This window comes from Sulfuricella sp., from assembly GCA_041651995.1.
Taxonomy (GTDB): domain Bacteria; phylum Pseudomonadota; class Gammaproteobacteria; order Burkholderiales; family Sulfuricellaceae; genus Sulfurimicrobium.
Map to the genome: position 1 here is coordinate 1 of JBAZID010000012.1, position 57,671 is coordinate 57,671.

General features: G+C 58.6%; 51 protein-coding genes and 1 pseudogene (1 of these 52 running past the window's edge). 38 read left to right on the forward strand and 14 right to left on the reverse strand.

The window, feature by feature from the left end:
- On the reverse strand, positions 1-223 hold a 223-nt coding region (locus WC392_12710), incomplete at its 3' end, for a transposase (GenBank protein ID MFA5243223.1).
- A 156-nt stretch (positions 224-379) separates the two neighbouring features.
- On the opposite strand from WC392_12710, the gene WC392_12715 reads away from it, so the two are divergent.
- Positions 380-1,018, forward strand: a complete 639-nt coding sequence (locus tag WC392_12715) for a DUF2238 domain-containing protein (GenBank protein MFA5243224.1) — start codon at positions 380-382, stop codon at positions 1,016-1,018.
- An 80-nt stretch (positions 1,019-1,098) separates the two neighbouring features.
- Positions 1,099-2,328, forward strand: coding sequence for a nucleoside recognition domain-containing protein (locus WC392_12720; protein MFA5243225.1), 1,230 nt, complete (start codon positions 1,099-1,101; stop codon positions 2,326-2,328).
- A 331-nt stretch (positions 2,329-2,659) separates the two neighbouring features.
- Here the strand turns inward: WC392_12720 and WC392_12725 are convergent, their stop codons facing one another.
- The 4 genes from WC392_12725 to WC392_12740 form a co-directional block, all read right to left on the reverse strand.
- Positions 2,660-4,282: a methyl-accepting chemotaxis protein gene (locus tag WC392_12725; GenBank protein MFA5243226.1), complete on the reverse strand. Its 1,623-nt coding sequence runs from the start codon at positions 4,280-4,282 to the stop codon at positions 2,660-2,662.
- 385 nt (positions 4,283-4,667) lie between these two features.
- Positions 4,668-7,100, reverse strand: a complete 2,433-nt coding sequence (locus tag WC392_12730) for an EAL domain-containing protein (protein ID MFA5243227.1) — start codon at positions 7,098-7,100, stop codon at positions 4,668-4,670.
- Positions 7,097-8,374 (reverse strand): DUF3391 domain-containing protein, encoded by a 1,278-nt coding sequence (locus WC392_12735; GenBank protein MFA5243228.1) that lies wholly within the window; start codon positions 8,372-8,374, stop codon positions 7,097-7,099. Before WC392_12735 ends, WC392_12730 begins: the two co-directional genes overlap by 4 nt.
- 101 nt (positions 8,375-8,475) lie before the next feature.
- Positions 8,476-11,127, reverse strand: coding sequence for a cation-transporting P-type ATPase (locus WC392_12740; protein ID MFA5243229.1), 2,652 nt, complete (start codon positions 11,125-11,127; stop codon positions 8,476-8,478).
- A 265-nt stretch (positions 11,128-11,392) separates the two neighbouring features.
- Between WC392_12740 and ppc the strand changes: the two genes are divergently transcribed.
- The 14 genes from ppc to zapE all read left to right on the forward strand — a co-directional run bounded on the left by ppc (position 11,393) and on the right by zapE (position 27,284).
- Positions 11,393-14,200 (forward strand): phosphoenolpyruvate carboxylase, encoded by a 2,808-nt coding sequence (gene ppc / locus WC392_12745; GenBank protein ID MFA5243230.1) that lies wholly within the window; start codon positions 11,393-11,395, stop codon positions 14,198-14,200.
- 227 nt (positions 14,201-14,427) lie between these two features.
- The gene (locus WC392_12750; GenBank protein ID MFA5243231.1) at positions 14,428-15,174 is read left to right on the forward strand and encodes a GntR family transcriptional regulator; all 747 of its coding nucleotides are present in this window, start codon (positions 14,428-14,430) and stop codon (positions 15,172-15,174) included.
- Positions 15,175-15,181: 7 nt separating this feature from the next.
- The gene (locus WC392_12755) at positions 15,182-16,387 is read left to right on the forward strand and encodes a malic enzyme-like NAD(P)-binding protein (protein ID MFA5243232.1); all 1,206 of its coding nucleotides are present in this window, start codon (positions 15,182-15,184) and stop codon (positions 16,385-16,387) included.
- 3 nt (positions 16,388-16,390) lie between these two features.
- Positions 16,391-16,765 carry a succinate dehydrogenase, cytochrome b556 subunit gene (sdhC, locus tag WC392_12760; protein ID MFA5243233.1) on the forward strand — a complete coding sequence of 125 codons (375 nt, stop codon included), beginning with the start codon at positions 16,391-16,393 and terminating at the stop codon, positions 16,763-16,765.
- The gene (sdhD, locus tag WC392_12765) at positions 16,759-17,106 is read left to right on the forward strand and encodes a succinate dehydrogenase, hydrophobic membrane anchor protein (GenBank protein MFA5243234.1); all 348 of its coding nucleotides are present in this window, start codon (positions 16,759-16,761) and stop codon (positions 17,104-17,106) included. Before sdhC ends, sdhD begins: the two co-directional genes overlap by 7 nt.
- 139 nt (positions 17,107-17,245) lie before the next feature.
- Positions 17,246-19,009 (forward strand): succinate dehydrogenase flavoprotein subunit, encoded by a 1,764-nt coding sequence (gene sdhA, locus WC392_12770; protein ID MFA5243235.1) that lies wholly within the window; start codon positions 17,246-17,248, stop codon positions 19,007-19,009.
- A gap of 89 nt (positions 19,010-19,098) precedes the next feature.
- The gene (locus tag WC392_12775) at positions 19,099-19,794 is read left to right on the forward strand and encodes a succinate dehydrogenase iron-sulfur subunit (GenBank protein ID MFA5243236.1); all 696 of its coding nucleotides are present in this window, start codon (positions 19,099-19,101) and stop codon (positions 19,792-19,794) included.
- 31 nt (positions 19,795-19,825) lie between these two features.
- On the forward strand, positions 19,826-20,167 hold the full coding sequence (locus WC392_12780; GenBank protein ID MFA5243237.1) for a zinc ribbon domain-containing protein YjdM: 342 nt from the start codon (positions 19,826-19,828) through the stop codon (positions 20,165-20,167).
- Between the two features lie 52 nt (positions 20,168-20,219).
- On the forward strand, positions 20,220-20,369 hold the full coding sequence (locus WC392_12785; protein ID MFA5243238.1) for a hypothetical protein: 150 nt from the start codon (positions 20,220-20,222) through the stop codon (positions 20,367-20,369).
- A 10-nt stretch (positions 20,370-20,379) separates the two neighbouring features.
- The gene (locus WC392_12790; protein MFA5243239.1) at positions 20,380-20,721 is read left to right on the forward strand and encodes a succinate dehydrogenase assembly factor 2; all 342 of its coding nucleotides are present in this window, start codon (positions 20,380-20,382) and stop codon (positions 20,719-20,721) included.
- Positions 20,722-20,748: 27 nt separating this feature from the next.
- Positions 20,749-22,044: a citrate synthase gene (gltA, locus tag WC392_12795; GenBank protein MFA5243240.1), complete on the forward strand. Its 1,296-nt coding sequence runs from the start codon at positions 20,749-20,751 to the stop codon at positions 22,042-22,044.
- Between the two features lie 109 nt (positions 22,045-22,153).
- Positions 22,154-25,009: a 2-oxoglutarate dehydrogenase E1 component gene (locus WC392_12800; GenBank protein MFA5243241.1), complete on the forward strand. Its 2,856-nt coding sequence runs from the start codon at positions 22,154-22,156 to the stop codon at positions 25,007-25,009.
- 2 nt (positions 25,010-25,011) lie between these two features.
- Positions 25,012-26,172, forward strand: coding sequence for a 2-oxoglutarate dehydrogenase complex dihydrolipoyllysine-residue succinyltransferase (gene odhB, locus WC392_12805; GenBank protein ID MFA5243242.1), 1,161 nt, complete (start codon positions 25,012-25,014; stop codon positions 26,170-26,172).
- 8 nt (positions 26,173-26,180) lie between these two features.
- The gene (gene zapE / locus WC392_12810; protein ID MFA5243243.1) at positions 26,181-27,284 is read left to right on the forward strand and encodes a cell division protein ZapE; all 1,104 of its coding nucleotides are present in this window, start codon (positions 26,181-26,183) and stop codon (positions 27,282-27,284) included.
- On the opposite strand, the gene WC392_12815 is transcribed toward zapE, so the two are convergent.
- The 8 genes from WC392_12815 to WC392_12850 all read right to left on the reverse strand — a co-directional run bounded on the left by WC392_12815 (position 27,272) and on the right by WC392_12850 (position 36,281).
- A complete protein-coding gene (locus WC392_12815) occupies positions 27,272-28,144 on the reverse strand; it encodes an alpha/beta hydrolase (GenBank protein ID MFA5243244.1) in 873 nt (290 codons plus the stop codon). The two genes, zapE and WC392_12815, sit on opposite strands and share 13 nt — an antisense overlap.
- Positions 28,145-28,249: 105 nt before the next feature.
- Complete coding sequence (locus tag WC392_12820) at positions 28,250-29,467, reverse strand: EAL domain-containing protein (GenBank protein MFA5243245.1); 1,218 nt, start codon at positions 29,465-29,467, stop codon at positions 28,250-28,252.
- Between the two features lie 14 nt (positions 29,468-29,481).
- Positions 29,482-31,329, reverse strand: coding sequence for a chemotaxis protein CheA (locus tag WC392_12825; GenBank protein MFA5243246.1), 1,848 nt, complete (start codon positions 31,327-31,329; stop codon positions 29,482-29,484).
- A gap of 46 nt (positions 31,330-31,375) precedes the next feature.
- Positions 31,376-32,017: a protein phosphatase CheZ gene (gene cheZ / locus WC392_12830; protein MFA5243247.1), complete on the reverse strand. Its 642-nt coding sequence runs from the start codon at positions 32,015-32,017 to the stop codon at positions 31,376-31,378.
- 248 nt (positions 32,018-32,265) lie between these two features.
- On the reverse strand, positions 32,266-32,658 hold the full coding sequence (gene cheY / locus WC392_12835) for a chemotaxis response regulator CheY (GenBank protein ID MFA5243248.1): 393 nt from the start codon (positions 32,656-32,658) through the stop codon (positions 32,266-32,268).
- 76 nt (positions 32,659-32,734) lie between these two features.
- On the reverse strand, positions 32,735-33,673 hold the full coding sequence (locus tag WC392_12840) for a chemotaxis protein (GenBank protein ID MFA5243249.1): 939 nt from the start codon (positions 33,671-33,673) through the stop codon (positions 32,735-32,737).
- 19 nt (positions 33,674-33,692) lie between these two features.
- Entirely contained in the window at positions 33,693-34,637 is a 945-nt protein-coding gene (locus tag WC392_12845; protein MFA5243250.1) for a chemotaxis protein, read from the reverse strand.
- Positions 34,638-34,700: 63 nt separating this feature from the next.
- The gene (locus WC392_12850) at positions 34,701-36,281 is read right to left on the reverse strand and encodes a methyl-accepting chemotaxis protein (protein MFA5243251.1); all 1,581 of its coding nucleotides are present in this window, start codon (positions 36,279-36,281) and stop codon (positions 34,701-34,703) included.
- A gap of 448 nt (positions 36,282-36,729) precedes the next feature.
- Here WC392_12850 and WC392_12855 point away from each other — a divergent pair, with 448 nt between their 5' ends.
- From WC392_12855 to WC392_12935, 17 genes are all read left to right on the forward strand, one after another.
- Entirely contained in the window at positions 36,730-37,899 is a 1,170-nt protein-coding gene (locus tag WC392_12855) for an ATP-binding protein (GenBank protein MFA5243252.1), read from the forward strand.
- A gap of 14 nt (positions 37,900-37,913) precedes the next feature.
- Entirely contained in the window at positions 37,914-39,254 is a 1,341-nt protein-coding gene (locus WC392_12860; protein MFA5243253.1) for a sigma-54 dependent transcriptional regulator, read from the forward strand.
- Between the two features lie 56 nt (positions 39,255-39,310).
- Positions 39,311-39,628, forward strand: coding sequence for a flagellar hook-basal body complex protein FliE (fliE, locus tag WC392_12865; GenBank protein ID MFA5243254.1), 318 nt, complete (start codon positions 39,311-39,313; stop codon positions 39,626-39,628).
- 81 nt (positions 39,629-39,709) lie between these two features.
- Complete coding sequence (fliF, locus tag WC392_12870; protein ID MFA5243255.1) at positions 39,710-41,365, forward strand: flagellar basal-body MS-ring/collar protein FliF; 1,656 nt, start codon at positions 39,710-39,712, stop codon at positions 41,363-41,365.
- Positions 41,362-42,357 (forward strand): flagellar motor switch protein FliG, encoded by a 996-nt coding sequence (gene fliG / locus WC392_12875; protein MFA5243256.1) that lies wholly within the window; start codon positions 41,362-41,364, stop codon positions 42,355-42,357. The genes fliF and fliG overlap by 4 nt, the downstream gene beginning before the upstream one ends.
- A 21-nt stretch (positions 42,358-42,378) precedes the next feature.
- Positions 42,379-43,035, forward strand: coding sequence for a flagellar assembly protein FliH (locus WC392_12880; GenBank protein ID MFA5243257.1), 657 nt, complete (start codon positions 42,379-42,381; stop codon positions 43,033-43,035).
- Positions 43,032-44,429, forward strand: coding sequence for a flagellar protein export ATPase FliI (gene fliI, locus WC392_12885; GenBank protein ID MFA5243258.1), 1,398 nt, complete (start codon positions 43,032-43,034; stop codon positions 44,427-44,429). Before WC392_12880 ends, fliI begins: the two co-directional genes overlap by 4 nt.
- A gap of 10 nt (positions 44,430-44,439) precedes the next feature.
- Entirely contained in the window at positions 44,440-44,886 is a 447-nt protein-coding gene (gene fliJ / locus WC392_12890; GenBank protein ID MFA5243259.1) for a flagellar export protein FliJ, read from the forward strand.
- Between the two features lie 58 nt (positions 44,887-44,944).
- On the forward strand, positions 44,945-46,027 hold the full coding sequence (locus WC392_12895) for a flagellar hook-length control protein FliK (GenBank protein MFA5243260.1): 1,083 nt from the start codon (positions 44,945-44,947) through the stop codon (positions 46,025-46,027).
- 382 nt (positions 46,028-46,409) lie between these two features.
- Complete coding sequence (gene fliL, locus WC392_12900) at positions 46,410-46,925, forward strand: flagellar basal body-associated protein FliL (protein MFA5243261.1); 516 nt, start codon at positions 46,410-46,412, stop codon at positions 46,923-46,925.
- Positions 46,926-46,958: 33 nt separating this feature from the next.
- Complete coding sequence (fliM, locus tag WC392_12905; protein ID MFA5243262.1) at positions 46,959-47,960, forward strand: flagellar motor switch protein FliM; 1,002 nt, start codon at positions 46,959-46,961, stop codon at positions 47,958-47,960.
- A 40-nt stretch (positions 47,961-48,000) separates the two neighbouring features.
- A complete protein-coding gene (gene fliN, locus WC392_12910) occupies positions 48,001-48,435 on the forward strand; it encodes a flagellar motor switch protein FliN (protein ID MFA5243263.1) in 435 nt (144 codons plus the stop codon).
- Positions 48,432-48,905, forward strand: coding sequence for a flagellar biosynthetic protein FliO (gene fliO / locus WC392_12915; GenBank protein ID MFA5243264.1), 474 nt, complete (start codon positions 48,432-48,434; stop codon positions 48,903-48,905). The genes fliN and fliO overlap by 4 nt, the downstream gene beginning before the upstream one ends.
- 18 nt (positions 48,906-48,923) lie before the next feature.
- Positions 48,924-49,673 carry a flagellar type III secretion system pore protein FliP gene (gene fliP / locus WC392_12920; GenBank protein MFA5243265.1) on the forward strand — a complete coding sequence of 250 codons (750 nt, stop codon included), beginning with the start codon at positions 48,924-48,926 and terminating at the stop codon, positions 49,671-49,673.
- Positions 49,670-49,939, forward strand: coding sequence for a flagellar biosynthesis protein FliQ (gene fliQ / locus WC392_12925; protein MFA5243266.1), 270 nt, complete (start codon positions 49,670-49,672; stop codon positions 49,937-49,939). The genes fliP and fliQ overlap by 4 nt, the downstream gene beginning before the upstream one ends.
- 22 nt (positions 49,940-49,961) lie before the next feature.
- Positions 49,962-50,756: a flagellar biosynthetic protein FliR gene (gene fliR, locus WC392_12930; protein MFA5243267.1), complete on the forward strand. Its 795-nt coding sequence runs from the start codon at positions 49,962-49,964 to the stop codon at positions 50,754-50,756.
- Positions 50,757-50,782: 26 nt separating this feature from the next.
- On the forward strand, positions 50,783-52,609 hold the full coding sequence (locus tag WC392_12935) for an adenosylcobalamin-dependent ribonucleoside-diphosphate reductase (protein ID MFA5243268.1): 1,827 nt from the start codon (positions 50,783-50,785) through the stop codon (positions 52,607-52,609).
- A gap of 60 nt (positions 52,610-52,669) precedes the next feature.
- On the opposite strand, the gene WC392_12940 is transcribed toward WC392_12935, so the two are convergent.
- Positions 52,670-53,143 (reverse strand): CreA family protein, encoded by a 474-nt coding sequence (locus tag WC392_12940; protein MFA5243269.1) that lies wholly within the window; start codon positions 53,141-53,143, stop codon positions 52,670-52,672.
- Between the two features lie 222 nt (positions 53,144-53,365).
- Between WC392_12940 and WC392_12945 the strand changes: the two genes are divergently transcribed.
- From WC392_12945 to WC392_12965, 5 genes and pseudogenes are all read left to right on the forward strand, one after another.
- Positions 53,366-53,842, forward strand: coding sequence for an Hpt domain-containing protein (locus tag WC392_12945; GenBank protein ID MFA5243270.1), 477 nt, complete (start codon positions 53,366-53,368; stop codon positions 53,840-53,842).
- Between the two features lie 243 nt (positions 53,843-54,085).
- Entirely contained in the window at positions 54,086-54,706 is a 621-nt protein-coding gene (locus WC392_12950; GenBank protein ID MFA5243271.1) for a CDP-alcohol phosphatidyltransferase family protein, read from the forward strand.
- Between the two features lie 397 nt (positions 54,707-55,103).
- Positions 55,104-56,000 (forward strand): hypothetical protein, encoded by an 897-nt coding sequence (locus tag WC392_12955; protein ID MFA5243272.1) that lies wholly within the window; start codon positions 55,104-55,106, stop codon positions 55,998-56,000.
- Between the two features lie 70 nt (positions 56,001-56,070).
- Positions 56,071-56,262 (forward strand): annotated as a pseudogene (locus WC392_12960) (YhjD/YihY/BrkB family envelope integrity protein).
- A gap of 235 nt (positions 56,263-56,497) precedes the next feature.
- Positions 56,498-57,671 carry the 5' portion of an AI-2E family transporter gene (locus tag WC392_12965; GenBank protein MFA5243273.1) on the forward strand. The gene runs 14 nt beyond the window's last position, so only the first 1,174 of its 1,188 coding nucleotides appear in the window; it begins with the start codon at positions 56,498-56,500; the stop codon falls past the right edge of the window.

Here is a 57,671-nt window from a genome sequence, read left to right on the forward strand (position 1 = left end):
CAAAATCAGCGTCGCCCACCGGCAATTCGATGACGCAATGCAGGTGGTCGGGCAGGACGACCCAGCCGTGGATGGCGAATGGGTGGCGTTGCCGCACCGTGCGTACCACATCGCGCAATGCACCGATGTGCTGGGTCAGCAGGTCGTTTCCCTGCCGCTGCAGCAGATTTACAGTGAAAAAATAGGTGCCGCCCGGGTGCCAGGCGCGTCGATAATCAGGCATGGGGCGAGTATCGGGGGATTTTTCGTTCGGCGCAATGCCCGTTGGTTATTGCGCCCTACGCGGGCTACGCGGTGATAAGGGGAGGATGGGAGGGGTTAAGCGGTGAACGGCATCTCCGGGATTGTCCGGCCAGAGCATTCGTGCCAAGATGCCGCCATGTTTTCCGGACCGTCCGCTCCCCGTCATTACCGCTACGCCTTGCTGCTTCTGGTGCTGGCTGTTCTGGCCTGGTCCGGCTGGCAGCCGAAAGACCTGTTCACCTGGTTCCTCGAAGTGGCGCCGGTGCTGATCGGCTTGCCGCTGCTGATCCTGACTTTTCGTCATTTTCCGCTCACCATGCTGGCTTACAGTCTGCTGGCGCTACATGCCGTGATCCTGATGGTGGGCGGGCATTACACCTACGCCGAGATGCCGCTGTTCAGCTGGCTGCGCGATACCTTCGATCTTGCCCGCAATCACTATGATCGCGTGGGCCATATCGCCCAGGGCTTCATTCCTGCCATCGTGGTGCGTGAAATCCTGCTGCGCCGTTCGCCGCTGCGAGCCGGCAAGTGGCTGTTTTTTCTGACCACCTGTGTGTGCCTGTCGATCAGCGCCAGCTACGAGTTCATCGAGTGGTGGGTGGCGCTGGCTTCCGGCGACGAGGCGGTGGTCTTCCTCGCCACCCAGGGCGACGTGTGGGATACCCAGTGGGACATGTTCCTGGCGCTGTGCGGGGCAATCGCCTCGCAGCTGCTGTTCGCGCGCCTGCATGACCGGCAACTGGAAAAATGCAGTCATTGCGAGGAGCCGTAGGTGACGAAGCAATCCCATCCTCAAGCTTATTCCAAAACGAGATTGCTTCGCTATGCTCGCAATGACGGCGTTGCACAGCCATGCTGAACGCCATCTGGATCGGGTTTTTTCTTCTTGCTTTCGCCATCGGGCTGGGCAAGTGGCTGCTGTTCGGTCAGGCCGATGTCTTTCCGCTGATGATGAAGGCGACCTTCGATTCGGCAAAAACCGGCTTCGAGATTGCGCTCGGACTGACCGGGGTGATGACCCTGTGGCTGGGGGTGATGAAAATCGGCGAGAAGGCCGGTTTCCTGGAATGGCTGACGCGGCTGCTGGCGCCCCTGTTCTGCCGCCTCATGCCGGACGTGCCGCCCAATCACCCGGCGCTCGGCGCCATCACCATGAACATGGCGGCCAACATGCTGGGGCTGGACAATGCCGCCACGCCGATGGGCCTCAAGGCGATGCGCGAGCTGCAGACCCTCAACCCCACGCCCGACACCGCCAGCAATGCGCAGATCCTGTTCCTGGTGATCAACGCTTCCTCCGTCACCCTGCTGCCGGTGACCATTTTCACCTACCGCGCCCAGCTCGGCGCGGCCGACCCCACCGACGTGTTCATCCCCATCCTGCTGGCGACCTATTGTTCCACCCTGGTGGGGCTGGTGTCGGTTGCGCTGATCCAGAAAATCAATCTTTTCGACCGCGTGGTGCTGGGCTATCTGGGCGTCATCACGGCAGCTGTTGCCGGGCTGGTGGGGTACTTCGCGCAGCTGGACGCGGCCACCATGCAGGCGCAATCGGCGCTGCTCAGCAATTTCCTGCTGTTCTCGCTGCTGGTCTCCTTCCTGGCCGGGGCGGTGGTGAAGAAAGTGAATGCTTACGAGGCTTTCATCGAGGGGGCCAAGGAGGGCTTCCACATTGCCGTCGGCATCATTCCCTACCTTGTTGCGATGCTGGTGGCGATCGGCGTGTTCCGCGCCAGCGGCGGGCTGGAGGCGCTGATGGAAGGCGTGCGTTGGCTGGTTCAGGGGCTGGGCTGGGACACCCGTTTTGTGGACAGCCTGCCCACGGCATTGATGAAACCCCTGTCCGGCAGCGGCTCGCGCGCCATGATGATCGAAACCATGCGCACCCACGGCGCCGACTCCTTCGCCGGGCGCCTGGCTTCGATTATTCAGGGCAGCACCGAGACCACGTTCTACGTGCTGGCGGTGTACTTCGGCGCAGTCGGCATCCAGCGCGTGCGCCATGCGGTAAGCTGCGGTCTGCTGGCAGATCTGGGCGGATTCGTCGCGGCGGTGGCGGCGGCGTATTTCTTTTTCGGCTGAATAAACCTAAAAACCTCAGTTCGATAACCACGGAGAACACGGAGAACACGGAGAACACGGAGAACACGGAGAACACGGAGAACACGGAGAACACGGAGAACACGGAGAACACGGAGAACACGGAGAACACGGAGAAGCGGGGTAGGCAGGGATGGGCGACTTGTCGCCCAACTCGCAAAGGCAGTTTGCGGTCATTTATGGCCTCACCCATCGGGTGAATGCCAAACATCATGCAATCTATGGTTTTTACTCCGTGTTCTCCGTGAACTCCGTGGTTAACTGCTTTTTATAGGATAAACCTGTAAAACACATACACGCCCCGCATGGGGGCTTACAGGCGAAAACGCCCTACCGATTCCAGCAACTTCCCGGCCAGGCCCTGCATCTGGTGAAATTCTGCCGCGGCTTCCGCAATGGCAAAATTATTGCTCGTGGCGGTTTGCGAGATTTTTTCCATGCGCAGGGAGATTTCCTCGCTGGTGGATTTTTCGGCTTCCATGGCTTGTGCAATTTGCTGGATCATGAGCAGCACGGCGTTCACGCTGCGATCGATACGAGCCAGGGATTCACCCGACTGGTTGGCGAGTGCAACACTTTCCACAACCTGTTTTTCCCCTGATTCCATGGCGGCCACGGCTTGGCTGGTGCCATTCTGGATGGCGGAGATAATGGTCGAGATTTCCGTTGTTGCGCCAGCGGTCCGTTCCGCCAGCTTTCTGACCTCATCCGCCACCACGGCGAAGCCACGGCCTTGCTCTCCGGCGCGTGCCGCCTCGATGGCGGCGTTCAGCGCCAGCAGGTTGGTCTGTTCGGCGATGCCGCGAATGACCTGAAGAATCTTGCCGATTTCTCCGGACTGCAAGCCCAGCTCCTCGATGGTCTTGGCCGATTCGACGATGGTTCTGGCTACCAAATTGATGCCGGCCACGGAATTGCCGACGATGCGTTGCCCCTCGTTCGAAACCTGGCTGGCTTCCTCGGCGCTCGAAACGGCTTCTCCCGCCTTGCTTGCAACATCCTTGACGATCTCGTTCAGCTGGCCGATGGATTTCGCTGCGATGGCGGCCTGATCCGTCTGGGTCTGGGAAGAGGCGCTGACGCGGTCGGTCATGCCGGTGACGGCAACGCATGCCTTGTTGACTTGATCGGCGGACAGCCGTGTCTGGCTGATCAGGCTGGACAATTCTTCCGCCATTTTGTTGAACGACCCGGCAACGATTCCCAGTTCATCTTCATTGGCCAGGTGCACCCGGGTTGACAGTTCGCCATCGGCCAGGCGGCTGGTGGCGTGCTGTAGCTGGCTGACATTTTTGCCGATGGAGCGCGCAATGAATATGCCGAACAGGCCGATCAGCAGAACTCCGGCAGCGATAGCGCCGATGGTGGCGATCAATACGGTTTGCGATAGCTGGCTGACGCGCTCGTAAGTCGTTCTGGCTTGTACCACCTGATACTCGATCAGGGTGTCGATTGCAGCAGATGCCTTGGCATAGGCGGGGGTCAGCACTTCCGTGCGCAACTTGTCGGCTTCTTCGTGGCGCTGGGCCTGGAGGATGTCCACCATAGGCAATACCCCGTTCTTGCCGAAATTCAGGCGTGCAGCGATGAAGGCATCGAAGAGCCTCCGTTCTTCAGGCTGAATCTGCTTGCTGGAATATTCATTGATCAGATTGTCGGTTTTAAAAATATGTGTAGTCACCTTGTCGGTATAGGCCATGACCTCGAAAGCATCGCTTTCCAGCCTGGCACCGATCAGTTCCATGCGGATCTGCATCTGTTGATTGCGGATTTCGTTGAGCTGGTTGATCGCCAGCAAGTGATCTTCGTAGACGCGCTGCAAAGCATTCTTGGAATGATAAAGCGCAAATAATTCGCCGCTTCCGACGCTGACCAATACCAGGCAGGTCAAAGCCACAAGCAGATAGAGTTTGGTGCGAATTTTTGTTTTTTTCATGATGATCATACGAATCCCCTTCGTCCTGCATGGTGAGTGGCCCGGCGTCCGGTTATTTTTCTAAATGGCCGTGACCTTTAAACAGGATATTCCAAATGGGGGAGGCAGTGAATATTTTGTCAGCCACTGCATTGAAATTATCTTGAACCCAAATAATCCATTAAATTGTAGGTCGGGCTTCAGCCCGAAATTTCGGGCTGAAGCCCGACCTACAAGCTGTTGATTTCCTTCATCTCAAATCTCAAACGGATAATCTGGGTTGAACCGCAAAGGATCTCAAGGTGCCAAAAGCAGGCGCTTCCAGGCGAAATGTTGGGGTATGAAAAACAAGATTGCTTCACTGCACTGCACTCGCAAAGACCGTGCTCACTTGTTCAGGCTATCCCTAAAACAGCTTGGTTTGCGGCTGTTTCTCGGCCTGCTCCAGGAAAAGCATGAATTCTTCGGCTGACAGCGCCGGTTTGCACAGGAATCCCTGAAATTCGTCACAGCCAGCGGTTGCCAGGAAGTGGCGCTGTGCTTCGGTTTCAACCCCTTCGGCAATGACGCGCAGCTTGAGGGCCTGGGACAGGTTGATGATGGCCATTACGATCGCGGTGTCGCTGTCATTGACGGGCAGCTCCGAGATGAAAGAGCGGTCGATTTTCAGTTTGCAGATCGGGAAGCGTTTCAGGTAGCTGAGGCTGGAATAGCCCGTGCCAAAGTCGTCAATCGATAGCCTTACGCCGAGTTCGGCCAGCGCATCAAGACGCGCCAGCGTTTCATCCACATCGCGCAGCAGGATGGATTCGGTCAATTCCAGCTCCAGCATTGCGGGCGGCAGGTCAAAGACACGCAGCGTTTCGGCCACGCCTTCTACGAAGTTGGCCTGCTGGAACTGCAGGGCAGAGACATTCACTGCCATGGTCAGCGCCCAGCCTTGCGCCTGCCATTCCGCGCACTGCCGGATGGCTTCGGTGAGCACCCAGTTGCCAATGGCCACGATGACGCCGGTTTCCTCGGCCACCGGAATGAAGCTCGCGGGGGGGGTGTTGCCCAGTTCCTCGTCATGCCAGCGGATCAGCGCTTCCGCGCCAAAGATGTCGCCGCTGGCGAGATCCACCTGGGGCTGAAAATGCAGGCGGAACTGCTTGTTTTCCAGGGCCAGACGCATGGCGTGATCAAGCTTTATGCGCGACAGCAGGCCGATATTCATTTGCCGCTGGTAGAAGCGGAAAGCCGAGCGTCCGCGTTCCTTGACGTGGTGCATCGCACTGTTGGCATTCTTGATCAGGTCGTCCATGGTGACGCCGTCTTCCGGGTAAAGCGCGATGCCGATGCTGCCGGTCACGGTGAAGCTCATGCCGTCCAGGGTGAAGGGCCGGGACAGGGCTTCGAGGGTGCGCCGTGCGGTGATTTCAGTGCCATGCGCATCCATCTGGTTGAGAAGGATGACAAATTCGTCTCCACCCAGGCGCGCGGGCGTGTCGATATGGCGCAGGCAGTTTTTGAGCCGTTCCGCCACTTCGATCAGCACCCGGTCGCCGAACAGGTGGCCGAGGGAGTCGTTGATATGCTTGAAATGATCCAGGTCGAGGAATAGAACCGCGCAGGAACAGCCATTGCGGTCGGCAAAGTTCAGCGCCTGCTCCAGGCGTTCGGCCAGCAGCAGCCGGTTGGGCAGGCCGGTGAGCGCATCGTTGTAGGCCAGCTCCTCGATGCGCTTCCTGGCCGCATGGGTTTCGCTCAGGTCCTTGAAAAAACCGATGTAATGAACGGGCGCGCCTTGCTCGTCCAGAACGCGCACCATCGAGGCAAGACACAGATAGGGTTTGCCGTTCTTGCGCCGGTTCCATACTTCGCCCTCCCACAGGCCGTCGCGCACCAGCTGTTCCATGAACTCCTCGATGAAAGCGCCATCGTTGAACTCGGAGAAAAATGCGCGTGAAGGCTGCTCCAGCAGCTCTGTCTGGGTATAGCCGGTCAGGCGTTCGCAACTGGGGTTGACCGCGATGACCCGGTGCTCCGCATCCGTGACGAAAATGGCGTCCATGCTGGATTCAAAGACTTTTGACGCGAGTTGCAGGCGCGCCTCGTCGGCCAGCCTCTGGGTAATGTCGCGGTAGGAAAACACCCGTCCGATCGGTCTGCCGCGAGCGTATTGCGGCAGGGTGGCACGTTCCAGCACGTGGCCCGTGCGCAGTACCAGCACGTCGCTTGCTTCCAGCAGCGGGGCGCGGGAGATGGCGCCGAGGCGATCGGCATAGTGCTCGGTATCCAGCACGCACTGATACATCCAGGCATGTATCGCGGAATCGTTGCGCTGGGTGAGCAATTCATGCGGCAGATTCCACATTTCGGCGAAGCGCTGGTTATAGCCGCGGATGCCGCCTTCCAGATCGGTCACCATGATCCCGTCCGCGGTGGATTCCAGCGTGGCGCGGAGTTCGGCGAGGAGCTTTTCCAGCTCGTTCTCCACCTGCTGCTGTGCGCTCAGGTCACGTGCGGCCACGACATAGACCGAGGCATCCTGGCTGGTTTTGATCAGTGAAACACGCCGCTCAACCTGAACTGTCGCGCCATCCACGCGGCGCAGCAGGGTTTCGGAAAAAATCTGGTCGGAGAGCCCCGCCGCCACGTCTTCCCAGAAAAACATGTCTTGCGGCGAGGCGGAGAGGTCGATTACCGGTTTGCCGATGAATGTGCCCGGCTCCGCGCCGAGCAGGATTTCCGCGGCGCGGTTCACGGCCAGGATACGCAGCTCGATCGGGTCTACCAGCCACACCGCTTCGAGCATGCCCTCGATCAGGGGCTGCCAGTTGGTAGTGAACGGTTTCACGCGTTTTCCCCGGGCGTGGAGATTTCCCGCGCCCGCTCGAAGTAGTAGCAAATGCGCTTGCGCGGTGAAAGATAGTCAAAAGTGCTTTTGGGCAATTGCAGCGGTTTGAGGCTGCGGCGTATGCCGAGATCGGGTTCGTCTTCCAGATCGATGATCAGGGCCTCGTCCCTGGGAATGCCCGCATCATGAATGACGATGCGCGGCTTGAGCGGGCGGCTGGAATTGACGGAAACCACCATGGCAAAGCGATCGTCGCTGAGCTGCACTACCGACCCTGGCGGGTACACGCCCATCATGTGCACGAACTGCGACAGGGTGGATGCGTGAAACTGGGACTTTTTCAGGGAAAAAATCATGGCCAGCGCTTCATGAGGCGTGATCGCCAGCGCTGGGTTGCCCGGATTGCAAAGATTGTCATACAGATTGACGAGTGCGACGATACGGCTGGGCTGCGACATCTGCTTGCCGGTGATGTGCTGCGGGTATCCCTTGCCATCGGCGAGTTCATGATGCTGCCCGATTACCAGCAGGGCGCCTTTGGAGATGCCCATTTTCTGACCCAGAGTGACGCCGTGGGCGACGTGCTCCCGGTAGATTTCACGCTCTGGCGAAGTGAATTTCTCGTCGTTCCAGCGCAGGCGGTCAGGCAGCTCGATTTTGCCCAGATCGTGCAGCAGCGCGCCCATGCCCACGTCCACCAGATCCTGCCCGGTCAGGCCGCAGGTTTTGCCGAGCAGCAGTGAAATGATGGTCACATTGAGCGAGTGCAGCGAGTTTTTCTCCCCGGCGTTTTCTGACAGGAGGCGAATGCAGGCTTCATGCTCGCCCATGATTTCGTCAAGAAACCCCTTGATCAGATTTTCCGACTGTTCGCGCGATGCGCCGGGACGCGAATGCGCGGTTTCGATGACTTTTCTGTAGCTGCGGCTGGCGCTTGCATATTTGTGTTCGCAGGCATGCAGGCTGGCCCACTGGCTTGAAAGCAGGTCGCGGCGCTGGCGTCTGGCTGCCATTTCCGCCGTTTCTTCCGCGGCTGGGATGGAAGCCGGGGTATTTGCCGGATCAAGGGCTTGCACCGCCTCGGCGTCGCTCTTGTCCGGAGAATAACGCACTTGCCCCAGACCCAGGGAACGAACCATATCGATCTGTTCCTGGGTGCGGAGGGTGAAGCTGCTCATGGGGAAAGGGTGATCCATCCATCCCGTGTCGAGGTGAATGTGCAACCCGATACGTAACTGTGAAATGTCGATAAATTGGGTCTGGCTGTCGCTCATATGATTCTGTGTGAGTGGTTTTCTGGATTTATATCACGGACTGCCAGATCCGTTTATTAATTTTCGTCGTGTTTCCTTATGCCATGCGGGTCTCGTGGGGTTTATCCGGCCCTGCGCAGCCACTTTTCCATGCCGATGACGGCATAAATGAGCATGCTGACCGCAAAAATGCGACACCATGCCGCACCCTCGATCGGAGCGGTGCGGAACCATTCGTTCATGAGCGGAAGGTAAGTGAACAGGAGCTGCAACAGGGTCATCGCGGCTACGCCAGCCACCAGCCAGCGATTGGAAAATACCCCGAGCTTGAACATGGAAACGCTCATGGAGCGGCAGTTGAAGAGATAAAACAGCTCGCCAAAGACGAAAACATTGGCGGCGACGGTGCGTGCATATTCAAGCGTCGCGCCGTGGTCGAGCTCCCACATGAACAGCCCGAAAGCACCGGCCAGAAGCAGGGTGCTGACAATGGCGATACGTCCCATCAGGACCGGGGTGAGCAGGGGGGTCGAGGGCGCGCGCGGCGGGCGGCGCATGATGTTTTTCTCGATCGGCTCGAAAGACAGCATCAGGCCGAGCAGGACGGCGGTCGTCATGTTGATCCACAAAATCTGCACCGGCAGGATGGGCAGGGCCACCCCGGCGACGATGGCGGCGGTGATCACCAGCCCCTCGCCGAAATTGGTGGGCAGGGTCCAGACGATAAATTTTGTCAGGTTGTCGAACACCCCGCGCCCTTCTTCCACCGCCGCTTCGATGGAGGCGAAATTGTCGTCGGTAAGCACCATGGCGGCGGCTTCCCGGGCGACCTCGGTGCCGGTGATGCCCATGGCCACGCCGATGTCCGCCTGCTTCAGCGCTGGCGCATCGTTGACGCCGTCACCGGTCATCGCGACCACCTCGCCATTGGCCTGCAATGCCCTGACCAGGCGTAATTTCTGCTCCGGCGCGACGCGGGCGAAGACCTGCGTGTGGCGCACCGCCTGCGCCAGCCCGGCATCGTCCAGCAGCGCCAGTTCGCGCCCGGTCAGGATGCCTGCCTGGTCCTCGTGAAATAACCCGATCTGGCGGGCGATAGCAGCGGCGGTGACGGCATGGTCGCCAGTAATCATTTTTACCGCGATCCCGGCCCGCTGGCAGGCCTTGACCGCGCGCATCGCTTCCTGGCGTGGCGGGTCCATCATGCCCTGCAGGCCGAGGAAAATCATATCTGCAAGGTCGCCATGGTTAAGCGTGTGTTGTCCGCTGGCGGCGGTTTTGCTGGCCAGCGCCAGCACCCGCAGCCCTTGTCCGGCCATGCGGTTGGCCGCCTGCGTGATCTGCGCATGGTCCAGCGGCATGCTTTGGCCATCCGGGGTGAGCATGGCTGTGCAGCGCTCCAGCACCTTTTCCACCGCGCCCTTGAGGTAAATACTGCCGGCGTGCAGGGTGGCCATGTACTGGTGGCGTGATTCGAAGGGCACGGCGTCGAGGCGGGGGTGGGCGGCATGGCTGCTTTCCGGCGTCAGCCCGGCCTTCATCGCCGCCACGATCAGCGCGCCCTCGGTCGGGTCGCCGCTGACGTGCCAGGCGCCGCCCTTGTGTTCCAGCCCGGCATCGTTGCACAGCAGGCCGGCCAGCAGGCATTCCCCGGCGGCGGGAGTGAGGGGCGGCGCGATCTCGCCGTGCGGGGCATAGCCCACCCCGCTCAGCGTGAAATCCTGGTTGCCGGAAAAAATCTGCTGCACCGTCATCTGGTTCTGGGTCAGGGTGCCGGTCTTGTCGGAACAGATGACGGTGGTGCTGCCCAGGGTTTCCACCGCCGGGAGCTTGCGGATGATGGCGCGGCGCCTGGCCATGCGCGATACGCCGATGGCCAGGGTGATGGTCACCGCGGCAGGCAGGCCTTCCGGGATCGCGCCTACCGACAGGGCCACCGCCGCCATGAACATGTCGAACGCGCTTTCGCCGCGCGCCAGTCCGATCACGAAAGTAAATGCCGCCAGTGCCAGGATGGCGTAAAGGAGGATTTTGCTGAACCATTCGATCTTGCGCGTGAGTGGCGTGGAAAAAACATCCGCTTCTTCCATCAGGCGTGAAATGCGCCCGGTTTCGGTGGCATTGCCGGTCGCCACCACCATGCCCGCCCCATGGCCGCTGGTGACGAGCGAGCCGGCATAAGCCATGTTGGCGCGGTCGGCCAGGAGCGTATCCAGCACCAGCGGCGTGGCATGCTTGCTGACCGGGAGCGATTCGCCGGTGAGGGAGGATTCGTTGATGCCCAGTTCGCGGCAGTGCAGCAGGCGCAGGTCGGCGGGTATCTTGTCCCCTTCCGCCAGCAGCACCACATCGCCCGGCACCAGTTGTTCCGAAGCCATGCTGGTTTTTTTGCCGCCGCGCAGGACGCGCGCGTGAGTGGTCACGATTTTTGCCAGCGCGGCAATGGCGCTCTCGGCCTTGCTTTCCTGAATGAAGCCAATGAAGGCATTGACCAGCACCACGCCCAGGATCACGCTCGCATCCACCCATTCCTGCAGCGCCGCGGTGATGGCGGACGAAGCCAGCAGAAGGTAGATCAGCGGCTGGTGAAATTGCAGCAGCAGGCGCAACAGCGGCCCACGGCCTTTTTTTTGCGTCAGGCGATTGAGGCCGAAACGCGCCTGGCGGCGGTTTGCTTCTTCCGGCTCAAGACCGCGCTCCGGCTCGCTTTCCAGCGAGGCGGCAACTTCAGTGGCCGGAAGATGGTGCCAGGGTTGGTTCGGGACAGGTTCCATCGATTTTCAGGGTTTATATGAAATGGTTCCGGGTTTGCGGCGCCTATAACTCCTTTGTACGCGAATCGGCGCAAGTGTTCATGAAATCCGCTGAAACAGGTGCCCGGTCCTGTTTTGCCAATCATAAGCTGCCGTGCTGTAAAATACTTGCCCTGTGGTGCCGCGAAGCTACAATGTCGCCTTCGCAGATAATCTTCAACTGGGGGCGGCTTGTTGTTTTTTGCCCTGTTTTGCCGCGCTTCGCGGTATGGAAAAAGTGATAAAAGTGTCGAAATTACCCACTGATGCCCAGTTACGCGCCCGAGTAAAGCTCTTCGGAAATCTTCTCGGCAATGTTATAAAAACCCAGGAAGATGGACACGTGCTGGCTGCGGTGGAAGCCTTGCGCAAGGGTTTTATTCGTTTGCGCAAGCGTGATGAGCCAAACCTTCGCTTGCAGCTCGAGAAACTCGTCGGGGCTCTGGATGTTGACACGCTGACGCACGTGGTACGGGCATTCAGCACTTATTTCAGCCTCGTCAACCTGGCCGAGGAATCCTGGCAGCATCACATCCGCCGTGCCCAGGTGCGCGGTGGAGGGCCGCTGTGGAAAGGCTCGTTTGACGCCACGCTGCGCGAGTTCCACGCGCAGGGCATTACGGCCACGCAGTTGCAGACCCTGCTCGACAAGGCGGCCTATATCCCGGTACTGACCGCGCACCCAACAGAAGCCAAGCGCCGCACCATCATGGAGCATTTGCGCCACATTTTCCTGACCGGCGAGCAGCTGGACGATCCGCGCACCGGCAAGGGACAGCGCCAGGAGCTGATTCGACTGCTGGAACAGCAGATCCAGACCCTGTGGAAAACCGATGAAGTGCGCACCAGCAAACCTCAGGTTCGCGACGAAATCAAGAATGGGCTTTTTTACTTCCGGGAAAGCCTGTTCAAGGCCGTGCCTGAAACCTACCGCTATCTGGAAAAAGCCATCGAGCGTGTATATGGGCCGGAAATGGCCGAGGGTGAGCAGATCCGGATACCGAACATCCTGCGTTTCGGTTCCTGGATCGGCGGCGACCGTGATGGTAATCCGTTTGTCACGCCTGAAACGACCATCCTCGCCTTGCGCTTGCACAAGCGTGAGATTTTGCGTCTTTACCTGAACGAGGTGAGTGATCTCAGCCATGTCCTGACTCACTCGAAACGCCTGTGCCTCATTAGCGAATCGATGAGCGAGAGCCTGCTTCAGGACGAGCAGCGTTTTCCCGCGGTATTCGGCGATTTTCGCCAGCGTTTCGGGCAGGAACCCTACCGCCGCAAGCTTTACGTCATGCTGCACCGCCTGCGTCATAGCCTGAATTTCATCGAAGCCGAGCTGGAAGGCAGCAGCGGCAGCCCGTTTGCCGACGCTTACCAGTCGGAACAGGAGTTTCTGTCCGACCTTTACCTGATTCGCGATTCGCTGATTGGTCATGGCGACACGGGCACGGCTCACGGTGAACTGCAGGACCTGATTCGTCAGGCGGAAACTTTCGGTTTTTACCTGGTTCATCTCGATATCCGCCAGGAGTCCACGCGTCATAGCGAAGCGGTTGCCGAACTGTTCGCGCAGTTCCCGGGGTTGCCGGATTACAGCGCACTGAGCGAAGAGGGGCGTCTCGAAGCGCTCGGGGCGGCGATTTCAGGCGCGCAGGAATACAGGGTGGACAAGAGCAGGCTCAGCGACGCCACCCGCGAGACTTTCGAAGTGCTCGAGGTAATGGCCCGCATGCGCCATGAAATCAGCCCCAGGGCATTTGGCGCCTATGTGATCTCGATGACCCATGCCGCCAGCCATGTCATGGAAGTCATGTTTCTTGCCAGCCTTGCCGGTCTGGCCGGACGCAATGGCAAGGAGTGGTTCTGCAATATCAGTATTTCGCCGCTGTTCGAAACCATTATCGACCTGGAGCATATCGAGCCCGTGATGACGTCGCTGCTCGACAACCCGGTGTATGCCGCGCTGGTCAAATGCTCCGGCAACATGCAGGAAGTCATGCTGGGCTATTCCGATTCGGCCAAGGATGGCGGCATCCTGGCTTCAGTCTGGTCCCTGTACGACGCGCAGACCCGGATTACCGCGCTGGCACAGTCGCGCGGTATTGAATGCCGCCTGTTCCATGGGCGCGGCGGCACGGTGGGGCGCGGCGGCGGCCCGACCCACGAAGCGATTTTGTCGCAGCCGGAAGGCACGGTGCGCGGCCAGATCAAGCTCACCGAACAGGGCGAGGTGCTGTCGTTCAAGTACAGCAACACCGAAACCGCTTCCTATGAGCTCTCCATGGGCATGACCGGCCTGCTTAAAGCCAGCACCAGCCTGGTTCTTGGGCCAGGCCAGGCGAGCCAGGATTTCCTCGATATCATGGACAAGCTGGCGGAAGACGGCGAAGCGGCGTTCCGCGGCCTGACCGACCATACCCCCGGCTTTATCGATTATTTCTACGAAGCCACCCCGCTCACGGAGATCGGCCTGATGAACATCGGTTCGCGGCCTTCCCATCGCAAAAAGGGCGATCGTTCCAAGAGTTCCGTGCGTGCCATTGCCTGGGTCTTTGGCTGGGGCCAGTCGCGCCACACCATGCCGGCCTGGTTCGGCATCGGCACCGCGCTGGAAAACTGGCGCGGCAACGATCCGGAGCGGCTTGCCAAGTTGCAGCGCATGTATGCGGAGTGGCCATTCTTTCGCGCCCTGCTCAGTAATACGCAGATGGCCCTGTTCAAGGCGGACATGAATATCGCCGCGCGCTATGCCGAACTGGCCGAGCGCAAGGAGGAGGCGCTTGCCATCTACCAGACGATCCGCGACGAATACAATCGCACGGTTATTCAGGTGCTGAACATCGCTGGCGCCGAGGTGCTGATCGAGGAGAACCCGGCGCTGGCTTTGTCCCTGGCGCGTCGCAGCCCCTACCTCGATCCGCTCAACCACATCCAGGTCATGCTGCTGAAGCGCACGCGCGACGAATCACTGCCGCAGGGACAGCGCGAGCAGTGGACCAACCCGCTGCTGCGCTCGATCAACGCCATTGCGGGAGGCATGCGCAACACCGGCTGATTTGACCACGGTTTATCCATTAGACCCAAACCCCTCCCCGCCTCCCCTTTTCAGGGGAGGTGCGAGGTTTGCTCTCCCCCTGAAAAGGGGGAGTCGGAGGGGGTTTAGAGCTCATGAATTTGCTGGGTCTAAAATAAGACCTGAACTCAAATACCCGCTCCTGGCGTCAGCGTGTCTTATATAAGACCTGTGGACGCCAGTTTGTCTTTCTGATATAAATCAGGCCTATGAAAAAAGAGTCGGCCACCCCGAATTTTCTCCCGCTTTACGAGCAGATCAAGCGCCTGATCACGCGCGGCCTGTCCGAGGGTGAATGGCATCCGGGCGAGGCGATTCCGAGCGAAATGGAACTGGCGCGGCGCTATCAGGTGAGCCAGGGCACGGTGCGCAAGGCGATCGACGAGCTGGTGGCGGACAACATGCTGGTGCGGCGCCAGGGCAAGGGGACTTTCGTTGCCACCCTGACCGATGAGGGCACCAACTACCGTTTTCTCAATCTGCTGACGCTGGATGGCGAGAAGGAATATCCCAGGAGCAAATTCATCGGATTCCAGCGCGGCAAGGCGGATGCCCAGGTGGCAAAACGCCTCGATATCCGTCCCGGCAGCGCGCTGGTGGTGCTGCGCCGGGTGCTGGATTTCTCCGGCAAGCCCGTGGTCTACGACGATATCCGCCTGCCCGCGGCCCTGCTCAGGGGGATCACGAGCGCCATGATCGAGGACCACGTCAATGCCCACAAAGGAACGCTATATTCGCTGTATGAAACCCGCTACCAGATTCGCATCATCTCCGCCCAGGAGCGCATCCGGGCGGCGGCAGCAGATGAAGTCAGCGCGCCATTGCTGAATGTGGCGATCGGCACGCCCCTGCTGTGTATCGAGCGGGTGGCTTTCAGCTATCACAAGCAGCCGGTGGAATGGCGCAAGAGCTACATCAACACCGAAAATTACTACTATTTTGACGAATTGAACTGAGGTCAGCATGGATAACCTGAAACAACGCGCACTGGATTATCACGAATTTCCCAAGCCGGGCAAGCTTTCGGTGGAGTCTTCCAAGCCTTGCGGTACGGCGGCTGAACTGTCGCTGGCCTACACGCCGGGCGTGGCCGCGCCGGTGAGAGAGATCCATGCCGATGCCGAAAACGCTTACCGCTACACCAACAAGGGCAACCTGGTGGCGGTAATCACCGACGGCACGGCGATTCTCGGCCTGGGCAACCTGGGGCCCCTGGCTTCCAAGCCGGTGATGGAAGGCAAGGCGGTGCTGTTCAAGCGCTTTGCCAACGTCGACGTGTTCGACATCGAGGTCAATGCGCCCAGCGTCGAATCCTTCATCGAAACCGTGGTCAATATCGCCCCGACCTTCGGCGGCATCAACCTCGAAGACATCGCCGCGCCGCACTGTTTCGAAATCGAACGCATCCTCAAGGAACGGCTCGACATCCCGGTGTTCCACGACGACCAGCACGGCACCGCGATCATCATCTGCGCCGGTCTGCTCAATGCACTGGAATTGCAGGGAAAGAACCTGGCCGAGGCGAAACTGGTGTGCCTCGGCGCCGGGGCAGCGGGCCTGGCGGGTATGCGCCTCCTCATCGCCATGGGCGCGAACAAGGAAAACATGACCCTGGTGGATTCCAAGGGCGTGATCCACGGCGGCCGCACCGACCTCAACGCGCACAAGCAGGAATTCGCCAGGGACACGCCGCTGCGCACCCTGGACGAGGCCATGCAGTCTGCCGACGTGTTCATCGGCGTGTCCGGCCCCAACCTGGTGACGGGCGAGATGCTCAAGCGCATGGCGGCCAAACCCATCGTCTTCGCCATGGCCAATCCCGACCCCGAAATCCTGCCGAAAGACGCCCACGCCGCGCGCGATGACCTGATCATGGCCACCGGGCGCTCGGACTTCCCCAACCAGGTCAACAACGTGCTGGGCTTCCCCTACATCTTCCGCGGCGCGCTGGACGCAAGAGCCAAAAAGATCACCCAGGCGATGATGATCGCCGCCGTCAAGGCGCTGGCGGAACTGGCCAAGGAATCGGTGCCGCAGGAAGTGCTGACAGCCTATAACGCCACGTCCATGTCCTTCGGCAAGGACTACATCCTGCCCAAGCCCTTCGACCCGCGTTTGATCGAGCGCATCCCGCCTGCTGTCGCTACAGCCGCCAGGGCAGGGGAGTAGAGCATGCCCCGCTCACGCCCGGTTTACCTGAATCTGCTCAAAATCAGGTTGCCGCTGCCGGGGGTGGTGTCGATCATGCACCGCGCGAGTGGAGCGCTGCTGTTCTTGCTGTTGCCGCTGCTGCTTTATGCGCTGCAGTTGAGCCTGGCATCGGAACAGGGTTATGCGGAGGTGCAGGCGTGGTTCCGGCAGCCCTTGGCCAAACTATTCCTGATCGGCGTGATCTGGGGCTACCTGCACCATTTCTGCATGGGCCTGCGCTACCTCGCCCTGGATTTCGATATCGGCGTGGACCTGCCGCAGGCGCGCTTCAGCGCCAGGCTGGTACTCGCGGTGAGTATGGCCGCGACAGTCCTGATCGGAGTCTGGCTATGGTAAAGCGCATCGTCAGCGGTGCCCATTACGGCCTCAAGGACTGGCTGATCCAGCGCGTCAGCGCCGTGGTGATGGCGCTTTACACGGTGTTCCTGACCGGTTTTTTTCTTACTCAACCGCTGACGTTTGCCTCCTGGCAAGGCCTGTTTCACAGCCTGCCGCTGCGCCTGTTCAGCCTGCTGTTCCTGTTCAGCGTGTTTATCCACGCCTGGGTGGGGATGCGCGATATTTTCATGGACTATGTCCATCCCACCGTGATCCGCCTTGCCCTGCATGTCGCGGTGATCCTCGCGCTGCTGGCTTACGCGGCCTGGGCGGTGCAGATTTTATGGAGCGTGCAATGAGACCGGATTGCCCATTAACCCAATCACAAGATTCCTTATCCGTAGGAGCGGCGCCCTCGCCGCGATGGCTTCCGGCCGATGGTTTATCGGCCCGGGGCGGGCCTCCTACGGGTGAATCGGTTCAAATGGACAATTTGGGATGAGTATCGCCAAGCGCACTTTCGATGCAGTGATCATCGGCGGCGGCGGGGCTGGACTCAGGGCCGCGTTGCAACTTGCCCACGCCGACCTCAAGGTGGCGGTGGTGTCCAAGGTGTTTCCCACCCGCTCCCATACCGTCTCCGCCCAGGGCGGCATCGCCGCCAGCCTCGGCAACGTGAGCGAGGACAACTGGCACTGGCATATGTACGACACGGTCAAGGGTTCGGATTACCTTGGCGATCAGGACGCCATCGAGTTCATGTGCCGCCAGGCCAATGAGGCGGTGATCGAGCTGGAACACTATGGCATGCCCTTCGACCGGCTGGAGAACGGCAAGATCTACCAGCGTCCCTTCGGCGGCATGACCCAGGATTACGGCGGCGCGCCCGCAGTGCGTACCTGCGCGGTGGCCGACCGCACCGGCCACGCCATGCTGCATACCCTCTACCAGCGCAACATCGCGGCCCGCACCCATTTCTTCGAGGAATACTTCGCGCTGGACCTGGTGATGGACAGCCACGGTTACGCGCTCGGCGTGGTGGCGCTGGGGATCGAATCCGGTGAACCGATCTTCATCGAGGCGCGCGCCACCATCCTTGCCACCGGCGGGGCGGGGCGCATTTTCTCCGCCACCACCAACGCCCTGATCAACACCGGCGACGGCCTGGGGATGGCGCTCAGGGCCGGCATCCCGCTGGAGGACATGGAGTTCTGGCAATTCCACCCGACCGGGGTGCACGGGGCCGGGGTATTGATCACCGAGGGCGTGCGCGGCGAGGGCGGCTACCTGGTGAACAAGAACGGCGAGCGCTTCATGGAACGCTACGCGCCCAACGCCAAGGACCTGGCCAGCCGCGACGTGGTGTCGCGCGCCATGGCGGTGGAAATTTTCGAGGGGCGCGGTTGCGGCAAGGACGGCGACCACGTGCTGCTCAAGCTCGACCATCTCGGCCCGGAAGTGATCCAGCAGCGCCTGCCCGGCATCCGCGAACTGGCGCTGAAGTTCGCCCACGTCGATCCCGCCACCGATCCCATCCCGGTGGTGCCCACGGTGCATTACATGATGGGCGGCATTCCCACCAACCTGCGGGGCCAGGTAGTGATGCCGACCGGTACCGGCCCGGAGGAAGCCGTGCCCGGCCTCTACGCCATCGGCGAGTGCGCCTGCGTCTCGGTGCATGGCGCCAACCGCCTGGGTTCCAACTCGCTGCTCGACCTGATCGTGTTCGGCCGCGCCGCCGGCAACGACGTGATCGAGTATTGCCGCGAAAACCCCTTTGCGCGCGCCGTGCCTGAAGACGCTCTGGGTTCCGTCATGGCACGTCTGGCACGCTGGGAGAAAAAGGGCGACGGTCTCACCGTGCCGGAATTGCGCGAGGAAATGCGCAAGACCATGCAGCTCCATTGCGGGGTGTTCCGCACAGAGGAAGTGCTGCAGGACGGGGTGAAAAAGATGCTGGAAATTGCCGCCAAACTGCCCGACGTGGTGTTGCGCGACCACAGCAAGGTATTCAACACCGGGCGCATCGAGGCGCTGGAACTGGAAAATCTTATGGCCGTGGCGCTGGCCACCATGACCTCCGCCGCCGCGCGCCAGGAAAGCCGCGGCGCCCACGCGCGCGACGACTACCCGGCACGCGACGACAAGGCGTGGATGAAGCACACCCTGTATTTCGCCGACGGCCACCGCCTCGACTACAAGCCGGTGCGTCTCAAGCCGCTGACGGTGGAGGCTTTCCACCCCAAGGCCAGGGTTTACTGAGGTGAGGGGTGAGGCGGAAAATCCGGTTCGGTGCGTGCCTTTGATTTTCGTCTCACCCCTCACCTTCTCACCCCTCACGGGAGAATAAAATGCGTTTCTCGATCTACCGCTACAACCCCGAAACCGACGCCAAGCCCACCATGCAGGACTACGAGCTGGACATCGAGGCGGAGGGGAAGATGCTGCTCGACGCCATCCTGCTGCTCAAGGAACAGGACGAATCCCTGAGCGTGCGCCGCTCCTGCCGCGAGGGGGTGTGCGGCTCGGACGGCATGAACATCAACGGCAGGAACGGCCTGGCCTGCGTCACGCCGCTCAAGGGTCTGAAGCAGCCGATCGAGTTGCGGCCGCTGCCGGGGCTGCCGGTGATTCGCGATCTGATCGTCGACATGAGCCAGTTTCTCAAGCATTACCGCTCGGTCAAGCCCTACCTCATCAACATCGATCCCGAGCCCGAGATCGAACGCCTGCAAAGCCCGCAGGACCGGGCGCAGCTGGATGGGCTGTACGAGTGCATCCTGTGCGCCTGCTGCTCCACCTCCTGCCCCTCGTTCTGGTGGAACCCGGACAAGTTCGTCGGCCCGGCGGGGCTGCTGCAGGCCTACCGCTTCATCGCCGACAGCCGCGACCAGGCCACCAACGAGCGCCTGGACGACCTGGAAGACCCCTACCGCCTGTTCCGCTGCCACAGCATCATGAACTGCGTCGAAGTGTGCCCAAAGGGACTCAATCCCACGCGCGCGATCGGCAAGATCAAGGAACTGCTGGTGAAGCGCACGGTTTGAGAAAGATACTGAATTTTTTGCGAGAGAGACCATGAACAATTTACCCAAGTGCCCCAAATGCAATTCCGAATACACCTACGAAGACGGCAGCATGTATATCTGCCCGGAGTGCGCGCATGAGTGGAGCGCGGACGCGCCCACGGAAAGCGCGGAGGAAAAGCGCGTGGTGAAGGATGCCTTCGGTACGGTGCTGAACGACGGTGATAGCGTGACGGTGATCAAGGACCTGAAAATCAAGGGCTCCTCGTCAGTGGTGAAGGGCGGCACCAAGGTGAAGAACATCCGCCTGGTCGAGGGTGACCACGACATCGACTGCAAGATCGACGGCGTCGGCGCGATGTCGCTGAAATCCGAATTCGTGAAGAAAGCCTGAGGCGATGAGCGGCTGGGGCTGCCCGCACGAGGTGGCAGGCAAATGCCAGCGGGTGAATAACTTGCCCTGCGATGCGGGCATGAAGGGCTGCGTGCTGTTCGGGCGCTTCACCTGGGCGGACGAGAGCAAGAACCGCCCAGAGGGAGGGTGGGGTGGCAAGGAACCGAAGCAGCCGGAAGAGGACGGTTTAGGTGAGGGGTGAGGGGTGAGGCGTGAGGCGTGAGGAGGAAAAGCCGGTAGCGGAGGGGGTTTTGTCGCCTCACGCTTCACCCCTCACCCCTCACCCCCCAGGCCGCCTGCGCTGGCGTTGCCGGCGCGGCATGCTGGAACTTGATCTGGTGCTGGAGCGCTTTCTGGGCGAGAATTACGCTCAATTGACGGCGCGGCAGCAGCAGGAGTTCGAAGCCCTGCTGGAACTGGAAGACCACGAGCTGTGGCAGCGGGTGCGGGGCGAGGCGGCCACGGCATCCGTGGTGGAGCGGATGCTGCGCCTGGTGAAATCATCGCATGGCGATTCTCCGTCCCCCTCTCCTCTCGGGAGAGGGCAGGGGTGAGGGAATACTTTAAATTTGGAGAATTACATGGCAGAGCAGCGCAAGGCTTATCTCGATCTGGGCGATGGTAGTAAGCCGATTGAATTGCCGGTCTATTCCGGCACCGTGGGTCCGGACGTGCTGGATATCCGCGCCCTGGCCAAGCATGGCGTGTTTACCTATGACCCCGGCTTCATGTCGACGGCAAGCTGCAATTCCGGCATCACCTACATCGATGGCGATGCGGGCTTGCTGCTGTACCGCGGCTACCCGATCGAGCAGCTGGCCGAGCATGCCGATTTCATCGAGGTCTGCCACCTGCTGTACTACGGTGAGCTGCCGGATGCCGAACAGAAGGCCTCGTTCGACAACATCATCCGCACCCACAGCATGGTGCATGACCAGATCAACAATTTTTTCCGCGGCTTCCGCCGCGACGCTCATCCCATGGCGGTGATGGTGGGCGTGGTGGGCGCGCTGTCGGCGTTTTACCAGGATTCAGCCAATGTGACCGACCCGAAACACCGCGAGATTTCCGCCCATCGCCTGATCGCCAAGGTGCCGACCATCGCGGCCATGAGCTACAAGTACAACATGGGCCAGCCGTTCGCCTACCCCCGAAACCACCTGTCCTACGCGGCGAATTTCCTGCACATGATGTTCTCCACGCCGTGCGAGGAATATGTGCCCAACCCGGTGCTGGTGAAGGCGCTGGACCGCATCCTGATCCTGCACGCCGACCACGAGCAGAACGCTTCCACCTCCACCGTGCGCCTGGCGGGCTCAAGCGGGGCCAACCCCTTCGCTTGCGTGGCGGCGGGCATCGCCTCGCTGTGGGGGCCGGCGCATGGCGGGGCCAACGAGGCCGTGCTCAAGATGCTGGAAGAAATCGGGGACGTGTCCAACATCCCCCAGTTCATCGCGCGCGCCAAGGACAAGAGCAATCCCTTCCGACTCATGGGCTTCGGCCATCGCGTCTACAAGAATTTCGACCCGCGCGCCCGGCTCATGCGCCAGACCTGCCACGAAGTGCTCAACGAACTGGGCATCTACGACGACCGCCTGTTCAAGATCGCGCTGGAACTGGAACGCATCGCGCTGGAAGACGAATATTTCATTGCGAAGAAGCTCTACCCCAACGTGGACTTCTATTCCGGCATCATCCTGCGCGCCATGAACGTCCCGACCAACATGTTCACCGCGATTTTCGCCATCGCGCGCACCATCGGCTGGATTTCGCAGTGGGACGAGATGATCACCGACCCCGAACAGAAAATCGGCCGCCCGCGCCAGCTTTATCGCGGCGAAGCACGGCGCGATCTGGTGCCGATCGGCAAAAGGTGAGGGGGGAGGCGTTAGGGGTGAGGCGAAAAAACAGGCTCGGTGCGCGTCTTTGCTTTTCCGCCTCACCTCTCACCTTCTCACCCCTCACGATAATGAGGAGATGTAGCACATGACCGCCATGCAGAGCTTCCTCGACAACTCCTGCCTCTACGGAGGCAATGCCGAATTTATCGAGGGCCTGTACGAATCCTGGCTGGACAACCCGGAAAGCGTTGGTGCGGAATGGCGCCACTATTTTGATTGTCTGCAACTGAGCGAAGGCGCTGGCGAACGGGATATCGCCCATGCCCCGGTGCGGGAGGCCATGCTGCAGCGCGCATTGCTTCCGGCCGTAGCTAATCCTGCCTTGATTTGCAGCTCTTTTGCCGAGCAGGCGCACAAGCAGGTCAAGGTATTGCAGCTCATCAACGCCTACCGTTTCCTCGGTATGCGCCATGCCAATGTCGATCCTCTCAAACGTTTCGAACGCCCCCATGTGCCTGAGCTGGAACTGGCTCACTACGGCCTCTGCGAAACCGATCTGGCGACCGGGTTCGACGCCGGTTCCCTGGTCGGGATGGGGCGGGCCACGCTGGCACAGATCCTGACCATGCTGCAGGAAACCTATTGCGGCACGTTTGCTGCCGAATACATGTATATCAACGATCCTGCCCAGAAACGCTGGTTGCAGGCCCAGATCGAGGGACGCCGCTCGCGCCCGAGTTTTTCCCCGGCGCAGAAGAAACATATCCTGGGCCGCATCACGGCAGCGGAGACGCTGGAAAAATATCTCCATACCCGCTTTGTCGGGCAGAAGCGTTTTTCTCTTGAGGGGGGGGAAAGCCTGATTCCCCTGCTCGACCATCTGGTCGAACTGTCGGGTGCCAGCGGAGTGCAGGAAGTGGTGCTCGGCATGGCGCATCGAGGCCGTCTCAACGTGCTGGTCAATATCATCGGGAAAATGCCGCGCGACCTGTTTAATGAGTTCGAGGGCATTCACAGCCATGATGATCACATCACCACCGGTGACGTGAAGTACCACCAGGGCTTTTCATCCGATGTCTCGACCTCGGGCGGGCCGGTGCATGTCACCCTGGCCTTCAATCCCTCGCATCTGGAAATCATCAATCCGGTGGTGGAAGGCTCGGTGCGCGCGCGCCAGCACCGCCGCAACGACCGTCTCGGCGAACAGGTCATTCCCATCCTGATCCATGGCGATTCCGCCCTCGCGGGCCAGGGTGTGGTGATGGAAACCCTCAACATGTCGCAGACGCGCGGTTTCAGCACCGGCGGTACGGTGCATGTCGTGGTCAACAACCAGATTGGCTTCACCACCTCGGACTCGCGTGATACCCGTTCCAGCCTGCATTGCACCGACGTGGTCAAGATGGTCGAAGCGCCGGTGTTCCACGTCAATGGCGACGACCCCGAAGCGGTGCTGCTGGCCGCGCAGATTGCCGTCGATTTCCGCATGACTTTCAAGAAGGATGTGGTGATCGACATGGTGTGCCTGCGCCGTTTGGGGCACAACGAGCAGGATGAGCCAGCGGTGACCCAGCCGCTGATGTACAAGAAGGTCGCCAGACACCCGGGCACGCGCCAGCTCTATGCCACGCGCCTGGCAGCGGAAGGGGTGGTGACGGAGGAAGAGGCCGCGAAGATGATCACGGATCATCGCGCCACCATCGATGCGGGCAATCAGCTCCGCTGCAAGCCGGTGCTGAGCAATTTCAAGCGCGCTTTCGCCACCGACTGGAAAGTATTTGCCAGCGCCAACTGGAACCACCCCGCCGACACCTCGGTCCCGCTGGAGAACCTGCAGCGTCTGGCTGAAAAGCTGACCACGGTGCCGGAGTATTTCGCGCTCCATCCCCGGGTGGAGAAGATTCTTGCCGACCGCCGCCTGATGGGCGAGGGCAAGCTGCCGGTCGATTGGGGCATGGCGGAAAATCTGGCCTACGGCAGTCTGCTGGAGAATGGCTACGGCATCCGGATTTCCGGGCAGGATAGCGGGCGGGGCACCTTTTTCCACCGCCATGCCGTGCTGCACGATCAGAACCGCGAGCAATGGAACACCGGCGAATATCTTCCCTTGCAACACATTGCGGAGAATCAGCCGCATTTCCTGGTGATCGATTCGGTGCTCTCGGAGGAAGCCGTGCTTGGCTTCGAATATGGCTATTCCACCGCGGAACCCAACGAATTGGTGATCTGGGAGGCTCAGTTTGGGGATTTCGCCAATGGCGCCCAGGTCGTGATCGACCAGTTCATCTGCGCAGGCGAGACCAAATGGGGGCGCATGTGCGGGCTGGTGATGATGCTGCCGCACGGCTACGAGGGGCAGGGGCCCGAGCACTCCTCCGCACGTCTCGAGCGCTATCTGCAACTGTGCGCGGAATACAATATTCAGGTGTGCGTGCCTTCCACGCCGGCGCAGATGTTCCACCTGCTGCGCCGCCAGATGCTGCGCCCCTACCGCAAGCCGCTCATTATCATGAGTCCGAAGAGCATGCTGCGCAACAAGGACTCGTTCTCCACGCTGGATGATTTGGCGCATGCTTCATTTCAGCCGCTGGTGCCGGAGCAGGACGATATTCCGCCAGCCGGCGTGAAGCGCGTCCTGGCCTGTTGCGGCAAGGTTTACTACGACCTGCTGGCTGCGCGGCGCGAGCGAGGCATCCGCGATATCGCCATCATCCGGATCGCCCAGCTTTATCCCTTTCCCCATGAGGAATTCGCCCGGGAAATGCAACGCTATGACACGGCTCTGGAAATCATGTGGGTGCAGGAGGAGGCAAAAAATCAGGGAGCGTGGTATTCCATCGAACACTATTTGCGCAAGCACATGAAACCTGGCCAGGTGCTGACTTATTCGAGCCGCCGGTCTTCCGCTTCACCCGCCGTCGGGCATTATGAAGAACATGTGGTACAGCAGAAGGCGCTGGTGGATGCCGCGCTGGACCTGTCCTGGAAAAATGGAGATTGAACATGATGATCGAACTCAAAGTGCCCGCGCTATCTGAATCCGTCTCCGAGGGAACGCTTCTGAACTGGCTCAAAAAAGAAGGCGAAGCAGTGGCCCAGGGCGAAAACCTGATCGACCTCGAAACCGACAAGGTGGTGCTGGAGTTGCCCGCGCCGCAGGCTGGGGTGTTGAGCAGGATATTGAAGCAGAATGGCGAGGTGGTGCGCCCCGGCGAAGTTCTGGCGCTGATCGATAGCGAAGCCAGGGTGGCCGCTCCGGTCAAAGCTACCGTGGTCGAGCCTGCCTTGAGCCCTTCGCTGCGCAAGCTCGCGGCGGAGCATGATCTGGACCCCGCGCAGCTCTCTGGCAGTGGTCGCGGCGGGCGGGTAACCCGGGAGGATGTGCTGGCGCAACTCGAAAAACCAGCTCAGCCGTCATCCGCCAGTACGTCGGCGCAAATCGCAGCGCCGGCAATGAGCGGAGAACGCCCGGCGCAGCGCGTGCCCATGACCCGCCTGCGCGCACGGGTGGCGGAAAGGCTGGTAGAGGCGCAGCAAACGGCCGCCATTCTCACCACCTTCAACGAAGTCAACATGCAACCGGTGATGGAACTACGCGGCCGTTACAAGGAGAAATTCGAGAAGAAGCATGGCATCAAACTGGGTTTCATGTCCTTTTTCGTCAAGGCCGCAGTGGCGGCGCTGAAGAAATTCCCGGTGGTGAATGCCTCCATCGACGGTAGCGATATCGTTTACCACGGCTATTTCGATATCGGCATTGCGGTGGGTTCGCCGCGCGGCCTGGTGGTGCCGGTGGTGCGCGATGCGGACCAGCTGTCTTTTGCCGGGATCGAGAAGCAGATTGTCGAATTTGGCAGTCGCGCTCACGATGGAAAGCTGACTATCGAAGAGCTTAGCGGTGGCACTTTTTCGATTTCCAACGGGGGCGTGTTCGGCTCAATGATGTCCACGCCCATCCTCAATCCACCGCAGAGTGCCATCCTCGGCATGCACAAGACCTACGACCGGCCGGTTGCGGAAAATGGCCAGGTGGTGATCCGCCCCATGATGTATCTGGCGCTATCCTACGATCACCGTATTGTCGATGGGCGCGAGGCTGTGCTGTTCCTGGTGGCGATCAAGGAAGCACTGGAAGACCCGGCGCGGCTGCTGCTGGAAATTTGAAAGCACATTTGAACGTTTCCGCTGGCGAGTTTGCCACCTGTCTTGGGTTACGGGTGAATGCCCGCAGTCTGACCCTGGACCCTGCGCAGCTTGCCGCTGTTGGCAAACTACAGCGGCTTCGTGATGAGTTGTTGCATCCGCGTCTGCTCCAGCAGGCTGGCCTGTTGCGCCATTTGGTCCGGCCACGATGCCTCGTGCGTGGCGTCTATCTGTGGGGCGCGGTTGGGCGCGGCAAGAGTTTTGTGATGGACGCCTTCTTTGCCTGCGTGCCGCTGGCGCACAAGCGGCGCGTTCATTTTCACCACTTCATGCAGGATGTGCATGCGCGTCTTGCTGCCATGAAAGGGCAGGCGGACCCTTTGTCCAGGGTGGCGCGGGAAATGTCACACCATGTCCGCCTGCTTTGCCTGGATGAGTTCCATATCACCGATATCGCCGATGCCATGCTGATGCGCGGCTTGCTGCAAGGATTGTTCGATCAGGGTGTGGTCGTGGTGGTGACTTCAAATGCGGAACCGGACAAGTTGTACCGCAACGGCCTGCAAAGAGGCCAGTTTCTGCCGGCCATCGCCCTGATCATGAAGCACATGGAGGTGGTGCACCTCAATGGCGGGGAAGATTACCGCCTTCGTGGCCTGGAACAGGCCGGCGTCTACCATGCTCCGCTGGATGAAAAGACAGATCGGGCAATGGAGAATATTTTCCGTAAGCTGACGGGTGGCGAGTACGCTGAAAACGTCAGCTTGCAGGTTTCGGGCCGGGCCATCCGGGTCAGGCGTCAGGCCGAGGGTGTGGCGTGGTTCGATTTCGGAGAATTATGTGCCGGCCCGCGCAGCAAGGCCGATTACATCGAACTGGCCAAACATTTCCATACCGTGTTGCTGTCCGGGGTGCCGCAGTTCGACCCGCATTCGCTCGCGCAGGTGCGGCGCTTCCTGTGGCTGGTGGATGAATTTTACGATTGCCGGGTGAAGCTGATTCTGTCCAGCGCCGTCCCGCTGGCACAGCTTGGCCAGGAAGGGCTGCTCGACGGTGAGTTTGAGCGTGTCCTGAGCCGCCTGGCCGAGATGCAGTCTCATGCCTATCTGGCACAGCCTTGTCATTCGGCCTGAGCGTGGATTGCCATCTGGCCGGTATTCATGATTTGCGCGATGGCTTCCGGTTTCTGGAACGGCAGGGCGTGGTCGGCACCGGAAATCAGGTGGCAGGTCCAGCCGGCTCGCTCGTTGGCGATTTGCCGGCAGAAGTTGAAGATTTCCCCACTTGAGCGTTCCCCGACGAAACTGCTGACTTCTTGCTGGGCGGCGATCAATTGTGTCCGATCGAGTGTTTTCGCCGCGTTGACCACCGCTTCGAGAATGGCCGCCAGCCCCTTTGGGCGGTGGGCCAGGCGGGTGCGCACAATTTCTTCATTGCGCGAGTTCCGGCTGCGGCCGGGAGAAATGGCATCGAGGAAAATTTGCAGGCCAGGCTCCAGTTCCTCGTCAATGCGCAACTTCCGGGCTGCTTGCAGCAGAACTTCGCGTCGGGAGAGTAAGGCCTGTTCATCCGCGCCGCTCAGCAGGCCGGGTTCGAGCAGATAGGTTTTTCCCACGGCAGCGGGGCGGGCCGCCTTGAGTTGCATGGCTATCAGGCCGCCATAGGAGTAGCCGCCAAGGTCGAAGCTGTTCCAGCCCAGTGAATCGAGCAATGCAGTCATGTCGGCTACCACGTCGCTGGTGCTGAATGAATGTTCCTGATGATCCGGGAAATGGGTCTTGCCCGTGCCGCGCAGGTCCGGCACGAGGATTTCCGACCAGTGCAACAGGTGCTTGAGGATGGGTTCCCAGGTGATCTGGCCGTCCACGCCGCCGCCATGCAAGAGCAGCAGGCGGCGTTCGGTTAGTGCGCTACAGCGGTAGAGCCGATAGTAAACCGCTTGCCGGGGGAGATTGAAGTACCCTTCGCAGTCGGGTGTGAGAAGGGTGGTCATGGCCAATGGGTGAGGGGTGAGGGCTGAGGGGCTGAGGGGCTGAGGGGGGAACTGGAAACGGCGAGATAATTACTCATCACTCATCACTCATTACCCATTCCGCAACTAACCGATGCCGAGTTGCTCCACCCAGGCGAGTGCGTCCAGATGGGCCTTGTTGATCTTTTCCGGCTCCATTGCCATGGAAGCGGCGATCGCTTCAATCTTGCCCGGATCGGCGTCTTCACAAGCAATGGTGAGCGCGAGAAATGGCCCGTACATGCCCTGTTTTGTCAGCAGGGCGTCACAAATGGCTTCGGGCAGGTAAAGCTTTTCCATGATTTCATTCATGGGCATTTCGAGCATGGCATCGAGGAGCGAGAAAATCCCCACAATGAACAGGTTGTCGCGCTCGCTTTTTTCCAGGTAATCCTGGCCCAGCAGTTCGGTGAGGCGGCCACGGGTGATGGCGGTTTTCATCAGCGCGGGCGGGGTTGAATCATTGCCGGCGGTGGCCAGCAGCAGAGTCAGCCAGCGGTAAAGCTGCTTGTAACCAAGGATGGCAAGCGCATGGCGGATCGATTGAATCTCGCAGGAGAGGCCGAATCCAACCGAGTTGATATAGCGCAGGAGCTTAAACGAGAGCGCCACGTCTGCCTTGAAGCCAGTCTCGATATCCTTTACATCCTCATTGTTTCGCACCTTGTTCAGCAGGGTGAGAACAGTTGCATGCGCAGGGTTGATGATTTTGGCGGACAGGGTTTCCGGGTGGGCGAAGTAGTAGCCCTGGAAGTAATGGAATCCCAGCTCCTTGCAGAACTTGAATTCGGTGCGGGTTTCCACTTTTTCCGCAATCAACCGGGCATTGCAGTTCTTGAGGCTGCGCACCAGCGTTGCGGTTTTGTCCAGGCCGAGTTCCCGGATATTCACCTTGATATAGTCGGCTAGAGGCAGCAGGTCGGCGTTGCTCGGGCGATGATCGAAATCGTCCAGGGCAAAACGGAAACCCATGTGGCGCAGGCCCTGGATGCGCGCAATCAGTTCCGGTGTGGCTTCCACGGTTTTGAGCAGCTCCAGGACTACCCGTTTGGCGGGGAGCAGTTCGAGAAAATCGCTTTCAAGCATGGGCGTGGCAATATTGATGAAAGCCAGCTTGTCGCCCAGCAGCCAGTTGGCATCCATGTTGCTGAAAGTGTTGAGCAGCACCTTGCTTCCGGCTTCAAGATCGCTCGTTATCTGGGCCTCGGAAGCGTCCGCGCTGTGGCGGAACAACAATTCATAGCCTACGATTTTTTGCTGAAGATCAACGATCGGCTGGCGGCCGATAAATGCCTGATTTTGCATGTATTGACCCGTATCTAGTGGGCTGTCTGGGTGAAAAGAGAAGCACGCGTGGTGTCTGGGTTCATGCGCAGCAGTTCTTCCATGTCCAGCACCAGGACCACGGATCCATCTCCTGAAAGGGTGGCGCCAGCAATGCCCTTGGGCTTGATGTCAAGCAGGGGCTTGATCACCACGTCATCCCGGCCAATAAAACTGTCGATTGCGAGCACGAAGGTGGTGTCGGTGCTTTGCATCAGCACGCCAAAAGCAGGCGCGCCATTTTCCGGCCAGCCTATCATGCTTGCCAGCGAACGTACCGGCATGACTTCATCGCGTACGACCATGGTGGCGCGTCCGGAGACCTGTTTCACGGCTTTCGCGTCAATCGGGGTGATTTCCCTGACCATGGAGAGTGGCACGGCAAAGGGCTGGTCGCAGACTCGTACCAGCAATACCGGCAGAATCGCCAAGGTCAGCGGCAGTGAGATGGTGATGGTTGTGCCTGCGCCAACCGTGGAGGAGATTTCGATACGGCCATTGAGCTTGCCAATATTGGTCTTCACCACGTCCATGCCGACACCGCGGCCAGATACGTCTGAAATCAGATCCTTGGTGGAAAATCCCGGCAGGAAAATGAGTTGCAAACTTTGCCTGTCATCCAGGCTGTTTGCCATATCCAGGTCGATCAGGCCTTTTTCCACTGCCTTGTGACGGATGGTGTCTGGGCGCATGCCCCGCCCGTCATCGGCGATTTCAATGATAATGTGGTCGCCCACCTGTGCCGCGGTCAGGCGCACCACGCTTTTCATCGGTTTGCCGGCAGCGGCGCGTTCCTCCGGGCTGTCCACGCCATGGTCCACCGCATTGCGAACCAGATGCACCAGCGGATCGTTGAGATCTTCGATCATGGTCTTGTCGATCTCGGTGTCTTCGCCGGACAGCAGCAATTCCACATCCTTGCCAAGCTGCCGTGCCAGATCGCGTGCCAGCCGAGGGTATTTCTGGAACAGGCGGCCGATCGGCTGCATCCGGGTTTTCATTACCGCACTTTGCAGATCGCCCACCAGCAGATCCAGCTGGCTGACAGCTTCATCCAGCGCTTTCAGCGTGTTGGCATCCTGTTTGCCGGCGAGTATGTCTGCGCGCAAGCTGGTCAGGCGGTTTTTGGTCAGGCCAATTTCGCCGGTATAGGTCAGTACCTGATCCAGGCGCGTGGTGTCGACGCGGATGGTGGCTTCTTTCACCGTTGCCACGCTGGCCTGGGGCGCTGCTGCCCTTGGGGGGGCGGCAGCGGGAAGAATCTCTGGATGCGGTGCGGGATGTGCTTTAACCAGAGCAGCAACAGATGGCGCATGCTGGGCGGCGGGGGCTTCGCTCCCGAGCAGGGTGTGGTAAACACCCTCCCAGTCCGGGCTTTCACTCGTGCTGGCGGGCACGGCAACAGCCGATGCAGTCTCGGGCTGGGACTGTGCTGCATGCAATGATGCATGGCCGCCGGCGATGACGGCATCCAGCGCGTCGAGCAGATGTTTTTCCGCAGGAGGCGGTACCTGGGCCTGCCCAAGATGGCCAAACATGTCGCGTACCACGCCTGTGGCAGCCATGATGACGTCCATGATGTCGGGCGTCAGGGAGAGCTCGGCGGTGCGTAGCTTGTCGAACAGATTTTCGGTGCGATGGCACAGTTCCACCAGTTCGTTGACATTGAGAAAACCCGCCCCGCCCTTGATCGTGTGGAAGCCGCGAAAAATGTCATTGAGCAGGGATTTGTCTCCCGGACGTTTCTCCAGTTCCACCAGCTTGTTATCCACATCGGACAGAAGCTCGCCTGCTTCCATGAGGAAATCCTGAAGCAGTTCCTCCATTCCAGCGAAATGACTCATGGTTTCTCCCGTAATTCTTTATTGATGCCCTGGTTCGAGCGCAGGCTCAGAACCCCAGGCTCTCGAGCAGGTCGTCTACCTGCTGCTGGTTGGTAACGATATCGGTACGGCCATCGGCATTGATGACCGGCCCGTTCAGCAGGCCTGTATCGACTTCGTTGCGCTTGTTTGCCGGTGTGCTGTCGATCAGCAGCTGTAGCAATTGTGTTTCCACCTGTTGCGCCAGCTCAATGACTTTCTTGATGACCTGACCAGTCAGGTCCTGAAAGTCCTGCGCCATCATGATTTCCATCAACTGGGCATTGGTGGCCTGTGTGTGGGTTGGCACCTGGTGCAGGTAGACGCGGGTGTCTGACACCAGTTGCTTGAATTCATCCACGCTCAGCTGGTTGCTGAACATTTTGTCCCATTTTCCTGACAGTGCGGTTGCACCGGCTTCAAGTTTTTCCTGTAGCGGCTGGGCGACTTCTGTGGCAGATAGCGCGCGTTCCGCCGCCTGCTCCGTCATCGCGGCAATGTAATTGAGGCGGTCGCGCGCGTCAGGAATCAGGCCCTCCGCCACCTTTTCAAGCGACTTGTCATAGCCCAGTTCGCGCAGCGTATCGTGCAGCTTGCGCGTCATGTGACCCAGCGAGGAAAAAACCTTTTCACTGCAGGCATCGCCGCTGCTATCGCTAACGGCCGGCATCTGAATATCAGTGCTTGAAGTTTCCTGTGATTTTGCTTCTGCGACCGGTTCAGTGCTTTGGCTTGCCATTACGATACTGTCAAACAGAGCTTCCAGATCGTCTGAGTCACCAGTGTTCTGTGGCGTGTTGCTCACTCGTCACCTCCCATTTATTGCCTGTATTTTTTCAGGTGTTTTATTTGGTTTTCGCAGTGCCCATGGCGCTGCTTCCGGAAATGCGTCAATCCTGTGAATGGCTCCGGTGAGACTTATTTGGCAGCCATTTTTTCGAACACCTTGTTAAGCTTTTCTTCCAGTGTGGCAGCCGTGAATGGCTTCACAATATAACCGCTGGCACCCGCCTGGGCTGCTTCGATGATGTTTTCCTTCTTGGCTTCGGCGGTTACCATCATTACCGGTAAATGCTTGAGCGTGGCATCCGCACGTATTGCACGGAGTAATTCGATGCCTGTCATGTTGGGCATGTTCCAGTCGCTCACGACAAATTCGAAATTGCTGCCTTTAAGTTTGCTGAGTGCCACCACGCCATCTTCAGCCTCATCGACGTTGGTAAAGCCCAGTTCTTTTAGCAAATTGCGCACAATTCGACGCATTGTCGAGAAGTCATCCACGACCAAAAATTTCAGATTCTTGTCTACCATTAAACCTACTCCAGATTATTGGCTATCAGCTATCAGTAAAATCTCTGCTGACTGCTGACTGCTGACTGCTGACCAGCTATCTCATCAGCAACGGTCGCAGCGTCTCGGCCAGGACCGTCGGGTCAAATTTTGCGACATAGGCATCCACACCCACCGCTTTACCCATGCTGCGGTTGGCATCCGAAGACAGGGAAGAATGCATGACCACCGGAATTCCTTCGAAACGGCGATCACTCTTGATTCTTTTGGTGAGTACATAGCCATCCATTTCCGGCATTTCGGCATCAGTCAGGATCACGCTGATCAGATTGCTGACCGGAATGCCATCATGCTGAGCTCGTGCCGCGAGGTTCTGCAGTTTTTCCCAGGCCTCGTGGCCGTTGCTGGCTTGCTGATAGGGAACGGATAGCTTGTCGAGTGTCATCATGATCTCCTTGCGCGCGATGGCGGAGTCGTCCACGAAGAACAGGTATTGTTCGGCTGACATCTCGACCGGGGCTAAATCGGGAATCGCCTCCATGCCCAGTGCGTTGACCAGGATCTGCTCCACATCGAGAATCGATACCAGCCGCCCATCTTCCAGTTCAGTGATGGCCGTGATCAGATCTTCTGCGCCTGCCAGTCCGGATTGTGGCGGCTTGATTTTTTCCCAGTCGACCCGAACGATGCGGTCTACTTCATGTACCAGAAAACCCTGAGTATGTTTGCTGTATTCGGTGACAATCATGGTCTGGCCAGTTGCTTCCGGCACATTGTCGAGCTGCATGAAATCTACCAGTGAAAGCACCGGGATGATATTGCCGCGCAGCGAGATGACTCCAAGCACACCGTTCGGCATGTGGGGCGTTTTAGTGATGAAGGGGGTTTGCGATACCTCGCGCACCTTGAATACGTTGATGCCGAAACACTCTCCCGTCCCCAGCGTGAACAGGAGAATCTCCATCTTGTTGGAGCCGGCCAGCTTGGTTCGGGCATCTACCGATTCGATCAGCGCGGCATTGGCATGGGTCGTCATGATGTCGGTCCTGGAAAAGTCAGCCCATTAAGCGGCGGGTAAGGATTTCAGATAGCTTGGCGGGCTCGAATTTCGAGACATACTCGTCCACCCCCACGGAGCGGCCCAGTTCCTGATTCGATGCTCCGCTTAGTGAGGAATGCATGATGACCGGGATGCCGGCAAAGCGGGGGTCGCTTTTGATGTTCTTGGTTAGAAAATAGCCATCCATTTCCGGCATTTCCACGTCGGTCAACACCAGCTGGATGTAGTGATTGACCGGCAACTTGGCGGCATCGGCGCGCGCGGCGATCTGTTGCAGCTCTTCCCAGGCCTGTTTGCCGTTGGTGGCGCTGCGATAATGGATGTTCATCGCCTCCAGGGTGCGTTCAATCTGCTTGCGCGCGACCGGGGAGTCATCGGTGAAGAATATGGTGCGTTCCTCTTCCAGTGGTGTCAGGCTGGAGAAGATAATTTCATGTTCATTGTAGTGCGTTGTTTCAGCAAGGATCTTTTCAACGTCCATGAGCATGACCAGGCGGCCATCCTGTAGTTGGGTGACGGCAGTAACCAGGCCACCCATCTGTGCCACCAGCATTTCAGGCGGCACTTTGATTTCAGACCAGTCGAGGCGCAGGATGGTGTCCACGCTCTCCACCAGAAAGCCCTGAGTGCGGGCGTTGTATTCGGTGACGATCATGATGTCCGGCTTGGTGTTGGTCACGATGCCGGCGTACTTGATCAGATCCACCACAGGAACAAGAGAGCCGCGCAGGCTGACCATTCCTTCCACCGTGGGGGGCATGTCGGGGGCGCGTGTGATTTCCGGTACCCGCATCACTTCGCGCACCTTGAATACATTGATGCCGAAGGTTTCCTTGCGTCCGCTATTCTGATCCACGCCCAGTGTGAAGAGCAGGATTTCCAGCTTGTTGGTGCCAGCGAGCTTGGTGCGGGCATCAATCCGTTTTAACAGTTCTGACATCTTGAATTTAGACTCCGGTGTATTGCCGCTTCGGAAGGATAACCAATTTTTAATGCATCTGCATCAAATCTTGAAACGGCTGACGGTATTTCTCAAGTGATGCGCCATATCTTCCAGTTCTTCGGAGGCAGTCAGGGTCTGACTGATAGCCATGCTGTTGTTTTCAGTGATGCTGGAAATTTTGTCGACATTGCGGCTGATATCGGTGCTGGCCTGGACTTCTTCATCTGTGGCGGCGGCAATGGTCTCCACGCCCTCACTGACATTTTTCACTGTCTGGGAAGAATCTGCCAGCACCATGGCCAGGTTTTCCATCGCATCCTGGCTGTTGGTCAGATGTTCCAGTCCCCGGTTGATGGATTCGTCCACGCCACCGGAGTGTTGCGCGATTTCCTGTGTCAGGGTGTCAATTTCCCTAGCTGCGGCAGCGGATTTCTCCGCCAGTTTTCTTACCTCGTCGGCTACCACGGCAAAGCCGCGCCCCTGCTCGCCTGCACGGGCCGCTTCAATGGCTGCGTTGAGCGCGAGAAGGTTGGTCTGGTCGGCGATGTCGCGCACATGCTTGGTCATCTGGCGAATGCTCTGGGTGCTGTTGACGAACTGTCCCACCTTGCCGGCAATTTCCCGCACCGTCTGCTCCACGATGTCGATTTCACCCAGCAAGGATGAAAGGCTCTCGTTGCCATGGTGTGCGTTGTCGAGGCTTTCCCGTGCAATTTGCAGCACGTTCTGGGTGGTTTTTGCCACGGATGCGAGGCTGACTGTCAGTTCTTCCAGTGCGGTCGAAACGGCACTGACTTCATCCTGGGTCGATGCGTTCTGGCTGGCCTGGCTGGACAGGTGGGCCAATTGAGCTGATGCGCCGGACATTTTCTCGGCACTCATTATTACTTCGCCGTTGATGCCACGGAAGCCCAGCACCAGGGCATTGAGTGCTTGTGCCGTTTGGCCGATTTCATCATCCCTGAAAATCCTGGCGCGGAGTGACATGTCCTCGTTTCCCTGGATTGCAATGAGGGTAGACCGCAGGTCATCCAGCGGCATGACAATGGCGCGAACTATGAATAGACCAAGAACGGCTGCCAGTCCCAGGTTGAGAATGCCCAGGACCACGCCACCCAGGCCCAGTGCCGCGCTGGCGCTTGATATCAGGGCAAACAGCACGATCATGCCGATCAGGCGGGTTTTGATGCTCAGGGTCCCGAGCCAGTTTGTGAGGCGTGCGCCGTGAGCCTTGTTTTCGCGCATGCGCGCATAAAGGGCATCCGCTTCGCTGATTTGAGTGCGGCTTGGCCTGGTGCGTACGGAGAGATAGCCGGTAATTTGCCCATGTTCGGTGATAGGGGTGACATTGGCCTCAACCCAGTAATAGTTACCGCTCTTGCAGCGGTTTTTTACAAAGCCGTGCCATAGTTTGCCCGCCTGAATTTGTTTCCACAGATCGGCAAAGGCCTCTGGCGGCATGTCCGGGTGGCGCACAATGTTATGTGATTTGCCGATCAGTTCAGTGGCGTCATATCCGCTGACCTCAATAAAATCAGCATTGGCGTAAGTAATCACACCGCGTGTATCGGTTTTGGAAATCAGCACCGCGCTGTCGCGGTAAATTGTTTCGCTGCTGGTGACCGGCAAGTTCTTTTTCATGATTATTTCCCCCATCAAGTTCTTGCCCGGCTTTTTTATCGATGACTGTTCAATAGCAGTCAGGACCGTGGTCAAGATTGTTTTAGATGCTTACGCCTGATTTATCCTTAACGGTTATGGCGAAACGCCGTCCCGAATCATGAAACGACGTTTCGCCATGACCGTTTCCCTCTCTCCTTGCTCTCTCCCGGTGGGAGAGAGGGACTTTGGCAACGCTTTGCGTTGTTTCACGTTTAAAGTTTGAATCCGGATAGAAAACCCCATTTTTTTGTTCGAGTTTGTTGCGCTATATTGTGAAATTATTACGGCAATGTGATCGGGGGTTCACTGATGGTATTGTAGTGGATTCCCCTATGCCGTCAACAGCACCCAGTCTCTGCGCGCCAGGGGCGCGTTTGGGTGCGGATCCGGCATGTATAATGGGCATACCATTTGAAGGGGGTTGCCCTTGTCCGAAGCCGCCAAACAAGTCAGTCCGCAAGAGCTGGAACAGGCATTCAGTCTTTTTAATGAAGCTTCGGCCCAGCTTACCGGCGCTTATCATGAACTGCAGGGTCAGGTCGAGCGCTTGACCGGTGAGCTGGCCGTGGCAAACGGTGCGTTGCGGCGCCAGTACCTGGAGAAGGAGGCGCTGTCTCAGCGCCTGGCGATGCTGTTGGCAGCCCTGCCTGCGGGGGTGGTCGTGGTGGATGGCGCGGGCCGGGTTAGTGACGCGAATGCTGCTGCGCGGCGCTTGCTGGGAGATGCCCTTGTCGGGCAGGAGTGGGGGGCGGCGCTTGAGCGTAGCCTCTGTCAGACGGCTACGCCCCATGAATGGGAAATGACGGCTGAGGACGGTTCGCTACGGCGGCTCAATCTCTCAATAAACCCGCTGGACTCCCTGGGCGGGCGGATCGTGCTGTTGCATGACATCACGGAAGCCTACCAGATGGCGCAGGATCTGCAGCGCCACCAGCGCCTGTCAGCGATGGGCGAAATGGCTGCTGGCCTGGCCCATCAACTGCGCACTCCGCTCTCCACGGCACTGTTGTATACCGCTAATCTGAGCAAGCCGGGGTTGGCCGAAATGGACCGCGCCCGTTTTGCTGAAAAGGCGGTGGCGCGCTTGCGTCATCTGGAGCACCTGATTCAGGATATGCTGTCTTTTGTAAAAGGCCAGGCAGGCACGCGCGAAATTTTGCCATTGGCTGGATTGCTGACGGAACTGGTGCAAATCATGGAGCCGCAAATGCATGAGCGCGGCGTCGTCCTGAGGGTCGAGGATGATTATCCTGCCTGCGTATTGCGCGCTGATCGCAAGGCGTTGACAGGCGCGCTGCTTAACTTGCTGGAAAATGCTTTGCAGGCAAGTGATGCCGGCAGCAAGGTTGTGCTGCGCGCAAAGCAGATTGAGAACGGCATGTTGCAGTTGAGTGTGAGCGACGCCGGGCGCGGTTTTGATGCGACGGTGAGCGGGCGGCTGTTCGAGCCTTTCTTTACTACCCGCAACGAGGGTACCGGTCTTGGGCTGGCGATCGTGCGCAATGTGGTTGAAGCCCATGGCGGAAAGGTGGAGGCGCGTTCTGCTCCCGGAGAAGGGAGTGAATTTGTGCTGCGCCTGCCGGTAGAAAAAATTTGAATGAAAAAACAGCGATGAAAACACTGCCGATTTTAATTGTTGAGGATGACAGGGATTTGCGCGAGGCTTTATGCGACACTCTCGCGCTTTCCGGGTATGAGGCAATTAGCGCTGAGGATGGCGTCATGGCGCTGGAAGTGTTGCGCCGCCGCACGGTTGGCCTGGTCGTGACGGACGTGCAGATGCAGCCTATGGATGGCCATACCCTGCTGGGTGAAATCAAGCAGGCTTATCCGCATTTGCCGGTGTTGCTGATGACTGCCTACGGGATGATCGACAAGGCTGTTGAGGCAATGCAGGCAGGGGCGTGTCATTATCTGACCAAGCCTTTCGAGCCGGACGCCTTGCTGGCCGAAGTGGTGCGCTACATGCTGCCGGCTCCGGCGGATGGCGCGGTTGAAGTGCTTGCTGAAGATGCGCGTTCGCGCGAGCTGTTTGCCCTGGCGCAGCGGGTGGCTGCAACCGTGGCGACCGTCATGATTACGGGCGAGAGTGGTACCGGCAAGGAAGTTGTGGCGCGTTTTATTCACCGCTCTTCTCCGCGTGCCGGCGGACCTTTTGTGGCGATCAATTGCGCTGCGATCCCTGAAAACCTGCTGGAAGCAACCCTGTTTGGCCACGAGAAGGGCGCTTTTACCGGCGCGCAGCAGTCCCAGTCTGGCAAATTCGAGCAGGCTCAGGGCGGGACATTGCTGCTGGATGAGGTGTCTGAAATGCCGTTGGCGCTGCAGGCAAAATTGCTGCGCGTACTGCAGGAAAAGGAAGTGGAGAGGGTTGGCGGGCGCAAGGCGATTGCACTGGATGTGCGTGTGCTGGCTACTTCCAATCGTGACCTGGCGGCAGAGGTGAAGCGCGGAGGGTTCCGCGAAGATCTGTATTACCGCCTTAACGTGTTTCCGCTGGAAATGCCCGCATTGCGAGACCGGCCCGCTGATATCGTGCCGCTGGCGCAGCAGTTTCTCGCCCGTTTTGCCGCCGGCTTCGGGCGTGCCGGTATTTCCCTGTCAGCGGGAGCGGCAAGGCAATTGACGCAATATGACTGGCCGGGTAACATCAGGGAGCTTGAAAACGTCATACAGCGCGCGCTGATTCTGGCGCCGGGTGCCTTGATCGAGGTCGAACATCTGCCGCAAGTGTCGAGGGGAGCATCGCCGCCAAGGGGTGAGCCGGCCGCGGAAGCGCCGCTGGATATGAAGTCGCTGGAACGGGCGCACATCATGGAAGCGCTGGATGCGGTGCAGGGCTCGCGCAAGCTGGCTGCGCAGCGGCTGGGCATGAGCGAGCGTACCTTGCGTTACAAGTTGCAGCAATATCGGGAAGAAGGTGCTGCCTCCGGGCTGGCTGCCAATAATTAAGGTATGGTTTTTGCTTGTTTGCAAGCATATAAATTGATGCCGGAGATTTTTTAATCATGAATATGCAGGGAATTGACCAGCTTCTCAGCCAGATGCAGGCGACTGCTGCCGTGGCGGCAGGGGGAAGCGCGCAGCAGGCGCCGCAAGAGGGGGCAGATTTTGCCGCCATGCTCAAGACTTCCATGGATCAGGTCAACGGCGCACAGCAGGAATCTTCAAACATGGCGAAAAATTTTGAACTGGGCACGTCAGATGCCAGCTTGCAGGAAGTGATGATCTCGCTACAAAAGGCGAACATATCCTTTCAGACCATGGTGCAAGTGCGAAACAAGCTGGTTTCCGCGTATCAGGAAATTATGAACATGCCGGTATGATGTCTCTGGGTTCTTTGTAGATGTTTTTTTTTTCTTCTTCCCGGTGCGTTTAGCAGGGGTTAACTTACACAGAGTCTATCAATGGCAGTAGCGGCCCAGGACACGGCTTTAGGCAGATTGCGCGGAGGACTCGGCCATTTGAGCAATCAGCAGAAGCTGGGCTTGATGTTCGCGGTGGCCGCGATTATCGCGCTCCTGTCAGGTAGCTGGATGTGGTCCCAGACTCCCGATTACCGGGTGCTCTACAGCAATCTCTCCGACCGCGACGGCGGTACGATCATCTCCTCCCTGCAGCAGATGAACATCCCATACAAGATGGCCGAAGGCGGCGGGGCAATTCTGGTGCCTTCCAATCAGGTTTACGAGGTGCGCCTGCGCCTTGCTTCGCAGGGCTTGCCCAAGGGAAGCGTGGTTGGTTTCGAGCTGATGGATGGCCAGAAACTCGGCATGAGCGAATTCCAGGAGCGGGTCAATTACCAGCGTGCCCTGGAAGGTGAGATCACCCGCTCCATTCAGTCGCTTTCCGCGGTACAGGGCGCGCGCGTGCATCTTGCCATTCCGCGTCCCTCGGTTTTTATTCGCGAGCAGCAAAAACCCAGTGCATCCGTTTTGCTGAGCCTATACCCTGGCCGTAATCTTGATACGGCCCAGGTGAGCGGTATCGCGCATCTTATTTCCAGCAGTGTTCCTGACTTGCCCGTGAAGAACGTGACCGTGGTGGATCAGAACGGCAACCTGCTCACCGGTGCCGGAGACGGGGCCGGGGCCGGCAAGTACGCGGGCCTGGATCCGACGCAACTGGATTATCTGCATCAGGTCGAGCAGAGCTACGTCAAACGTATTGAATCCATTCTGATGCCGATTCTGGGGCTGGGTAACGTCAAGGCACAGGTGGCGGCTGACCTGGATTTTGCCATGGTTGAACAGACGGCGGAAACCTATAAACCCAACCCGGTACCGAATGAAGCCGCGATTCGCAGTCAGCAGATGAGCGAAACCAACGGTGATGCCGGCAGGCCGGCCAGTGGTGTGCCAGGAGCGTTGTCCAACCAGCCTCCGGGGGCGGCAAGCGCACCAATTACTGCCGCTGCTGCGCCGGGTGCGGGTGGGGCGGCAGGAGCGGCTGCTGGTGGTGCCAATGTTCACAAGGAATCCACTGTCAACTTCGAGGTGGACAAAACCATCCAGCACGTTCGTCAGCCGGTTGGCAGCGTCAAGCGCCTCTCGGTGGCTGTGGTGGTGAACCACCGCAAGGACGGGAAGGGTATTAACAAGCCGCTCACCCCGGCCGAGTTGAGCCAGGTCCAGAATCTGGTCAAGGAGACCATGGGTTTTAACCAGAACCGTGGCGACACCCTGAATGTGGTCAATGCTGCCTTTACCGAGAGCGAGGCAGGGGAAATTCCTGCCATTCCGTTGTGGAAAGAGCCAGGCAACATGGCTTTGGTGAAAGAAATCGGTAAAAACCTGCTGATCGCCGCCTTGCTCTTCTACCTGGTATTCGGCGTGATTCGCCCCATCCTGCGTGATCTGGCCCGCCCCCATGAGCGCGTGGGCGAACACGCGGGGGTAACGGGCGAGGAGGGTGAAGCGGCTGCCGAAATCTCGCCGGAGGGTGCCACGAAGGCGGCCCGTGCCGCAGGTTATGAGGAAAATCTCAAGGCGGCCAAGGAACTGGCGAAACAGGACCCGCGTGTGGTGGCGAGTGTCGTGAAAGATTGGGTGGGTGCAGAGTGAGCGACGACGGCGTTATCAAGAGTGCGATTCTGCTGATGTCCCTGGGGGAGGAGGAGGCCTCTGAGGTGTTCAAGCATCTCGGTCCGAAAGAGGTGCAGAAGCTGGGATCTGCAATGGCGACCCTGAAAAATGTGAAGCGCGATCAGATCGAAGGCGTGCTGCATGATTTTCGCAAGGAAGCCGAGGAAAAAACCCACGTCGGCATGGCCAACGACGAATATATCCGCTCAGTGCTGACCAAGGCTTTGGGCAACGAGCGTGCAGGAACCCTGATTGACCGCATCCTGCAGGGCGGCGACACGGCGGGTATCGAGAGCCTGAAATGGATGGATGCCGCTGCCGTGGCGGAGCTGATCAAGAATGAACATCCCCAGATCATTGCCACCATCCTCGTGCATCTGGACCGGGATCAGGCCAGTGCGATACTGGGTTCCTTTGTTGAACGGCTGCGTAATGATGTCATCCTGCGCATCGCGACGCTGGATGGTATCCAGCCCTCCGCGCTGAAGGAACTAAATGATGTGTTGACCAAACTGCTTGCCGGCAATACCAACATCAAGAAAAGCGCCATGGGCGGCGTGCGTGCGGCGGCGGAGATTCTCAACTTCATGGGCACGGCCAACGAAACTTCGGTGATCAATAGTGTTCGCGACTATGACCCGGAACTGGCGCAGGGGATTCAGGACGAGATGTTCGTGTTTGATAATCTGAATGACCTGGACGATCGTTCGATCCAGCTGCTGCTGCGTGAAGTCCAGTCCGAATCCCTGATTCTTGCCCTGAAAGGCGCGACGCCGGACCTGCGCGAAAAGATTTTCAAGAACATGTCTTCCCGTGCCGCGGAGATGCTGCGCGACGACCTCGAGGCCAAAGGGCCGGTACGGCTGTCCGAGGTTGAATCCGAGCAGAAAGAAATCCTCAAGGTGGTGCGCCGCCTGGCAGATGAAGGCCAGATCGTGCTCGGAGGCAAGGGCGACGAGCAGATGGTCTGATCGTTCGCTAGCCGATAACGCATGTCCAATAACATTATTCCAAAAGAGCAGTTAAGTGCATACCAGCGCTGGGAAATGGATGCCTTTGACGATACGAAGGCTGGGACGGAAAGCGCCAGCAGCGGCCAGGTAACGCTACCTACTGCCGAAGCGATTGAAGTCATGCACCAGCAGGCGCATCAGGAAGGCTACAGTGAGGGTTTCGAGCAGGGCAAGGCAGAGGGATACCGCGATGGGCAGGAGCAGTCCAGGCAGGAAGCGCAACGCCTGAATGGCTTGCTGAATCAGGTGAGTGAAGCCCTGCAGCAAATGGACCAGGAAGTGTCACAAGCTTTGCTCGATCTGGCGCTCGGGATTGCTCGCCAGATGTTGCGCCAGGCACTGCCAGTGCGGCCGGAACTGATTCTGGCTGTGGTGAAGGAAGCCATCAATAGCTTTCCTCAGGCCAACCAGCACCCTCAATTGATTTTGCATCCACAGGACGCCGCTTTGGTACGCGCCAGCCTTGAGGCAGAGCTTGTCCATGGTCACTGGCGAGTGGTTGAAAATAGCCAGATTGAACCTGGTGGCTGCCGTCTTGAAACCTCCCATGGCGAACTTGATGCCACGCTTGAAACGCGCTGGCAAAATGTGCTCGAATCACTAGGGCAGAACGGGGATTGGCTGGCGCCGAAATGAATCCGAAAGATAACTGGCAAAATCATCTGCAGAATTGCCGGGAGATCGTGGAGGGCAGCCCTCCCTGGGTCGTTACCGGCCGGCTGACAAGGGTGACCGGACTGGTGATGGAGGCGGTGGGTCTCAAGCTGGCGGTCGGTAGCAGCTGTCTTGTTTCCATGCCGGATGGGCATGACATGGAAGCGGAAGTGGTCGGTTTTTCCGGAGAGCGTTTGCTTCTGATGCCTTCCACTGACGTGTATGGGCTGACGCCAGGGGCAAAAGTCACGCCCGCTGTCAGCAACTTTCCTTCGCAGTCCCAGCCAGCAGGCCGCCCCGGACGGCATCGCCGCAATGAAGACCGCGCCAAGCAAGTGGCGGTGGGTGACCGCTTGCTGGGGCGCGTCATCGATGGCGCAGGCCGCCCCCTCGATTCCTTGGGCCCGCTCCTGACCGATTGCTCGGTTCCACTGCAAAGCAGGCCCTTCAACCCGCTGGCCAGGGCGCCGATTCGCGATGTCCTGAATGTCGGCGTGCGCGCCATCAATTCCTTGCTGTGTGTGGGACGTGGGCAGAGCATGGGGCTGTTTGCCGGCAGCGGTATCGGCAAGAGCGTGTTGTTGGGGATGATGGCGCGCTACACCAGTGCCGACGTGATTGTGGTTGGTCTTATCGGTGAGCGGGGCCGTGAGGTCAAGGAATTTATCGAAAACATTCTTGGCGCCGAAGGACTTGCACGCTCGGTGGTCGTGGCCGCGCCTGCCGATGCGCCGCCGTTGCTGCGCCTGCACGGGGCTTCCTATGCGACGGCGATTGCAGAATATTTTCGCGACCAGGGCAAGCATGTCCTGCTGATCATGGACTCCCTGACCCGCTATGCCATGGCGCAGCGCGAAATTGCGCTGGCGATCGGCGAGCCGCCTGCTACCAAGGGATATCCGCCTTCGGTATTTGCCAGGCTGCCGCAACTGGTTGAGCGTGCCGGTAATGGCCGCGATGGCGGTGGCTCGATTACGGCCTTTTATACCGTTCTGACCGAAGGCGACGACCAGCAGGATCCCATCGCCGATAGCGCACGTGCCATTCTCGACGGCCATGTGGTGTTGTCGCGCTCTCTTGCCGACCAGGGGCATTATCCGGCGATCGATATCGAAGCTTCGATTAGCCGTGCCATGACCGAGTTGATCACACCCCAGCACCTGGAGTGGGTGCGGCGTTTCAAACTGCTGTACTCGCGCTACCACCGCAGCCGGGACCTGATCAGTGTCGGTGCCTACGTCAAGGGTGGCGACCCCCTGCTGGATGAGGCGATCATGATGTACCCGCGACTCGAGGCTTTTCTGCAGCAAAGCATGCGACAGCAGGTCAACGAGCACGAGAGTGTGGCCCAACTGGCTGCGTTGTTCGGCCAGTAGTCGAAACATCATGGCGCGTAAATTTCCACTGCAATCACTGCTGGATCTATCCCGGAATCATATGGATCTGGCAGCGAAAAACCTTCAGGCTTTGAAGGTGCGCTGGAATGATGCCGAGGAAAAGCTCAAGCAGTTGCTGGCATACCGGGAGAGTTACCGGGAGCGTTTGCGTGAATCCGGCAGTGGCGGGACATCAGCCATGGCGCTGCGGGATTTTCAGCTTTTTCTGCTCAAGCTGGATACCGCCATCAAATTGCAACAGGATGAAGTTGCGCGTTGCCAGGCGCGGTGGGGCGCCGGACAGCAGGAGTGGCTGCGGCAGCGCGGCAAGCTCAAGGCTTTTGATACCTTGTCGCAGCGCCACCGGCGTGCCGAAGAAAAACGCGAGAACCAGATTGAACAGAAAGAGCAGGATGAGCTATCCAGCAAGAAAAGTGGCATGGAGGGTGAGCAGTGAATGTGGCATGAATATTGCTCTAAACCCATTCAGACAATGTGCTGAATGAGGTTGAAACATGCAAGCAATACCAGCAGCCATGGCCGTCATGCCAAAAATTCCCGGCAATGCCGCCCAGCCCGCCGGAGCGGAAAATAGCAGCGCCTCTGGCGAGGGCGTGGATTTTTCTTCCCTGCTCAAGGCACAGATCAAGGGAGTGGCGGTGGTTGACGAGGCTGTGGTTGACACAGAGATCAAGGCACGCCTTGATGCGGTATCCACGGAATTTGCTCCAGTCGACGTGGGGGGGCAGCAGGTAACGGATTTTTTGCCAGGAAGTGAGCTCGCGCCAAATGGCGGCTTGATTCCATTTGCCGGGGTTTTTTTGCCGGTTCCGGCCGACGTTGGGAAGCAGCTTGCGTCTCCTGGAAAGGCGCTTGAGGGTGTCAATGGCGATCCTGATGTTCTGGCTCAATTCAGCACGGAGCCTCCAGAAGTAAAAGCGGCAGCGTTGGATTCGGGCCGGCTGGCAGAATTTGCCGTTGACGGTGAAATATTGCCGCACGGCCGGGTGGAAGGCGGCGGGGAAGTGTTGCGCCAGGCGCTGTTGCCCGTGGATACGCCGCGCATGCCGGATGTCACGGCCAGTAACCTGTCCGCCATGATGACGGCAAATCAGCTTGCTATGGCCGAAACAAAGCCCTCGCAGTTTTCCCCGCTCACACTTCAGGCGCCCGTGGGCAGTCCGGGCTGGGGCGATGCGCTTGGCCAGAAAGTGGTGTGGATGGCCGGGCAGCAAACACAGGTGGCCGAGTTACACCTTAATCCACCCAATCTGGGTCCGATGGAGGTGCGGCTGACGGTCAGTAACGACCAGATTTCAGCCATGTTCGTATCACATCAACCCGCAGTGCGCGATGCTATTGAAGCCGCCATGCCCCGCTTGCGCGAGATGTTTGCTGATAGCGGGTTGACCCTTGGCAATACCACGGTCGGTTCCGATTCCTTGCCGCAGCAGCAGATGCCTGGCCGTGAGGGGCGGTCAGACGCTTCGCGGCAGCCGGATTTTGCTGTAACCGGCAACATGCACTCGCCTCAGAATATAGGCGGCGTGATTTCACTGCGTCAGGATGGTAGTGGAATGGTTGATCTGTTTGCCTGAAACAAACCCCGGGCCAGTCTGGCCCGGGCTCTCATGCCGGGATGTTGTTTTAATGCAACATCTGTGCGCAGTATTCCAAAAAATCCGTTTTTTTGTGCTGTGTTTTTTCTTCGTTACCCGGATTTTGTCCGGCGGGGTTCTTGTTATATTGCTGATTTATAACAAGTAATTGTTCATGTGGGCGGCGTTTTTCATTTCCGGCCGTTGATGGTCTGGCGCAATTTGCTTTCTCATGGCTGGTGCGTGCCCGCAGTGATAGTTGTTAAAGTACATAAATTATCAGCCAAAACTACTTGTTTTTTATATCATTTAAGTTTATAAGTTCCACCAAAGTGGTAAATGTCGACACTGGTTGAGTGCGGCGGGAAGCGAAAGCGAGGAAATGATGGCCAAAGACAAAGGAAAACCGGCTGCGGATGTCGCGGAGGGAGCGCCCAAGAAAGGCAAGGGCAAGCTGCTGATCATCATTGTTGCAGCCGTAGTGCTGCTGGCTGGCGGTGGCGGGGCCGCCTGGTACTTCATGCAAGCCAAAAAAGCAGGCCATGACGGACAGGAAGAAGCCAAACAAAAAGACGAGCCAGCGAAGCCACCGGTGTTCGTCAAGCTGGAAACCTTCACTGTCAATCTTGCTTCTGAAGGCGAGGATCGCATGCTGCAAACGGATGTCGAGCTCAAAGTGGCAGATGCCAAGGCGACAGAAAAGGTCAAGGCGCACATGCCCGAGATACGCAATACCCTTCTTTTGCTGCTATCCGGCAAAACGGCCAGTGCTTTGGCAACTGCCGAGGGCAAGCAGAAATTGAGTGGCGAAATCAAGACTCAAATCAATAAGGCATTGCACGTCAAAGAGGACGAAGGGGTGTCCGCGGTATTTTTCACGTCTTTTGTGATTCAGTAGATGACCGGACAGTGACGCCAGGACATCGGAAAAATGGCTGACGATATACTTTCACAGGATGAAGTCGATGCCCTTCTCAAGGGGGTGACGGGCGAGGTCGAAGAAGAGGCCGGGGTTGATGACGGCTTAGGCGTCAAGCCTTATAACCTTGCCAAACAGGAGCGCATCGTGCGCGGGCGTATGCCTGGGCTGGAAATGATTAACGAGCGTTTTGCGCGCATGTTGCGTATCGGCTTGTTCAATTTTATCCGGCGTACGGCGGAAATCTCCGTTGGTCCGGTGCGCGTCATGAAATACAGCGAATTTATCCGCAATCTGGTGGTGCCGACCAACCTTAATCTGGTTCACATTAAACCCTTGCGTGGCACCGCGCTGTTCATTTTTGATCCCAACCTGGTATTTCTGGTGGTGGACAATCTGTTCGGCGGTGACGGACGCTTTCACATGCGCGTCGAGGGCCGGGATTTCACACCCACCGAACAGCGCATTATCCAGAACATGCTCAACGTGGTGTTCGAGGAAATGAAAAAATGCTGGGAATCGGTTCACCCGGTGGAATTCGAGTATGTTCGATCGGAAATGAATACCCAGTTCGCGAATATTGCGACACCCAGCGAAGTGGTGGTTGTGACCACCTTCAACATCGAGCTGGGGTCGGGTGGCGGCGACTTTCACGTCTGTATGCCCTATGCTATGATCGAGCCGATTCGGGATGTCCTGTACAGCAGCATGCAAGGCGAGCGCATGGATGTGGACGAGCGCTGGATGCGGATGATGACCAAGCAGATCCAGGATGCCGAGGTCAATCTGGTCGCTAATCTCGGTGAGGCGCCAGTAAACCTGGGGCAGATTCTCAATATGCAGGTAGGTGATGTGATTTCTCTGGATATTCCCGAAGCCATTGTGGCGGAAGTGGACGGTATACCTGTACTTGAATGCAAATATGGCGTTCTCAATGGCCAGTATGCGCTGAAGGTCAACAAGATCCTGACCATGCCGGAAACCGAATCTTCATCGGAGAGAAGTAATGGCTGAAGAAGAAGGCCAAGTTGGAGCGGATGATTGGGCTGCCGCCATGTCCGAGCAGGGCGAAACTGCCGGCACCGCTGCCGAAGACGACTGGGCGGCCGCAATGGCAGAACAGGGCGACACCGATTCTTCCTCCGGCACCCAGCCAGCTCAGCCCCAAGTAGTCACAACGCCTGTTTTCGAACAATTTTCCGCATCTACCGGCCAGACTGGCATGGTCAATAATCTGGACATGATTCTGGATATTCCGGTCAGTCTGACAGTCGAGCTGGGGCGCACCAAAATTGCCATTCGCAGCCTGCTTCAACTGGCGCAGGGATCGGTGGTGGAGCTGGATGGTCTGGCTGGCGAACCCATGAATGTGCTGGTCAACGGTTGCCTGATCGCTCAGGGTGAAGTGGTGGTGGTGAATGACAAATTTGGCATCCGCCTGACCGACATCATTTCTCCCGCCGAGCGGATTCGTAAGCTCAACCGATGAATTCCCTGCGGTTTTCCGTGCTTGCCTCCCTGGGCCTGCTGCTTTTCCTCGCTTCATCTTCCTTTTTGGCTTTGGCGGCACCGCCGCAGGCACCACCACCGCTTCCCGCTTCGCCCGTTTCTCTGGGAGGCGTGCTGCAAGTGCTGCTGGGCTTGGTAATTGTTCTGGGCACGGTGGCTGCAACAGCCTGGTTGCTGAAACGTTTCGCGCCGGGGCAGGTTTCTGCGGGTGGGAACATCAGGCTGATTGGCGGAATTGCAGTGGGCCCGAAAGAGCGAGTGGTGGTGGTGGAAGTGGGAGAGACATGGCTGGTAGTCGGCGTGGCGCCGGGCCAGGTTACTGCGTTGCACAATATGCCCAGGATCGCAAATCTGCCCGAGGGCAATGCGCAGCCAGGGGGGGAGCAGCGTTTTTCGGTCTGGCTCAAGGATGTCGTGAGCCGGCGTAACGCGGCGGCCGGCAGCAAATAATTTATGGGCAGAGGATTGATGCGTAATCTGTTTTTTGTTGCAGCTTGGGTATTTCTGCTCGCGTTGCCGCAACTGGCAGTGGCAGCCGATGCCGGTTTTCCTGCCGTGACCAGCACGCCGTCGCCAGGTGGCGGCCAGACTTATACCCTCAGTATCCAGACCCTGCTGTTTCTTACCGCGCTGACGTTTCTGCCCGCCGCGCTGCTCATGATGACCGCGTTTACCCGCATCGTCATTGTGCTCTCCCTGTTGCGCCAGGCCCTGGGCACCATGCAGTCCCCGACCAATCAGGTGATTGTCGGCATGTCATTGTTCCTGACTTTTTTCGTGATGGCGCCGGTGTTCGAGAAAATCTACAACGAAGCTTATCTGCCCTATACGGACAAGAAGATCGAGCTCATGCCAGCGCTGGAAAAGGGCGCCGAGCCGCTCAAGGCTTTCATGCTCCGGCAGACGCGGCATGAGGATCTCGCCCTGTTCGTCAAGCTTTCCAACAGCCAGCCACTGGCTGGACCAGAAGACGTGCCCCTGAGAATTCTCGTTCCTGCTTATGTGACCAGCGAGCTCAAAACCGCATTCCAGATCGGATTCCTGATCTTCATCCCTTTTCTTATCATCGATATGGTCGTTGCCAGCGTGCTGATGTCGATGGGCATGATGATGCTGTCGCCCGTCATGATTTCGCTGCCTTTCAAGCTGATGCTGTTCGTGCTGGTAGATGGTTGGGCACTGCTTATGGCTTCACTGGTTCAGAGCTTCTATACATGACGCCGGAAACCGTGATGACAGTGGGCCGCCATGCCCTCGAAGTGACCATGCTGCTGGCTGCGCCAATACTGCTGGCAGCGCTGGTGACCGGGCTTTTGGTCAGCATTTTTCAGGCGGCAACGCAGATCAATGAAATGACCTTGTCGTTTATCCCCAAGCTGCTGGTGATGTTCCTGGTGATGTTTATTGCCGGGCCATCGATGATCACCCTGATGGTGGATTACATGCGGCAGCTGTTTTCCGGTATCCCGGGCATGATCGGCTAGCTTATGCCGATCGCGCCGTTTCATGCTGACTCTAACTTCTGAACAACTCCTCGCCTGGCTGACGGGCTTTATCTGGCCGTTCTTCCGTATTGCCGCTCTGGTCGCCAGTGCGCCCGTGCTGGGTAATCCCAGTATTCCCCGCAGCGCAAAAACAGGTTTGATTGTGGCCATTACCCTGGTTGTGTCGCCGGTGCTGGGCCCCATGCCCGATGTTGACCCGGGATCTGCTGCCGGTTTGCTGATTCTGGTTCAGCAGGTCGTGATCGGGCTTGCCATGGGCCTGGCCATGCGGGTGGTTTTTGTCGCGGTCGAGATGGCGGGTAACCTGCTCGGTTTGCAAATGGGTCTCGGATTCGCAACTTTCTTTGATCCGATCAACTCGGCTCAGGTGCCAGTGGTCGCCCAATTCCTCGGGATTGTTTTTTCGCTGGTCTTTCTGGCGCTTAATGGTCATTTGTTGATGATCGAGGCATTGGTGGAAAGCTTCAGGGTTTTTCCAATAGCGGCGGAGCCTGTGTCGGCACAGGGGTGGAAAATCCTGGTTGATTGGGGAGGCGAGATTTTTCGTGCCGGCCTGTTGCTGGCCCTGCCCATGATCGCCGCCCTGCTCATAGCCAATCTGTCGATCGGCATCATGACGCGAGCGGCTCCACAGCTGAATATTTTCGCGGTGGGCTTCCCTATCACGCTGGCAGCCGGATTTCTGATGCTGTTCGTGACCTTGCCATACATGACACCGATTTTTGAGCGCATGACGCTCGACGGCCTGGAGATGATGCTGCAGGTCGCACGGGCAACCCGGCCTGCCGGGCCGTAACAAGGCTCCCCTGCCCCGGGAGGGACATGGATAAAATTCTGGCTGAGCGGATTTCCAGCCAAATCTGGGATGAAAAGTACCGCTATCGAGAGCGTGGCGTAATTTGCGATGTCACGATCGAGGATACCTGGCGCCGTGTCGCGCGGGCATTGGCCGCAGTAGAGCGGCCCGAGTGCGCGGATGACTGGGCGGCCCGGTTCTATGGGCTGTTGCAGGACTTCAAGTTCCTCCCCGGCGGGAGAATTCTGGCCGGGGCAGGCACCCGCCACCACGTTACTTTGTTCAACTGCTTTGTGATGGGTAGCATTGAAGATTCCATTGCCGGGATTTTCGAGACGCTCAAGGAAAGCGCGCTGACCATGCAGCAGGGCGGCGGCATCGGCCTGGATTTTTCCACCCTGCGGCCGCAGGGGATGGCGGCGCAGCAGGTAGGCGCGGTGGCCAGCGGGCCTCTCTCCTTCATGCATATCTGGGACAGCATGTGCGCCACCATCCTCTCCACCGGTGCGCGGCGCGGCGCCATGATGGCGACCCTGAGTTGCGATCATCCCGATATCGAGGCGTTCATCGATGCCAAGCGTGACCCGAAATCCTTGCGGAACTTCAATCTTTCCGTGCTGGTGAGCGATGCCTTCATGGACGCAGTAGAGCAGGATGGGGAATGGCCACTGGTTTTTCCCCTGGCGGTGGATGAGGAAGTCCCGGGCGAGGTCATCGAGCGTAGCTGGACGGGCGCTGAAAAATCAAACTTGTGCCGGGTTTTCCGGCGGGTGAGGGCGCGCGGGCTGTGGGAGCGGCTGATGCGCGCGGCCTATGATTGCGCCGAGCCAGGCGTGATCTTCATTGACCGGGTCAACCAGCAAAACAATCTGTGGTATTGCGAGCATCTAAGCGCGACCAATCCCTGCGGCGAAGTTCCACTGCCTGCGTACGGTGCATGCAATCTGGGCTCGCTCAATCTGACCCGTTTCGTGCACCAGCCATTTACCCCCGCAGCGACGCTGGATATGGAGGCTATCAGCCAGGCTGCCGCACTCGCCACACGCATGCTGGATAATGTTTATGAGGCCTCGCTGTTCCCGCTGGTCAAACAGGCCGATACCGCCCGCGCCACGCGCCGTATGGGCCTTGGCCTCACTGGCTTGGCCGATGCCTTGATCATGCTGGGCATTCCCTACGGGAGTGCGGAATCGTTCCGCCTTGCCGGGGCAGTAATGGCGCGCATATCGCACGCGGCCTATCGCGCTTCCATCGAACTGGCACGCGAAAAGGGTGTGTTTCCCCTGTTCGACAGCGAAAAACATGGCCAGGGCGAATTCGTGCGCTCCCTGCCCGAAGATATCCGGCAAGGCATCAGCCGCCACGGCATACGCAACAGCCATCTCACCGCCATCGCGCCAACGGGAACGATCAGCCTGCTGGCCGGCAATGTATCGAGCGGGCTGGAGCCGGTTTATGACTGGCGCTATCGGCGCAGCATAAGAGCCGCGGATGGCAGCCTTTCCTCATTCGAAACGCAGGATTATGCCTATGCACGATTCCGGACTTTCCTTGGCGAACAGGCTCGTTTGACGCCGGCTTTTGTGACCGCCGCCGGGTTGCCGCCTGTAGCCCATCTCGGCATGCAGGCCGCGCTGCAAGCCCACGTGGATAGCGCCATCTCCAAGACCATTAATGTGGCGGAAGAATTAAGCTTTTCCAGCTTCAGCGGGTTGTACCAGCTGGCCTACGATCGCGGCTTGAAAGGTTGCACCGTGTTTCGTCCCAATGCGGTCACAGGCCAGGTACTGATGCCTGCCGACGAGCGCGCCCCGGATCGCCAATGCTGTTCGCTTGAACGCGAAGCGGACTAGCCCTGTCTTGAAGAATCGAAGCGCAACGGTTTTAGCGGGCAAGCCGCCATGCCGGCCTGCCTACTGCTTGCCGCCCCACGGCATGACGGGCACCGTGGATATGCTGTTCGCCGGCGCTCCCTCGATCAGCTTGCGGCTGATGGCCAGATAGACGAGCGTGCGGTTCGCCTCGTCCCACATGCGCATGATGCGGGTTTCCTTGAAGAGAATCGAGGTGTCCTCGGTGAAGATGGTTTCTTCCCTGGGCATCCTGGCCGGCAGGACGATGGGTCCGGTCTGGCGGCAGGCCAGGGAAAACTGCGACGGGTCCTGCGCCAGCCCCAGGCTTCCCGATACGCCACCGGTCCTGGCCTGGCTGACGTGGCAGGTAACGCCCGGCACCCTGGGATCGTTGAATGCCTCGACACACACCTTGTGATTAGCGCCGATGAGCTTCCAGGCGGTGGTGACGCAGCCGACAGGTTCGGCGTTGGCTGACCCGCTCAAGGCAAACAGGCTGGCTGTCATAAGACGTGAGAAGGTAGTAATTTTCATTGGTTTGATCCTTTTCATGTGGTCGCGCAATCTGCTACTCCGAAAATGCAAACAGCCGATAGGCCAAACTTCCCCACTAAGTTCGCTAGCGCACAGATTGGCGCCGCATAAAGGCGCAGAGTTCAAGGTATTCATTGTAATTCCTTTCACTTTGTACCGGAAAAATCATGGCTACGCTCCAGGCAGGCTGCCGGGAGTTGGTCAGGATTTAAGGAAATCGGCATGCCCAACCAACCCCCTGACCCAGCCAATCCCAACTTCCTGCGTGATCAAAACGACTGGGACACAGCGGAGCTGCTCGCCCACACACTGAAAGGCCTGACCGGCAACATCGGCCTTGGCAGTCTGCAACCGCTGGCGGAAAAACTCGAGCTTGCGATCAAGTCGCGCCGTTCGCGTGACGAGGTCGATGCCCGAATCGATGGGCCGACACGCATCGCAGAGATGGCGCGGGAAGCGGAGGAGCAGGGAAGGCCGTCCGCCACGGACAACCGGAAAAAGCTCGATGCAGTCTGTAACCAGCTGCAGTCCTTGCTGCTCGCAGGCGATGTGGGCGCCGTTGACGTGATGGATGCGAATGCGGAACTATTAAACGCAGCTTTCCCTCACCACTGTCATGAGATCGACAACAACATTCGGGCATTCGACTTCGAAGCAGCGCTCGCAGCACTGAGAACTGCCACAGCAAAACCCGCCTGAGAGGAGCCTTCATGGACGAACTCGACTTCACCGAAAAAGCCACCATACTGGTGGTTGACGACACGCCGGACAACCTGGACCTCAGCCGCCGCGTATACAAGGTCGGGCTTCAGCCCGAAATCTCGGGCTGAAGCCCGACCTACAATTTAATGGATTATTTGGGTTGAACTCATCGAGCATTGCCCAGGAACATCGGAAGTCGATTTTACAAATCCAGAAGAGGCATCCAAAGGATACCGCACCATGAAACCAAGTAAGCATCTCTCGATGATCCGCAGTTTCCATCTCGCCGACTGGTTTACCTTAGGCAATGCCATCTGCGGTGCCGGTGCGTTGTTCGCCATGATGAGTTATGTGCAGACCCCGGATGTGCGGAACCTGTTTTTTGCCTGTGCCCTGCTTGCCCTGGCGTTTGTATTCGATATTCTCGATGGTCATGTCGCACGATGGCGCAAGCAAAGCTCGGTGCTGGGGCGCGAATTGGATTCCCTGGCCGACGTGATCTCCTTCGGTGTCGCGCCCGTAGCCATCGCCTACGGCGTCGGTATGAACGGCCTATGGGATCTAATGATCCTGCTCTACTTCGTTGCGTGCGGTGTGAGCCGCCTTGCGCGCTATAACGTTACAGCTGAAGACCTGGCGCAAGGTAGCGACAAGGTGAAATATTTCGAGGGCACGCCGATCCCCAGTTCATTGTTGCTCGTCATCGTCATTGCCATCGCCGCCGGATACGGTGCGATCGGCGACCATCTCTGGTTTGGCATGGTTCACATTGGGCCATGGCGATTCCACCCGCTGGTATTGATGTTCGCGGTTTCCGGCTCATTGATGATCAGCCGGACTCTGCATATTCCGAAAATCTGAGATATTTTCGTGTTTTTATGATTTTCGGCATTGTTGGGGTGCGATTCAAGCTGATGTGGCGAAGCCCAACAAACCCAAACTTCAAGACCCGGTTTTGTTGTTTGAGTTTATTGGGCTTTGCGATAAGGCTGCTCAGACCAAGCTGCAAGCCGTTGATTCCATTCATATAAAATCTATAACGGATAATCTGGGTTTAACCTGGAAACTTCTGTTGACCGCTTAACTATTAACCCGGCCCGTAAATACCCGGGGATGTAGGAGGCCCGCCCCGGGCCGATTCAGGATATAACCGGCCAATCGCGGCGAGGGCGCCGCTTGTGAATTTGACGGCCGGGTTTGAGTGACCGGATCAAGGAGTGGGCCGCCCGCAGGCTCGAATATTGGCTGTAACGGAGTAATGATGAATAAATTTGTCTGTTTAAACTTGTTGAAATTTCTCCTTTTGATCGGCGCCACGAGTGTGGCGAATGCCGCGCTGGTGGAATCGTACCCTGCTGCAAGTCTGCGCGCAAAATACGTGTCTCTGGGGGAGCAACTGCGGCTGAATCAATTCAAGCGGCCGCTGGTACTCGGCTCTGCTGAAACACAAAACAGCTTGAAGGGCGATATCTACGCGATCGTCGACTACCCATTTGAAGCAGTAAGCGCTGGCCTGAATAATCCGGAACATTGGTGCGACGTGATGATCCTGCACATCAATACCAAATATTGCCATGCGGTGGCGGGGCCATCAGGCACTATCCTGGTAATCAATGTCGGCAAAAAGACGCCAGAAGAACTGGCTGATGCGGCGCGCGTCGAATTCAATTACAGCGTAGCTACGGCGACCCCAGAATATTTTGCCATCATGCTCAATGCCAAGGACGGGCCGCTGGGCACCAGCGACTTCCATATCACGCTGGAAGCAATGGCGCTCAAAAACACCAAAACGTTTCTGCATCTGACGTACTCTTACTCGATGAATTTTCCCGGGCGGCTGGCCATGAAGACGTATCTTGGGACTGTCGGCAGAAGCAAGATAGGATTTACCGTGACCGGCAAGCGGGCCGATGGCAAGCCTGCCTATATCGGCGGAGTGCGGGGCCTGATGGAACGCAACACGATGCGTTACTACCTCGCGATTGATAGCTTTTTAGGCGCAGCCCGTGCGGCGCCGGCGGTGCAACTCGAAAAACGTTTGCAGAGCTGGTTTACAGCGTCCGAACGCTATTCGCGCCAGTTGCACGAGATGGATCGTAGTGCCTACCTCGAGATGAAACATGCCGAGTATTTACGTCAGCAGACTATGTACTGACGCTCACTGCGCTTTGTTCGTGCTATGTGCGACACCGTACACTACGCATGGGGTTATGGGCAGTTCCGCTGCGGGGTTGTTCAGCCTGGGGAAGTATGTGATTGGCCTGTATCTGGGCAACAGCGGCGTGGCATCAAGCTTCGGCGCCGCCGGATCGCTGATCGCGTTGCTGCTATGGGTGTACTACTCGGCACAGATTTTCTTCCTTGGGGCGGAATTCACACGGCACTATGCGCTGTGGTTCGGCAGCCATGCAGCATGAGCGGCGACGCGCCGAGGACATGGAGCGCCGCGCGGCCGAGAGTTGAGTGTGTTTTTCACTGCACGGCAGGCTCGGCAGCAGGTGGGCATTATGTACGGTACCGCACAGACATTGCCCGCTCTAACGTCCATTATTCCTACCATGCCGCGTTTCTTCGCTCATCAGCCCGGATTTGGGGCCGGATGACACTCACGCGTTTAATGGACCATAAACACCGCCACGGGAGGCCCCTCCGATGTCAGTAATCGCAGCACCTGCAGCGGAAGCCCTGGCTGGCAATCAAGACATTTCAGAACAGGTAGCGGATGCTGCCCATCCTGGCATCGTTCACGTTCCTGTGGATGCGCGCGGCCTGGCGCTTGGCATACTGGCGACTGTCGCCCTGGTGTTTGCGCTGGACTGGATGCAGGCGCTTTTTGTCCCCTTGCTGTTGGGGATTTTTTTGGCTTACACCCTGAATCCACTGGTTGCAGGGTTGGAACGGATAAGAATGCCGCGCGTGTTGGCCAGCAGCATGGTGATGCTGGCCGTGGTGTGCGCACTCGTGTCGGGTGCCTACTCGTTGCGTGGGCAGATGCTGACCATAATCGCGCAGTTGCCCGAAGCGGCAAGCAGGCTCTCCGAGGAGATCGCCAGCATGCGCAATGACCCGGGCGGCAGTCTGCGGAAGATGCAAAGCGCAGTGGGCGAAATGGAAAAGGCGGCCAGCCAGATGGACGGAATTCCGCCGGGCCGCAAGCCACGTACTACCCACGTCGTCATCGACACGCCGGGGTTCAAGCTGGGCGATTTCATGTGGGCCGGCTCCATGGGGGCCTTGGGATTTATTGGCCAGGCGGTCATGGTGATTTTTCTGGCCTTCTTTCTTCTGGCGGGGGGGGACACTTTCAAGCGCAAGCTGGTGCGGCTCACAGGGCCGACCTTGTCGCGCAAAAAAATCACCATCACCATCCTTAATGACATCAACCATTCCATCCAGAAATATATGTTCATGCTGTTGGTGACCAATCTACTTTTGGGCTTGCTCAGCTGGATCGCTTTCAACTTGATCGGACTGGAAAATGCGGGCGCATGGGCCGTCGCTGCGGGCATGCTGCATGTCATTCCTTACGTCGGCCCGATATTCACTGCAGCCGCGACCGGGATGGCGGCTTTCATGCAGTTCGATTCGTTTTTGATGGCACTTTTGGTTGCAGGAGCATCATTGGCGATTGCCACGCTCGTCGGTACTTTTGTGACTACCTGGATGACCGGGAAAATCGCCAGGATGAACGCAGCGGCGGTATTTGTCTCGCTGCTGTTCTGGGCATGGCTGTGGGGCATTTGGGGCATGCTGCTCGGTATCCCGATCATCGTTATTGTGAAAGTGGTGTCCCAGCATGTAGAGCAAATGCAGCCGGTGGCAGAGT

Excerpts from the sequence above, each read along its gene's own strand:
- fliQ (MFA5243266.1), top strand. The coding sequence starts at position 49,670 with ATGACGCCGGAAACCGTGATGACAGTGGGCCGCCATGCCCTCGAAGTG.
- WC392_12780 (MFA5243237.1), top strand. The coding sequence starts at position 19,826 with ATGAACAATTTACCCAAGTGCCCCAAATGCAATTCCGAATACACCTAC.
- sdhD (MFA5243234.1), top strand. The coding sequence starts at position 16,759 with ATGGTAAAGCGCATCGTCAGCGGTGCCCATTACGGCCTCAAGGACTGG.
- WC392_12725 (MFA5243226.1), bottom strand. The coding sequence starts at position 4,282 with ATGAAAAAAACAAAAATTCGCACCAAACTCTATCTGCTTGTGGCTTTG.
- WC392_12815 (MFA5243244.1), bottom strand. The coding sequence starts at position 28,144 with ATGACCACCCTTCTCACACCCGACTGCGAAGGGTACTTCAATCTCCCC.
- fliF (MFA5243255.1), top strand. The coding sequence starts at position 39,710 with ATGGCAGTAGCGGCCCAGGACACGGCTTTAGGCAGATTGCGCGGAGGA.
- WC392_12935 (MFA5243268.1), top strand. The coding sequence starts at position 50,783 with ATGGATAAAATTCTGGCTGAGCGGATTTCCAGCCAAATCTGGGATGAA.
- fliI (MFA5243258.1), top strand. The coding sequence starts at position 43,032 with ATGAATCCGAAAGATAACTGGCAAAATCATCTGCAGAATTGCCGGGAG.
- fliN (MFA5243263.1), top strand. The coding sequence starts at position 48,001 with ATGTCCGAGCAGGGCGAAACTGCCGGCACCGCTGCCGAAGACGACTGG.
- WC392_12750 (MFA5243231.1), top strand. The coding sequence starts at position 14,428 with ATGAAAAAAGAGTCGGCCACCCCGAATTTTCTCCCGCTTTACGAGCAG.
- WC392_12740 (MFA5243229.1), bottom strand. The coding sequence starts at position 11,127 with ATGGAACCTGTCCCGAACCAACCCTGGCACCATCTTCCGGCCACTGAA.
- WC392_12820 (MFA5243245.1), bottom strand. The coding sequence starts at position 29,467 with ATGCAAAATCAGGCATTTATCGGCCGCCAGCCGATCGTTGATCTTCAG.
- WC392_12840 (MFA5243249.1), bottom strand. The coding sequence starts at position 33,673 with ATGACGACCCATGCCAATGCCGCGCTGATCGAATCGGTAGATGCCCGA.
- WC392_12950 (MFA5243271.1), top strand. The coding sequence starts at position 54,086 with ATGAAACCAAGTAAGCATCTCTCGATGATCCGCAGTTTCCATCTCGCC.
- cheZ (MFA5243247.1), bottom strand. The coding sequence starts at position 32,017 with ATGCCGGCCGTTAGCGATAGCAGCGGCGATGCCTGCAGTGAAAAGGTT.
- WC392_12945 (MFA5243270.1), top strand. The coding sequence starts at position 53,366 with ATGCCCAACCAACCCCCTGACCCAGCCAATCCCAACTTCCTGCGTGAT.
- sdhA (MFA5243235.1), top strand. The coding sequence starts at position 17,246 with ATGAGTATCGCCAAGCGCACTTTCGATGCAGTGATCATCGGCGGCGGC.
- WC392_12775 (MFA5243236.1), top strand. The coding sequence starts at position 19,099 with ATGCGTTTCTCGATCTACCGCTACAACCCCGAAACCGACGCCAAGCCC.
- cheY (MFA5243248.1), bottom strand. The coding sequence starts at position 32,658 with ATGGTAGACAAGAATCTGAAATTTTTGGTCGTGGATGACTTCTCGACA.
- sdhC (MFA5243233.1), top strand. The coding sequence starts at position 16,391 with ATGCCCCGCTCACGCCCGGTTTACCTGAATCTGCTCAAAATCAGGTTG.
- WC392_12895 (MFA5243260.1), top strand. The coding sequence starts at position 44,945 with ATGCAAGCAATACCAGCAGCCATGGCCGTCATGCCAAAAATTCCCGGC.
- WC392_12735 (MFA5243228.1), bottom strand. The coding sequence starts at position 8,374 with ATGAGCGACAGCCAGACCCAATTTATCGACATTTCACAGTTACGTATC.
- WC392_12940 (MFA5243269.1), bottom strand. The coding sequence starts at position 53,143 with ATGAAAATTACTACCTTCTCACGTCTTATGACAGCCAGCCTGTTTGCC.
- fliL (MFA5243261.1), top strand. The coding sequence starts at position 46,410 with ATGATGGCCAAAGACAAAGGAAAACCGGCTGCGGATGTCGCGGAGGGA.
- WC392_12880 (MFA5243257.1), top strand. The coding sequence starts at position 42,379 with ATGTCCAATAACATTATTCCAAAAGAGCAGTTAAGTGCATACCAGCGC.
- fliM (MFA5243262.1), top strand. The coding sequence starts at position 46,959 with ATGGCTGACGATATACTTTCACAGGATGAAGTCGATGCCCTTCTCAAG.
- fliO (MFA5243264.1), top strand. The coding sequence starts at position 48,432 with ATGAATTCCCTGCGGTTTTCCGTGCTTGCCTCCCTGGGCCTGCTGCTT.
- WC392_12850 (MFA5243251.1), bottom strand. The coding sequence starts at position 36,281 with ATGAAAAAGAACTTGCCGGTCACCAGCAGCGAAACAATTTACCGCGAC.
- WC392_12720 (MFA5243225.1), top strand. The coding sequence starts at position 1,099 with ATGCTGAACGCCATCTGGATCGGGTTTTTTCTTCTTGCTTTCGCCATC.
- fliR (MFA5243267.1), top strand. The coding sequence starts at position 49,962 with ATGCTGACTCTAACTTCTGAACAACTCCTCGCCTGGCTGACGGGCTTT.
- fliJ (MFA5243259.1), top strand. The coding sequence starts at position 44,440 with ATGGCGCGTAAATTTCCACTGCAATCACTGCTGGATCTATCCCGGAAT.
- WC392_12860 (MFA5243253.1), top strand. The coding sequence starts at position 37,914 with ATGAAAACACTGCCGATTTTAATTGTTGAGGATGACAGGGATTTGCGC.
- WC392_12715 (MFA5243224.1), top strand. The coding sequence starts at position 380 with ATGTTTTCCGGACCGTCCGCTCCCCGTCATTACCGCTACGCCTTGCTG.
- fliP (MFA5243265.1), top strand. The coding sequence starts at position 48,924 with ATGCGTAATCTGTTTTTTGTTGCAGCTTGGGTATTTCTGCTCGCGTTG.
- gltA (MFA5243240.1), top strand. The coding sequence starts at position 20,749 with ATGGCAGAGCAGCGCAAGGCTTATCTCGATCTGGGCGATGGTAGTAAG.
- WC392_12955 (MFA5243272.1), top strand. The coding sequence starts at position 55,104 with ATGATGAATAAATTTGTCTGTTTAAACTTGTTGAAATTTCTCCTTTTG.
- WC392_12845 (MFA5243250.1), bottom strand. The coding sequence starts at position 34,637 with ATGTCAGAACTGTTAAAACGGATTGATGCCCGCACCAAGCTCGCTGGC.
- WC392_12825 (MFA5243246.1), bottom strand. The coding sequence starts at position 31,329 with ATGAGTCATTTCGCTGGAATGGAGGAACTGCTTCAGGATTTCCTCATG.
- WC392_12800 (MFA5243241.1), top strand. The coding sequence starts at position 22,154 with ATGACCGCCATGCAGAGCTTCCTCGACAACTCCTGCCTCTACGGAGGC.
- fliE (MFA5243254.1), top strand. The coding sequence starts at position 39,311 with ATGAATATGCAGGGAATTGACCAGCTTCTCAGCCAGATGCAGGCGACT.
- WC392_12755 (MFA5243232.1), top strand. The coding sequence starts at position 15,182 with ATGGATAACCTGAAACAACGCGCACTGGATTATCACGAATTTCCCAAG.
- odhB (MFA5243242.1), top strand. The coding sequence starts at position 25,012 with ATGATGATCGAACTCAAAGTGCCCGCGCTATCTGAATCCGTCTCCGAG.